Here is a 57,228-nt window from a genome sequence, read left to right as displayed (position 1 = left end):
GATGTTAGGCATAGGCGGCGGCTTCGAAGAATCGCAAAATTCAAATCAATACTTCAGACTTTCATCAACAAATAGCGAGCTACTTATTCAGCATTTCACGCAAGAATTTAGCTCCGTGTAGGCGTCTACGCTGGGCACTGGCGTGACGTGCCATTGTTTCGGCATCATTTTGAAGAGTGCCAAGAGACGCTGGACCACCGATGGCCCGCCCTGGGTGGATGTGGAGAGGATGTGAGCACCTGGTCGGCGCCCAGGCATCGAATTTCCGGTGGGAACTACGCTATGAAGTCTGGCTGCGACGCAGGATTCAAAGTGAAAAGACTGACTGAAAAACCAAAGTACGCATTGACTTGAGCGCTGTAGCTTTTTCCGTTGATGCACCAACTGCAGAAATGCTCGCAGTTATTTGAAAGCAATCTGTATTGGCACTCGCCGATTCTTGAGCGCGCACGACTGGCTATTTCATCGTTGGAAAACTCACACTGTTCTTGCACTACCCAGACCGTATTGCCATTGGCGAAACGTTCAATAGTCGTCGCTTCGATGGGCCCGGGCCTGAATGAACTGCAAAAGCCCGAATAGTGGGCAATCTCTCCGCCACCCAGATGGATTCCGTGATGCGTATAGAATCTGCGTGGACTGATCAAGTGCGATCCTACGGGTAGTTTTCCAATGTCTTGCGTTATGTCCAGCAACCTGCATGGATTGGCTGAACCTTTTGCCACTCGGTGCCTGTTGCGAAATTCGACCGATAGCGGGCTCTTGCCTGACAGGGCCATCAACTGTCGCGAGAGGCGAGTGGTTATCATGGTTAAGCAGATAAGTATTGTCGAACGGATCGACAAGGATTCACTTGCTGCCTGACTGGTTAAATGGCTCACGATAAAGTCCTCCGCAACCCTTGATGTTCAATTTATCCCAGGGGTTGCGTGACTTCATTTGTGCGCATGTTTAAATCAAGTGACCAATGAATATATCGTTCTTAGACGTAAGTATAAAACCGGTTCGCCAGTAACGACTCCCTGCGCGACAGGTTCCAATAACGTTGACGATGTCAGGATAACTTGCGTGACTGCGGCTCGATGCCCAGTGATTCCGATTTTCTGACAAGGTCTGCGACGGAGCGCGCGGCCAGCTTCTTCATGACTTGCCCGCGATGGACCTTCACCGTGACCTCGCTGAGATTCAGTTCGCAGGCAATCTGTTTATTCATCAGGCCGGCCACGACGAACCTCATGACCTCACGTTCACGGGGTGTCAACGATTCGTAGGCGGCATGCAGCGCCAGGTTCGATTGGTCGACCGCCAGGCGCTCAGTGTCACGCGCCAGCGCGTTAGCGACAGCGTCCAGCATATCCTGATCGCGAAACGGCTTCGCCAGGAAATCGACTGCGCCTGCTTTCATGGCCTTGACCGTCATCGCAATGTCGCCATGCCCGGTCATGAAGACGATCGGCATGCGCACGGCGCTCTTCTCGACCTGCTCCTGAAAAGCGAGGCCGCTTTCGCCACGCAGCCTCACATCGAGAATCAGGCAACTCGGAACATCGCTCTTGGGGAAGGCAAGAAAGTCCTGCGTGGATTCGAATGCTTCGACGTGCAAACCGATCGAGCGAAGCAGTGCGTCAAGGGCCAGTCGAATTGACTCATCGTCGTCGACTATGTAAACCACCGGAACCTTGTGTTTGTCTGGGCTTTGGACCGAAGTGGAACGCGACCACGAACTCATTTCGCCTCCGTTCTACCGACCGGTAGGGTGTGGCATGCACGCCGACAAATTTACTCCCTAACACAGCGGGCAGCAATTACGCAGCGCTGGGTTGTCCTGGGACACGCCCGTGCGGCACCGGATGACAGCCGGCAGAACCTGGCCTTTCAAGCGGCAATTGCGGGCTGCTCGTGCGGCTGACTTAGATACCGGCAAAGGTACGAGCGCAGCCAACGCTCGCGCGGGTCGTTATGGCTAGCGCCGCGCCAGGCAATGGACAGTTCCGGAGCCGGGAGGTCCAGCGGGACGGTCTCGGCGTTCATTCCCTCCAGGCGAACCATGGCCTGGGCGACATAGTCGGGTACGATGGCAACCATGTCGCTACCATCGAGCAGCGCGGGCAGGGCGCTGAATTGAGGCACGGCCAGCACCACCTTGCGCTGTCGTCCCACCTGGCTCAACGCGTGGTCTACATCATCGAGAACTTTTCCCATCGAAGACACTACCACATGGGGGCGTTCACAGAATTCTTCCAGCTCCAGGGGGCAGGGGGTGTTATCCGCACGCAGCAGCATCGGCTGCATCGATCGCAAGCTCTTGCAATAGGCATTGGCTGGTAACCCCAGTGCAGGGCTGATGCCCACCGATATTTCCCCTGAGAGGAACAGTTGAGGCAATTGCCACTGATCGACCCTGCGCACTATCAGGGTGATGTTCGGGGCCTCCTTGCGAAGAGGTTTGATCAGGCGCGGAAGAAGCGCGTACTCGACATCGTCCGAGAGGCCGACATGGAATGACGCGTCGCTGATTTGCGGATCGAACCCCTTGGTACAGCTCAACGCAACGGCAATGCCATCGAGGGCTGGAGCAAGTTGTGTATGGATCTCCGCGGCCCGAGCGGTCGGTTCCATCCCCCCTGCGGTGCGAATGAACAACGGATCGTTGAACATCGAACGGAGCCGGCCGAGGGCACTACTGATAGTTGACTGCCCCAAAAACAGCTTCTCTGCGACACGGGTAACATTGCGCTCCTGGATCATGGCTTCGAAGATAACCAGCAGATTGATATCAGCATGGCGCAGGTCATTTCTGTTCATCATATTCACCGCCTGGTCGCATGGTTTCCTGGCTGGGTGGACTCGAACAACGGGCAGCGGCGCAGTGTCGCCGGTGACCAGCAATGTGAGGCCAGCTTATGTAAGGTAATGACGCGACGTCATTTGTACCTTCGTCCAGACGAAGTATCCCTGGGTTTGACGATCCTGTACGTGGGTATACTCTGCCGGTTGGGCAAGTTAACCTGGGCGATAAATGATTTAACAGGTGCTCCCCATTACACGTTGGTCTCAGCAGGCTATACCTTGGTATAGTTTCCCGTCTTATAGGACAGCGTATTTTCAAGTGATGACAGGTTACATCACAAGCGCCCAGATGAAACAAGGTTCCCAGGTTTGCATAACGGCGATGATTGCCATTGTCGATGACGACGAATCCATACGTACGGCACTGGAGAATTTATTGCGGTCTAGCGGTTACCAGGTCCGATCCTATTGCAACGCCCTGGCGTTTCTAGACTCCAGTGGCCCCGCCGAAACGCATTGCCTGCTTTCCGACATCCAGATGCCAGGAATGGATGGTGTCGAAATGCATCAGAGACTTGTGGCAAAGGGCTTCGACATTCCCACCATATTCATCACCGCTTACCCCGAAGCAGCCCCGTGCGTCGACGCCAGTGCCGTGGGGCTAATCACCTGCCTGCCTAAACCCTTTGACGCCGACAAACTGCTGAGCTGCATCGAAGCCGGCCTCCGCCAGCCGCGCTGAACATAAAACGTTTTGCGATGAGCCAACATATACGTTCGTATAAGTGCACTCGTCCTATGCGTATCGTAATTGCACCTATGTAGAAGTTCATCTGAGAGTGTCCGTGAATATCATGAATGCACGGAGCGTGATTTGCTGTGGCAAGTTGCGACACCTGAGTGCATGACTCAAAGACACTGTTTTAACGACTACGTGTTTTAAGGAGGTGCCATGGCACTGCTGCATATTGATGCAAGTTCCGACATTGGAGCATCAACCGCAAACAAGGCGTCGATTCAGGTATTTGCCAAACTTGACAGCAGATACCCGGCGTTCATCAAGTCGCTGATTGACCTCTGTATCGACCCGTTGCCCCACCTCAAAGCCCTGACCGCAGGCGCATTTTGCTGCGGTTCCAGTCGACGCTTGCGTTGGAAGCGACCGGCCGCGCCGGGTGGTCGACCACCGACGACGACTGCATGGCATCGAGCAAGCGGCGACATCTCGATCAACCGACATTCTGCTGTATGGTTGATGGACCGCGGCTATTGTTACATCGCCGGTGTTCCAGGCAGTTTCCGCTCAGGTGCTGAAACCAGCATGTATCAAAGGGAGGAGATGCGAACCGCGCGAACGGCTATCTGATCCATAGGCGTTTCTGGTGGCACAGGTGTAATCTGGCAAAACGCTAACTACTGCAACCTCGACGCTTGGCAAGTATCCTGATTCCAACGCGGTTCTGGCGGGCGAAAGCGCCGACCTCTTGGCTTCATGCCAGGCAGCGGAGAGTATTTGCAAGGTAAACCCTACACCAGGTTTCAGCGCCCATGGTTAACAACCTAAGCCGTCAAATCTCGTGGGAGGACGGCGAGCGCCTCTTCTGCCGGGGCCAGTATCCGGGCAATGGGGGCACTGACAACGTACTGATTGCGCGACCCGCCGCCGAATATCCGTCATCCGCCAGCCTCGACCGCCTCGCTCACGAGTTCAGGCTCAAGGATGAACTCGATAGCGCGTGGGCGGTGCGGCCGCTGGAACTTCTGCGCGCAGACGGGCAGACCCTGTTGGTGCTGGAGGACCCGGGCGGTGAGCCCCTCGAGCAGATGCTCGTCGCGCCCATCGACGTGGGCAAGGTCTTACGTTTTGCCGTCGGCATCGCGGCAGCGCTGGGTCAACTCCATCAGCGCGGCTTCGTCCATAAGGACCTCAAACCCAGTCATATCCTCGTCAATTGCAGGGACGGACTGCCGCGGATCACCGGGTTTGGTATCGCCTCGCGGCTGCCGCGCGAGCATCAGGCACCCGAACCGCCCGAAACCATTGCTGGCACCCTTGCCTACATGGCACCCGAACAAACCGGGCGGATGAATCGCTCCATCGATTCGCGCAGCGACCTCTATTCGCTCGGAATCGTGCTCTACCAGATGCTCACCTGCTCGCTGCCGTTTTCAGCGGTCGAGCCGATGGAATGGGTGCATTGCCATATCGCCCGAACGCCGGTGCCGCCCTGCGAGAGGTTGAAGCCGATTCCCTCGCTCCTCTCCCGCATAGTCATGAAGCTGCTGGCGAAGACGGCCGAGGAGCGCTACCAGACGGCGGCCGGCGTTGAGCACGATCTGCAACGCTGCCTCACTGGTTGGGAGCGGGATCGCAAGATCGACGACTTCGAGCTGGGTGAGCACGACATACCTGACCGGCTGGTGATTCCCGAGAGGCTTTATGGCAGGGAGCGCGAGGTCGATACATTGCTCGCGGCCTTTGATCGTGTGGTGACAAACGGTGCGCCGGAGCTCGTACTGGTCTCAGGCTATTCCGGCATCGGAAAAACCTCGGTCGTCAATGAGTTGCATAAGGTACTGGTACCGCCGAGGGGGATTTTTGCATCCGGCAAATTCGACCAGTACAAGCGTGACATTCCCTATTCAACCCTGGTACAGGCTTTTCAGAGCCTGGTGCGGCCGCTGCTGGGCAGAAGCGACACCGAACTGGCGAGCTGGCGCGTCGCGCTACTAAGGGCTCTGGAGCCCAATGCCCGGCTCATGGCCGACCTCATTCCCGAGCTGAAGCTTATCCTGGGTGACCAGCCACCGGTGCCAGAGCTTGAGCCGCAGCAGGCGCAAAGCCGTTTCCAACTGGTGCTTCGCCGATTCATCGGTGTGTTCGCCCGGCGCGAACATCCGCTGGCCCTGTTCCTTGATGATCTGCAATGGCTCGACTCGGCGACGCTCGACTTGCTGGAGGATCTGCTGACGGGGACGGATCTGCAGTACCTGATGGTGATCGGTGCCTACCGAGACAATGAGGTCGGCCCCGCTCATCCGTTGATGCGCAAGCTGCAAGCCATCAAGGACGCTGGCGGCAAGTTGGAAGAGATCGCGCTGGCACGGCTTGCCCGTGATGACCTAGGGCAACTGATTGCCGATGCAGCCTGCTCTGAGCCCGCTCGCGTCGAGCCGCTGGCGCAGTTGGTGCACGAGAAGACCGGCGGTAACCCGTTTTTCGTGGTTCAGTTTCTCTATTCGCTTGCCGAAGCGGGCATGTTCCACTTCGATCATGGCGCGAAGTGCTGGTCCTGGGACCTTGATCGCATCCGCGCCAAGGGTTACACGGACAACGTCGTGGATTTGATGGTGAGCAAACTGACCCGCCTGCCAGTCGAAACACAGCATGCGTTGCAGCAGCTCGCTTGCCTGGGCAACATCGCCGAGACCACGATATTGTCGACCGTTCTCGCGACCTCGCAGAAGCAGGTCCATACGGTTCTCTGGGAGGCCGTTCGCCAGGAGTTGGTCGAGCGCCTGGAGGGCGCCTACAAATTCATTCATGATCGTATCCAGGAGGCGGCCTATTCGCTGATCCCGGCAGCAATGCGTGCCGAGGTCCATTTGCGCATCGGTCGCCTGCTCGTTGCACAAACTCCTGCCGAGAGGCGGGAGGAGGCGATCTTCGAGATCGTCAATCAGCTTAATCGCGGCGTTGAGCTGATCACGCAGCAAGCGGAGCGGGTCCAGCTCGCCGAGCTCAACCTTATTGCGGGAAAACGGGCCAAAGGCTCCACCGCCTATGCGTCGGCGCTGATCTATCTCAATTTCGGCATGGCGCTATTGGCTCACGACAGTTGGGAGCTCCAGCACGAAATAATCTTCGCACTGGAGCTTAACCGGGCCGAATGCGAATTTTTGACCGGCGAGTTAGCGGTCGCGGACGAGCGCTTGACGGCGCTGTCAAATCACGCCACCACAGCCGTCGAACAAGCCCTCATCGCGTGCCTGCACATGGATGTCTGCCTGGTGCTCGATCAGAGCAGCCGCGCCATTGGTGTGGGCCTCGATTGCTTGCGGCATTTCGGAATCGAGTGGTCACCCCACCCGCAAGACAAAGAGGTGCGACGCGAATACGAGCGCATCTGGGTCGCGCTGGGGAGTCGGGCGATCGATGCGCTCATCGATTTGCCGCTGATGGAAGATCCCGCGTCTCTGGCCACCGTCGATGTCCTGATGAAGCTGTGGACGCCGGCCCTGTATACCGATGAGAACCTGGCTTCCCTGACGATCTGCAAGGCGGTCAGCCTGAGCCTTGAACGCGGCAACTGCGATGCATCCTGTTTCGCTTATGCCATCCTCATCAGGATCGCAGGACCTCATTTTGGCGACTACAAGGCCGGTTTTCGCTTCGGCCAGCTCGGCTACGATCTCGTCGAGCAGCGCGGGCTGAAACGCCTCGAGGCAAGAACCTTTGTTTGCTTCGCGCTTTTTGTCGTGCCCTGGATGACCCACGTGAGGGCCTGCCGTGATCTGCAGCGCCGCGCTTTTGAAGCGGCAAACCGCGTCGGTGACCTCCAATATGCAACCTACACGCGTAACGATCTGAACTCGAATCTGATTTTTTCCGGTGAGTCGCTGTCCGAGGCACTCAGCGAAGCCGAAGAAGGCCTGGCGTTTGCCGAGAAGTCACGGTTCGGCCTTGCCGTTGACATCATCTCGACGCAAGTCGCGCTGATGCGCACGCTTCGGGGGCTAACGGCCCAATTCGGTTGTCTGGATGACAGCCAGTTTGATGAACATCGCATCGAGCGCCGCTTTTCGGAAAACCCGGACCTGGCGATCGCCGCCTGTTGGTACTGGATCCGTAAATTGCAGGCGCGCTGTATCGCCGGCGACCATTCGACGGCCCTGGACGCCGCAACGAAGGCCCAGGGGCTGCTCTGGACCACGGCTTCGTTCTTCGAGGAAGCCGAGTATCACTTCTATAGCGCGCTGTCCCACGCCGCCAGTTGCGATGGCGTGCCAGCCCTCGAGCGACAACGACACATGGCAGCGCTGGCGACGCATCACGACCAGCACAAGGTCTGGGCGCAACATTGCCCCGAGAATTTCGAGCACCGGGCCGCGCTGGTGGGCGCGGAAGTTGCGCGGATCGAAGACCGTGATCTTGAGGCTATGCGCCTCTACCAGCTGGCCATCCGCTCGGCGCGCGCCAACGGCTTTGTGCACATCGAGGCGCTGGCCTACGAACGCGCTGCACAGTTTTATGCGGCGCGCGAATTCGAGGTCATTGCCGAGACGTATCGGCAAAACGCCAGGTACTGTTACCTGCGCTGGCGAGCCGACGGGAAGGTGCGGCAACTCGAGCAGATGTATCCGCACCTTGGAACGCAAGAGGTCGCGCCCGGCCCGACAGGCACGATCGCCACGCCAGTCGAGCACCTTGACCTGGCGACCGTAATCAAGGTGTCGCAGGCGGTCTCGGGTGACATCGTTCTCGAAAAACTGATCGAGATGGTGATGCGTACGGCGCTTGAACAGGCAGGCGCCGAACGCGGCCTGTTGATTCTCCCGGATGGCGGCGAACAGCGCATCAATGCGCAGGCAACGACCAGTTGCGAAACGGTCGTCGTGCATCTGTCAGACTGGCCTGTGTCCGCGGCGGTGCTGCCGGAGTCCGTTATGAATTACGTGCTGCGGACCGGGGAGAGCGTCATCCTCGATGATGCGGTGGCCGATTCCTCGTTTGCTGACGACCCTTACATTGCCCGGCATCGTGCTCGTTCCATTCTCTGCTTGCCGTTGATGAACCAGGCAAAGCTCACTGGAGCGCTCTACCTGGAAAACAATCTCACCACCCGTGCGTTCACACCCGCCCGCATCGCTGTACTGAGGCTGGTGGCCTCGCAGGCCGCCATTGCATTGGAAAATGCCCATCTGTACCAGGAGCTCGTGGAGCGCGAAGCGAATATCCGTCGTCTTGTCGATGCGAACATCATCGGGATCGTTGTCTGGAATATCGAGGGTGACATTCTGGAGGCCAATGACTCTTTTCTTCGCATGGTGGGATACACGCGTGATGATTTTGAAGCAGGTTGTCTGCGCTGGAGGGACATGACACCTGCGCAATGGCGCGAGAGCGACGAACGCGTACTACGAGAAATCGAAGAAACGGGGCGGGCGGAGCCCTTCGAGAAGGAGTTCGTAAAAAAGGACGGCAGTCGCGTGCCTGTCATGGTCGGCGCTGCGACGTTCGAAGCCAGTCACAAGGATGGTGTCGCTTTCGTCATCGATCTGACCGAACGCAAGCAGGCGGAGGAAAGCGTGCGGGAAAGCGAGCGGCGCTATCGTGAAGTACAGACAGAGTTGGCGCATGCCAACCGTCTCGCCACGATGGGGCAGCTCGGGGCCTCGATTGCCCACGAAGTCAAGCAGCCGATCGCCGCGACGGTGACCAACGCCCAGGCTGCGCTGCGGTGGCTGTCCGTCCAGCCGCCAGACGTGGAAGAGGTGCGGCAGGCGCTCAGCCGCATCGTCAGCGATGGCAATCGAGCGGCTGAAGTGATCAGCCACATTCGTGAACTGGTGAAGAAAGCGCCACCACTAAAGGAGCCGCTGGACATCAACAAGGCCATCCGGGAAGTGATCGAGCTGACCCGTGGCGAAACACGCAAGCACGGCATCTCGGTACAAGTCCAGCTTGCAGACGGCCTGCCGCTCATCCAGGGCGATCGAATCCAGTTACAGCAAGTGCTCATGAACTTGCTCATCAATGCGACGGAGGCCATGGATGGTGTCGGCGATAGCGTGCGCGAGTTGCTGATCAGTACGCGGGAGGCGGACGCGGGCAGCGTGCTGGTGGCCGTCCGCGATTCCGGGCCAGGCTTTGCCCCACAGGTCGCCGAGCATATTTTCGGTCCTTTCTACACGACCAAGTCCACCGGCCTGGGGATGGGGTTGTCCATCTGCCGTTCGATCATCGAAGCACACGGTGGTCGATTGTGGGCGAGCGCGAACGTGCCCCGCGGCGCAGTTTTTGAGTTCACCGTGCCTGTCGTTCAATCGTGATACGCCGCGCCAACCCTCAGGGCATCAGTTTCCCTCGGTATCTGTCGATTCCGGGGGCGGCAATAGCGCTGCGGCGCGACTATTGAGCAGCGATCCTGCCTGGAAATAGCCCATCACCGTGCCGACGCTACGGTGCTCGGTCATTGCCATCACTTCGCCAAGTGGCACGCCCTGGCGTCCAGCTTCCGTGACGAAACCCGAACGCAGGCTGTGCGCCGCCCAATCCCCCTCGAGTCCGGCCAATTTCGCCCGACGCTTAACGATCCGCGCCACCTGATCGGTCGACAATGCGCTGGTGCCGACCTTGCCGCCTTTGTATAGCCGGCGAAACAGCGGCCCTTGGGTGGCGGGTGCGGCGACCAGCCAGGCGGCGAGGGCATGCGCCGCCTGGCCACGCAGCGGTTTCTCGCGACGCGTACCGCCGGTGTCGGTCTTGGTGACGCCCAGGGCATACACCCAGGTGTCGGCATCCAGCGCTCGCACATCCCCGATCTGCAGGCTCACCACTTCAGAGCGCCGTCGACCGCCACCACTCCAGGCCAGCAACAGCAGGGCCCGATCGCGCACGCCGCACAGGCCGTCGTTGCAAGTGGCAAGCAGTGCCTGCAAGGGTTCGAGCACCAGGGCGGTCTTCTTGCGCACGTTGATGCCCTGGCGGGACTGCGCCTTTCGCGCTTCGCGCAACAAGCTCTTGAGCGCCGCCACTTCGGTCGGGCTGTCCCAGTCATTGAGCCGATGCCATTTGCCAAGCACTGCCAGCCGGTGACAGACCGTGTTGTAGGTCAGTGGCCCGATCCTGGCCTTGATCCTTGCCGCCACCAATGCGGCATCGATCGACGGCGGCAGCAGATGACTCCACCCACCGCCCTCCAGCGGTCGAGCCAAGTGATCGAGAACAAACTGAATGGCCACTGCGGCCGGCAGCGCATGGCCGCCCAGGGTTTGGCCATAACGCAACTGCAACCACGCCGACCAGTAGGCGAGGGCGCTGCGGTAGCTGCGCACCGTGTTCGCCGCCGTGCCGGCAGCGATAAACGCCGCCGCCGCTTCCTGTGCGTTTACAGCGAGCAAATGCGGATCTAGCGGGGTTTCAGCGACCAAGGTCAACTGATGTGTAATATTTAATACGTTCAACGTATGATAATTCCAATGATTGAAAAATAACGTCGGATAACATTCTATTATCAGACCTAATATACCCGGAGGTGGACCATGGCAGTAGGGGTGCCGGAAAACGAGGTGTTTGCTGCGGCGGACGCGGTGTTGGGCCGTGGCGAGCGACCGACGGTGGAGCGCGTGCGCTTGGAGTTGGGTCGTGGCAGTCCGGCGCGGGTGGGTGGCTTGCTCGATCAATGGTGGACGCGCCTGTCCGAGCGGCTGAGCGGCGAGACTCGACTGCCGACACTGCCGGGCGAGGTGTCGCAGGCTTTTGTTGCGGTGTGGCAGCAGGCGATTCACCTGGCACAGGGCGTGGCCGAACAGGCGCTGGACGAACAACGGCAGGTGATAGCTGCCGAACGCGAACGTGTCGCCTCCGTAGAGGAGCAGGCGCGGCAGGATGCGGCGCGGTTTCGTCAGCAGGCCTCGGAGGCGATGGCGGGACGCCAGGCCGTCGAGACACGGCTGGCAGATCTCGAGTTGCTGCTGGCGCAGCGTCAGACGCAGATCGAGGACCTGCAGGAACAGCGCGAAGCTCTGCTGCGTGAGCGCGGTGATGCTCAGCAACAGAATCAGGCATTGCAGCAGGATCTGCAGGCGTTGCGGCTCAAGGCCGAGCAGGAGCGCGTTGCCCAGGAGAGCTACGTACGCAATGTGGAGGATCGTGCTCACCGCGAGGTCGACCGCGCCCGGGAGGAGGTCAAAGCCGTGACGGCCCACTTCAAGGAGGCCGGGCGGCAGATCGAGCAGTTGCAGCGGCGGCTGGAGTCCATTCAAACCGAACTCAGCCAAACCCAGCAACGGGCGGCAGCACAGCACGCGCGTGCCGAAACACTGGAGCAGCAACTGGCCCAAGTACGTCAGCCACCCGCGACAAAACGCAAGCCAAGGACACGAAAGCCCGCTGCGCCGAAGACCGTTTCCTGAGGAGGGTGACGAGCGCCTGTCGACAGGGGTTGTCACCAGTTAGCTTCATCCCTGGTTGCCGGGCGGACTGACCCGGTGATTTTGTTGATAAAGATCAACATGACACGGGCGACGCCATATGAGCATTCCTCAATGCATGTGTGATGCAAATGGCGAGGAGTGCACCCAGATGGCCCACAGTAAAATTGACTTTCGTGCTGCAGCCCGCGAGAAAATCCTCAGTGGTGCCACGCAGTTGGCGGACGCCGTGCGCGTGACACTGGGCCCGAAATCCAAATCGGTGTTGATCCAGAATAAATGGGGCAATCCCACGGTCTGCAACGACGGTGTGACGATTGCCAAGCGCGTTGACCTGCAAGACCCCGAGGAAAACCTGGGCGCGCAAATGCTGCGCCAGGCCGCCGAGCGCACAGGCGAGGCAGTAGGGGACGGCACCAGTACCTCGACGGTGCTGGCCCATGCCATCCTGGCCGATGGCATTCGCAACGTCGTCGCGGGGGCGAGCGCGATCGACCTCAAGCGTGGCCTGGATCGCGGCTTGTCGTTGGTGGTGGAATCACTCGTCGCCCAGGCGCGCCCCGTCAGCACACCCAAGGAAAAGGCCCAGGTCGCCACGCTGTCGGCGCATAACGATGCTGTGATCGGTCAGTTGGTGGCCGATGCATTGGAAAAGGTCGGTGTTGAGGGTGTGGTCAGCGTCGAGGAGTCCAAGACCACCGAAACGGTGGTTGAGGTGATGGAAGGGATGCGTTTTGACCGCGGTTATGTCTCGCCGTATTTCGTCACCGATGCCGAGAAAATGCAGGTAGAACTCGATGACGCCTACTTGCTGCTCTGCGACCACAAGATAGGCGCGCTCAAGGACCTGCTGCCCTTGCTCGAGCTTGTTGCCAAAAGTGGTCAACCACTGGTCTTGATCGCCGATGACATCGAAGGTGAGGCGTTGACCACGCTGGTGGTCAACCAGATACGCGGCATCTTGCGAGCCGTGGCCATCAAGGCGCCCGGTTTTGGTGATCGGCGCAAGGAAATGCTTCAGGACATGGCTGTGCTGACAGGCGCGACGGTGGTTTCCAACGATTTGGGCATCACGCTGGAGCAAGTGGAGTTGGGCCAGCTTGGGCGGGCGCACCGCGTTGTGGTGCAAAAGGACAGCACGGCATTGATTGGTGGGGCAGGTACGCGGGAGGCGATTGAAGCGCGGTTGCAACAGATTCGCACGCAAATGGAGCACACCACCAGCGATTACGACCGGGAAAAACTCCAGGAACGACTGGCCAGGCTGTCTGGTGGAGTGGCAGTGATCCGGGTTGGGGCGCCTTCGGAAGCGGAAATGAAGGCACGCAAGGATGCGCTGGATGACGCCATCTCGGCGACTCGCGCGGCGATTGCTGAAGGCACTGTGCCAGGGGGCGGGCTGGCCCTGCTCAAGGCGGTCCCGCTGATCGCGGCCGAAGAAGCCCGTTGTGAGGGGGATGTCAGGACCGGTCTGCAAATCCTTCGCCGGGCCCTGGAAGCCCCGGCCAGGCTCATCGCGGAAAACTCGGCGGTGGACGCGGGCGTGGTGGTTGCGCGCATGCTCGCAGAACCCGGCAACGTCGGTTTCGATGCGTCCGCCAACTGTTACGTGGACATGTACGAAGCCGGCATTATCGATCCGACCAAAGTGGTGCGTATTGCCCTCGAAAATGCCGTATCGGTGGCCAGCATTCTGTTGCTGACGGAGGCGACCATCACTGATATTCCGGAAAAGGAATCACCCGCCCAGCCGCCTTTTCCTGAATGAGCAGGCCGGCTTGGGGGCGCATTCAGGTATAGGCGGCTGTCTCGGTTAACGCCAGGTGATTGAGAAGCGGATTTTCACCGTGCAAATAACCGAGCGCCTGCTGCATCAGCGAGATGGCTTTTTGTCTTTTCTCATGGCGCGTGGCCGGGTCGGCATGACGTTGCGCTGCACCAGCGAAGGAGAAACAGCGTGTAGCGGCACGCAGGGAAAGGAACAGCGCCAAGGGTTCGCAGTCTTCTTTCCAGGTGCAGTGGTTGATGTAAGTGGCCAAAAGACCTGCACCGAGCGTGTTGAGGCCGTGGTGTTGCAGGTCCATCAGCACGAATGCCAGGTCGTACAGCACGTCAATACAGGCGATCCGTTCACTGAACTCGATGCCGTCGAACAGGGTCGGCTGCCCGTCGAACAGACAGATATTGGCCAGGCGCAAATCGCCATGGCAGCGGCGTACGCGGCCCTGACTGCGTCGCTCTTCGAGGCACGCAGTCAAAGATGCCAGCAGCGTCCTGGAGGCATGGGCAATCGAGATGACTTTCGCGCTGTCGAGAAAAGAGCCATAGCGGGACATTTCCCGATAGTTTTTCTCGATCTCCTCATACAGGTCCGGGATGCGCCCGAAGGACGGAGTGATCCGGGCGCAGGCATGAAAGCGGGCGATCTCGATGCCTAGCTGCTGCATCATCGGTTCGGTCAGATGCCCCTGGACGGCCATGCGGTCAAACAGGCCATCCTGAGCAAAGCGGCGCATCACCACCAGCCAGTCCACCGCAGGTCCCTGGCCGTCGAGCACCAATTGGCCATCGGCCTGGCGGTTGATCGAACTCACGCGCAAATACAGCGACGGCGCTGTTCGTCGATTGAGCCACAATTCTGCCCGGCAGGCTTTTTTCCGGCTGTGCAGGCTGAGGAAGTCCAGCTCGGCAAACGCCACTGCACGCTTGAGTTTATAAGCACGGTCGGCATGCAGGAAAATCACCGAACCATGGGTCTCGATTCGCTCTACAGGCCGGTTGGACGTATCGTAGGCGGATGGTCGGGAGAGAAAGGCAATCACTTCGTCTTGTTCGTTGCTCATCCCGGCCTCCTCATCTCCAGCCGCCCTGAGGCCCGCCCGCGCTTGCCGTCTTCCCGTCAACGGGCGGCGCCGTGGCGCACGACCTCTATGCAAAAGTCCTGTTCGAAGGGCGGCACGTTGCACTCGACGATGTCAGCGGCGGCAACTTGCAGATGCACACCGACAATGTCGGCCCGGATTGGCTGCTGGCAGATGTGCCGGTCGACCAATACAGCGGTGTAGACCCGGCGAGCTCCCAGTTGTGCCAGATAGGCGCAGGTACGCAGCAGCGAATGGCCTTCGAACAACACATCATCAACGACCAGCAACGTGGTGTTGGCGAGGTCCAGTTTGGCCAGCAGCGGATTTTCGGTCAATTGCGTGAACGGATGCAGCACTTGCAGGTCGTCGGCATAGCGCTTGACCTCAAGAGGGTAGAGAGGAAGTTCCGGTTGGCCGGTCTGGTGCGCAATGTGCTGGCGCAATCGTTGAGCCAAGGGCTCACCGCGGCGCTTGATTCCAATCAGGGCGGCGTGCGCCGGTGGCAGCAGGGTGGCGGCCTGGCGCGCCATCGTCTGCAGCACGTCATCGAGTTCGTTGCGCTCATACAGGCGCAACCGCTGACTTGCCAATAGGATCGTCATTGCCTTCTCCTGCCTGTGAGCCATGGGCACGTGCGTTTTCGGTCAATGTAGCCCGGTTGGCCCTGGCGCGATTGATATTGATCAATCGCGATCAAATCAAACGTCGGCCGATTCGACGGTCGGGTGACGCGCATGGGCGGCAGCGGCCTGGTGTGAGTCGCTTGCTTGCGCAGGCACTTGATATAAATCAACGCCAAGGTCGCCTCCACGGAGGATTCTGAGTCTATGACACAGGTGTCCGAGCCCCTGGCGAACACAGCAATGGGTGGTGGCGGGCAGCGACATAAAAGCAAGCTTCGTGGAGTCCGATCATGAGCCAGTATCAACGGTTATTGCTTATCATCAACCCGGCCCTGCGCCAGTCTCAAGCCATTGATCATGCAGCCGCCCTGGCCAAGGCCAGCGGTGCCAGCCTGCACATTGGCGCCTTGATTCCATCCTGGAAGCTGTTGTCGCTACTCGAAGAAGGCGACCGGGAAAAGGCTCGCGAAGAATATCTGCAAGACCAGCGCAATTGGCTCAAATACCAGGCCGATCATCTGTGCAACAGGGGTCTTGAAGTGACCGCCGAGGCGAAATGGGCCGACGACTTGCAGCAAGACATTCTCGATTACGTCGCAGAAATGCAGCCCGACCTGTTGATCAAGCAGGTACAACGGGAACCGGCGCTCAAGCGTGGGTTTTTTACCCCGCTGGACTGGCGTCTGTTGCGTCATTGCCCGATACCGGTCTACCTGCCTGGCGAAGGTGATCACCCTTTGCCGCGCAAGGTCGTGGCAGCGGTGGATGTGTCCAATCCCCTGGTACAGGACGACGAGCTCAATCAGCGGATCATCCAGCAGGCGTCCAGCCTGGCTATCCAGTGTCAGGCCGAATTGCACCTGGTGTATGCCTGCGACGCTTCTGCGCTGTTCCTGGGCGATATGGGCGGCGGGGGCTTGACGCTCGCGGACCTCTACAGTCAGTTGCGCAAGGGCCATGAAAAATCCTTCCTCGACCTGGCTGGCCGGTATGGCGTGCCGGCTGACCGGCGACATTTCATCGAGGGCCATCCCGTGGCCGTGCTGCATGCGTTCGCCGATGAGCAACAGATGGACGTGATTGTGATGGGCAGGGTCCAGTCCCATGGCTTGGACAAACTATTGGGCAGCACCACCGAACATACCCTGTACCAGGTGACGTGCAGCATCCTGGCCGTTTAGCGCGGTCCGGCCAGGGCCACAGGTTACGAGACGTCATTCGTCAGCGCCGCAGGAGGTTGCCGTGATCCAGAGTCCTTCATTACAAACCACCTTGCCCAATCGCGCCGAGGCCGGCCGACGCCTGGTGGAACCCTTGCTCAAGTATGCCAACAGGCCTGATGTGATCATTCTCGCCTTGCCCCGTGGCGGTGTCCCGGTGGCTTATGAAGTCGCCACCGCCCTGGATGTGCGCCTGGACCTGATGCTGGTGCGCAAGCTCGGTGTGCCTTCGCACCCGGAATTCGCCATGGGCGCCATTGCCAGCGGCGGTGTACAAATCCTCAATGATGACGCGCTGCGGGCGCACCCGATCGATCGAGCCAGTTTCGAGGCAGTGGTCGCCCGGGAAGCGTTGGAGCTGTCGCGACGTGAAAAGGCGTATCGGGGAGACCGCCCGCCACCGCAACTCAAGGACCAGGTGGTGATCCTGGTCGACGACGGCCTGGCGACAGGTTCATCAATGATGGCAGCGATCCATGCGGTGCGCATGCAGGCGCCTGAGCGCATCGTTGTCGCGGTACCGGTTGCTCCCCGGGAAACGGTCGAGGATTTGTCCATGCAAGTGGACGAAGTGATCTGCCCACTCATCCCTGAGTGGATGATGTCGATCGGCTACTGGTACCTGGATTTTTCCCAGACCTCGGACGAAGAGGTCATCGATCTCATGCAACGGGCCTGGCAGCGGGAACTGCCGGGGGCCTCCCGAACGGAACATCGCGATGCTTGAAGCTAAATATCGATCACTGGACCTTCCGGGCGTTGAATTGTCCGCCGATTTGCGTTTGCCGGCGAACGCGCGCGCCCTGGTCATCTTCGTACACGGCAGCGGCAGTGGTCGTTCGAGCCCGCGCAATCAATATGTGGCCGATGTCCTGGCCGATCGGGGCCTGGCTTCGCTGCTGTTCGACTTGCTAACGGAACCGGAGCAGCGCCTGGATAATCTCAGCGGGGAGTTGCGCTTCAATATTCCTTTGCTGGCCAGGCGGTTGATCGATGTGATCGACTGGGTAGGGCGTGACCGCCAATTGCGTTCTTTGCGCATAGGGCTGTTCGGTGCCAGTACCGGCGCGGCGGCGGCATTGGTGGCCGCCGCCGAGCGTGCGCCAGTGATAGGGGCAGTGGTCAGTCGGGGTGGGCGAACCGATCTGGCTGGGCCGGCCCTGCCTCGGGTCAAGGCGCCGACCTTGCAGATTGTCGGCGCACAGGACCCGGTGGTGTTGGCCTTGAATCGTCAAAGCAGCCAGACCCTGCGGTGCGAGCAACGGCTGGAAGTCGTGGAGCGCGCCACGCATCTGTTTGAAGAGCCTGGCACGCTGGAGGCAGTCGCCAGGCTCGCTGGCGACTGGTTTGAAAAATACCTGCATGCCCCTCTTTAGGAGCGAGCATGCTCCGGCGGTGTTCCGACGATGAACCTGAGAGCGCCGCGGGCTGACAGGTGCCCCGCGTTATCGTTGACGACCATCGCGAGCTTGCTCGCTCCTACAGGGGGAACACAGGCATCACCACAAGCAGGTCGGCTTTAAGGCCGCCTCGCTTTGCTTTTGATCGCGGGCGCCCCGTTAACCACGATGTACCGCAGCAATGGATATGTACTCCGACAGCACATCACACGCCAAACGGATAGGTTTCGTCCTCCGCTTCCAGTTGCTGGTTTTTCGGCAGCGGCAGCGCGGTAACCGGCCTGGTTTGCTCGATCCAGATCATGGCATCGAACTGTTCCGCCAGCATCGACTCGAAATAGTGACTGAAGCGTTCGGTTTCGGGACGGTAAATCACCCCGATGGCCCGTCCCAGTAAGCACGTGGACAGGACGCTGCGCAGCTCTTTGCGCTGCGGGTCACGCCAGTCGGTCAGCGACGCTGCAACGCCCGCCTTGAGGAACTGATGCTCCCAGCTGTCTGGCCGGGAGGGGCGGATGTCCTTGATCAACATCTCGCCGTCCCAGTCATCAGCGGCCGCCACCTGGCCGCGGTCAGTGGCCATGCCGATGAGTACGACATCGCGTCCGAAGGCGCTGCGACACAGTTGACCGATGTTGAATTGCCCCTTCCAGCCCATTTCCGTGGCGCCGGCATTGCCGATATGGGAGTTGTGGGCCCAGACCACGGCCTTCGCTTGCGAGCCCCGGTGTTCGAGTAACGCGCGCAACGTATCGAACATGTGCCGGTCACGCAGGTTCCAGGACGCTGTCGAGCCCCGATAGATCGCGCGGTAATACTGCTCGGCCGCCATCACTACCCGGGCATTCTGCGTTGCATTGAAGAAAGCTTCGTCGTTGCGGATGAGCCCGGCCAGTTGTTCAGCCAGCATGGCGTTGAGCTGATCGATCACCGGCTGTTCACAGGGCATTACACCGGCACGCTCGACAAAATGGCCATACAGCGCAGGGTCATCCTGCCATGGGGTCAGGCAGCCATAGCGCCGACGTGCTTCCTGGGCCAGGCGCGGGTCAACCCGATCCAGATAGCTCAGTACTTCATGAATGGAATTACGCAAGCTGTAGACATCCAGGCCGCGAAACTCGACGCGATGTTCAGGCGCTTGCTGATGGTTGAACTGATGCAGCCAGTGGGTGAAAGCCTTCACCTCGCTGTTGCGCCACATCCAGGTGGGGAAGCGGCTGAAAATGTGGCGCTTCCACGCCGTGTGCGCCAATCCCCGGACATACTGGTCGACATGGCCGGCGTCCGGCCAGTCGGCTTCCACCGCGACAATATTGAAGCCGTGCCGCTCGATCAGCCGTTGGGTAATCGCAGCCCGGGTTCGATAGAATTCCCGGGTTCCATGGCTCGCCTCGCCGATCATCACCACCCGCGCGTCGGCGTAGCGGTCAAACAGGTCGCCAAAAGCGGGGGAATCCAGGTCCGGCAACGGTTCGGCGTAGCGATGCAACACCGGCGCTATGTGCGACGTGTCATCGTGATGTTGCTGGCCGTAAAGTTGTTCCAGCAATGATTGCGTATGAGAGTTCATGAACGCCATCCTCCGAAAGGTAGGCTGCTGGTGGCGGCATGGCGCTCGGGTCGTACCAGAGGCTCAAGCGCCCCGAAAACATTGCACGGGTTTACAGGTACAGGCGGTGAATGACCTGTTGGGGGTCGAAGGGGTCGTCGTGGGCTTCAAAACCAAGGCATCTGGCCAGGTCGCGCAGGGGCGCGTTGCTGGAGGCGCCAACCGAGTACAACAGGTGGACGCCGTTACTGCGGGCGGCGTCGATCAAGTGCTCCATCAATAACGTTCCCAGGCCCAGGCGTTTCCAGGCAGCGGCGACGGTCAGCGCGCATTCGCACTGGTATTGACCCATGGCGGCATAACGACTGGCGCCGATTGCGCTCAAACGGCCATTTTCGTGGACCAGCGCTATGCAGCCTTGGCCCTTGCGAGCTTCGTGCTGTTGCCCGAGTAAAAACCCGTGCCGGGACGCCGGCGCCAACTGCCGGACAAGGGCGCATTCATAAGCTCGATCTGCTTGCGCGACATGCCGGATCAACACCGCACGACCGTTGCTGAGTACATCAATCCGGGATTTTCCACGGGCGTAGTCCCAGTCATGCCAATCATCGGGGCTCTTGGAAGCGAGCATCGTGCGGCCCTCCATCCAACATTCTCTTGATGCGTAGTAAAACCTGCGCGTTTCAATTCTTTTCTACGCCGTTGGCCGCTCCCGGATTTGATCTGGATCAGGCACGAGTGAGGCGATCAAGGTGAGTCCGCCACGCATGTTCATTGGATCGCCCCGGGTAACCTGGGGTTAACCGGGGCGATCATTCAGGCGATCAGCAATTGATCTTCCACCTTGGTGACTCCCGGCACCGACCAGGCGGCTCGTTCGGCGATTTCACGCTCGCGCCAGAAGTGCACTTTGCCTTCCAGTTTCACGACACTGCCTTCGACCTTGATACGTATGCCCTTGGCGTCGACTTCAGCGTTGCGCTTGAGGGCTTCTTCGATACTTTGCTGGATATCGACGACTTTGACTCTCGGGCGCAGGGTGATGCGATTGTCCACGCCCACAACACCCGACAATTTGCGCACCGCGCTTTCGGCGAGTTCCTTTTGATATTGCCAGTCCACCTGGCCTTCCAGGGTTACCCAGCCTTTTTGCACGACGACCTTGACGTCGCCTTCGGGCGTATCGGAGCGCCACGAGATAATGTTGACGGCACGATTGGCGATGGTGTCATCGGCCGTACCTGCGCCTTTTTCCAGCCGGACCTGTATTTCCTCAGCCACGGCACGCACGCCTTTGATCGCTTTGACCGCCCGTTCGGCACTGACTTTCTGGGCATAGCTTTTCACGTGACCGGAGAGTGTGACAACGCCATTGTCCACGCTCACGCCAATGTGGGCGGCGTCGATATCGGGTTGAAAATCAAGCTCATCCAAAATGGTATTGCGCAAGGTTATGTCGCTCATGATCCTGTCCTCTCCCGCATGACTGAAGTACATGGGCTGCCAAAGCCCATGTCTTTTTTTACGCCTGAGCGGCACCAGGACATTGAGTTAAATCAAAAAGGCCGCAGTCGCCCGCTCTGCCATTGGCCAGCCGGTTTTTTGATAAATGTCAGAGAAAGCCTGCAGTGGCGTTGGATACTGCGTTTGACTGGCCTTTGCAGCCGGGACTTACTTGGAGAAGATCATGGACAAGCGCTTGCCTGTTGTTTGCCTCGGTATTCTTCTAGCCACGACTGCCGGATGCAGTAACAAGCAGGCCAAGGAACTGGATGCCCGGCTGGAATATGCTGAAAACAACGCCGCAATGGCGCGATTGAGGGCCGATGAGGCGCACCTCAAGGCGGAACTGGCGATGGAAGTGGCACGTCAGGCACAACGGACCGCCGACGAAGCCAATGCCCGTACCAGCCGAATGATCGAAAAGGCGACGCCTAAGTGACGATTCAGAGGTGATAGCGTAACTGTACAAGTCGCCTGATCTGTTCCATGGCCTGCCCGGGTGCCAGGCTGGTGTCCGTCTCGATCAGGTGGGTCTTATTGGCAAGCACATCGTCCCGGATCACTTTGCGAAACCAATTGGAAAAATCCCCGACATTGATATGTTCGCGAAGGGCGGGCTCTTCAAGTCGCGTTGAACAGGACAAAAACTCAGTCAGGTTAGAGGCACTTTGGCCAAGCGCAGGAAAGTGGAAGGATCGCCATGCACCCACATCCCCCGCGACGTACTTGCCGCTGTGCCGGTGGTGCTTTTGATGAGGCTGCACCTGATCGAGCAGGAATACCTCGTCGCCTTCGTGCACATTCCAAAGGCAGGCATTTTCGAGGCCTGGCGAGCGTTCTGGAAACCCAGGGCTCGGGCGCTGCATGCGTTTGGCGAACTGTTCGACCAGTTCCCGGGCGGTGCTGCCGAGTGTCACCAGTACGTCTACCCCCTCAAGCAGTGCCGGACAGACCTGATCGAAGTCCAGGGCAACGATGATTGCGCCAATGTCCCCGAGAAAACCCGGCGGCCAACCTGCGCAGTGGGGAAGCATGTAATGCGCTTCGTCGACGATCAGCCAGTAAGGCCGGCCGGAAGCGCTGCGCAAATTCTGGATAAAGGGCAGCAGTTCGCCAAACAGCTGCACGCGCGCTGCGGGATCCAGGGCAAGGGCGTTGACCACCACATTGAGCTGAGCCTGTAGAAGGTAATGCACCGACTCTTCTGTCGTCGGGGGGGCGGTCAGGCCGCCGATCGTCACCGCATCCTCCAGCGTCAGATAGTCTCCCTCAGGATCGATGATGCAAAATCCCTGATGAGCCTGCACCATTCGTTCTGTTAGCCAAGTGATGTAGCTGGATTTACCGGCACCCGAATTGCCAACCACCAACATCACCGATTCCGCAGGCAGCCAGAGCTTGCGGCCATGGGTGGACTGGCCCAACTGGACGCCAATGCGTTCGACGCAAACCAGCGCCGCGTCTTTTTCCAGCAGCATGTCGACCAGTTCGCAGACACCTTGGCCATGATCATGAGTCAGGCACAGGTCAGCGCTGGACTTGATCGACGCTATGGCATTGTTCACCGCCGCGGCACAGCCGCAGATCGATAGAAAGGAGTGGTCGTTTTCCGCATCGCCCACGCCGACCACGTTCAGCTCGCATATGCCCAACTCGCGCAAGGCTGCAACAAGGCCAGACGCCTTGTTCACGCCGGTTGGCAAGATCATGATCGCATCCTTGTTGAACGTTATCTGCAGTTCAAGGCCGAGCTCTCGAATGCTGCTGACCACCGCATTTTCAAACGGCTGCCAGGTGGCGATGACCGAACGACCGATCGACAAAGGCGTGACACCCTTGTCGCGCAGGTGGCCAACCAGCTCGGTCGAAGCGGGGTCTGCAATAAGCTCCTCGGTGTCTGTGCTCGGGTCGTACAAGATCGCGCCGTTTTCCGCAACGACCCGGTCAAACAGATCCAGGTGTGGAAAATGATGCTTGAGCGCTTGCAACTCCCGGCCTGAAATCAGCACAAGCTTGCGCCCGCTTTTTTTCAGCTTGCCGAGCGCTGCGCAGACCTGCGGTGGAACGCTGCCGTTTTCGGCAATGGTCCCGTCATAGTCCACTGCCAAGGCCAGGAAGTGCATGCTTGCTCCATTGTCTGACTCAATTGAGAGGGGCTGGGCAGAACACGAGCTGCCTGTCTACCGATTTCACGTCTGTATTGGGATGCTGATTCCTTGCGCCAGCATTGATTTTTGTCAATTTCAGGGTGAGAGCAGACAGTCGGTCTTCCCGGCCAGGCGGGCTGGAGTGCGAGGCAGTCATGCATTTTGCCCGTTACGGGTTCTTGCCTTGTCGGCCGCAAGCCGTCCAGGGTCTTTTCGACAATGAACAAGGCTAGTCCCGTTCCACTTGATATTTATCAACGCCAGGAACAATTGGGCGGAGCAAGTTAAATCAAACCCGGTTGTGCAGTCGGCGCCTAGCACAGACAGGTTTTCTGGGCATTGCGCCACAGCCACTTCTGCAGCGTATTGGCTGTCTACTCCTTGAAAACGGTAGGCAGGGTTACTGATGCTGTTGAGTACAAGAGGCCCAACCATGCGTTCCAGGATCATCAAAAAAACGCTCGATGACTTGCCTGTAGCGCCGAACTGGGTCGACAGCGTGCAAGCCCGTGAGCACTTTTCCTGGGCAGCACAAATGTGTGGGCTGTCGGGGCTGCCCGGCGGTGGTTTGAACCTAGCTTATGAAGCCGTGGATCGTCATGCACTGGGAGACCTTGGACCGCACACGGCATTGCGCATTCTTGATCGCAACGGCGGGCACCGCGATGTCAGCTACGCCGAGCTGAGCGTGCTGACCAACCGATTTGCCAACGTGCTCAAGAGCCTGGGCGTGACTCCCGGAGCGCGAGTGTTCGTGCTGTGTGGCCGCGGCCTGGAATTGTTCCTGGGCGTGCTCGGCGCAATGAAGGCCGGCTGCGTGGTATCGCCGCTGTTTTGCGCCTTCGGCCCGCAACCCCTTGAAACGCGTCTGTGTCTTGGCGAAGCCTGCGTGTTGCTCACCAGTGACGCCCTGTATCGACGCAAGATATCGACCATCCGTGATCGTCTGCCAACCCTGAAGCATGTGTTGGTGTACAACGAAAATGCCGAGGATGTTGCGCCCTTGGAGGGTGCGTTAAACCTGCATCAGTTGCTGGCCGAAGCCGATGGCCATTTCAGCATCGCCCGCACAACCGCTGACAGCCCGGCACTTTTGCATTTCACCAGCGGTACGACAGGCACCCCCAAAGGGGTCTTGCATGTTCATGGCGCAGCACTGACCCACCTGGTCACCGGAAAATATGCGCTGGACTTGCACCCCGGGGATATCTACTGGTGCACCGCCGATCCGGGCTGGGTCACGGGCACTTCATACGGCATCATTGCGCCGTTGCTGCTGGGCGTGACCTGCGTGGTCGAGGGCTTCGAATTCGACGCCGAGCGCTGGTACGGCATTCTCGAAGAACAACAGGTATCGGTCTGGTATACGGCACCCACCGCCATCCGTTTGCTGATGAAAGCCGGTGCCGCGCTGGCGCACAACCATCGTTTTCCCTGCCTGCGGTTTATTGCCAGTGTCGGCGAACCCCTCAATCCCGAGGCAGTGTGGTGGGGTAAGGACGTACTGGGGTTGGCAATCCACGATAATTGGTGGCAGACCGAAACCGGCGGCATCATGATTGCCAACACGGTCGCGATGGACATCAAGCCCGGCTCCATGGGCAAGCCACTGCCGGGCGTCGAGGCGGCCGTTGTCCTGCGCAACGCCGACGATACCTTGCAATTTTTGGGCAGCGATGAAGTGGGCGAACTGGCGCTGAAGCAACCCTGGCCCGCGATGTTTCGCAGTTACCTGGGACAGGAGGAGCGTTATCGGCGCTGCTTTGTCGGCGGCTGGTACCTGAGCGGCGATCTGGCTCGTCGTGATGCCGATGGCTATTACTGGTTCATTGGACGCAGCGACGATGTGATCAAGTCCGCCGGGCACCTGATCGGTCCGTTCGAAGTCGAAAGCTCGCTGATGGAGCATCCGGCGGTCGCTGAGGCCGCCGTGATCGGCAAGCCCAATCCGTTGCTGGGCGAAACGGTAAAGGCCTTCGTCTCCCTCAAGAGTGGGTTCACCGCCAGCCAGGCCCTGCACGATGAATTGCTCGGTCACGCGCGCAAGCACCTGGGGGCCGTGGTCGCCCCCAAGGAGCTGGCGTTCGTCGACACGCTGCCTCACACCCGTAGCGGCAAACTCATGCGGCGTCTGCTCAAGGCCCGCGAGTTGGGCCTGCCTGAAGGCGATACATCCGCCCTGGAGAATCCGTCATGACGCCCGTGTCGCTGCCCCGGGAGACCAAACTGGATCTGCTGCGGGACATGGTACGCATCCGCCGTCTCGAAGAACGTGCCGGCGAGCTGTACGGGGAAAGTCGGATTCGCGGCTTTTTGCACCTGTACATCGGTGAAGAGGCGGTGGCGGTCGGCGTTCTGCATGCCCTGGCCGTTGACGATGCGGTCGTCGCCACGTACCGCGAACATGGTCATGCGTTGATCAAGGGTGTTTCCATGAAGGCGATCATGGCCGAGATGTTCGGGCGGCAGCAAGGATGCTCGCGAGGCCGTGGTGGCTCGATGCACCTGTTCGATGCCCGTACACGATTCTTCGGCGGCAATGCCATCGTCGCCGGTGGCTTGCCATTGACGGTTGGGCTGGCGCTCGCGGAACACATGCAAGGTGGAACCCGTCTGTGCGTCTGTTTTTTTGGCGAAGGGGCGATGGCGGAAGGGGCCTTTCACGAGTCTATCAACCTTGCCGCATTGTGGCGCCTGCCCGTGCTGTTCTGCTGTGAAAACAACCTCTATGCCATGGGCACGGCGCTGGAGCGTTCGCAATCCCAGACCGACCTGTGTGCGAAAGCTTCGGCATACAAGGTCCAGGCCAGGACGGTCGATGGCATGGACGTGATCGCGGTGCATGAAGCCGCCCGTGACGCGGTTGAACACATCCGCGCAGGGCAGGGGCCCTTTTTCCTGGAGTTTCGGACCTATCGATTTCGGGCCCACTCGATGTTCGATCCGCAGTTGTATCGCTCCCGGGAAGAAGTCGAACAATGGAAAACCCGAGGTCCCATCCACACCTACAGCACGCGACTCAAGGCTGAAGGGCTGCTGGATGAACCGGGTTTTCTGGCGATCCTGGCCCAGGTCGACGCCGAGGTCGAAGACGCCATCGCCTTCGCCGAAAAAGGCACATGGGAGCCGATCGAGGATTTGTCCCGCGATGTCTATACGTCGGGACCTGCGCCGGAGCCTGCGCCATGAGCCTGTCCATGACCTATCGCGAAGCGCTGCGCGAAGCGTTGCGTGACGCCCTGCAGCGGGACCCGCGGGTGTTCCTGATGGGCGAAGACGTGGGGCGTTATGGCGGCAGTTATGCGGTGTCCCTTGGATTGCTGGAAGCCTTCGGCCCCGAGCGTATCCGCGACGCGCCACTGTCCGAACTGGGTTTCGTCGGGGCCGGTATCGGCGCGGCGTTGGCAGGCATGCGGCCAATCGTCGAAATCATGACGGTGAATTTCAGCCTGCTCGCTCTCGACCCCCTGATGAATACCGCGGCGACCCTGAGGCATATGTCAGGCGGGCAATTCTCGGTGCCCTTGGTTGTGCGCATGGCGACCGGGGCTGGTCGTCAGCTGGCTGCCCAACACTCACACAGCCTCGAAGGCTGGTTCGCCCATATTCCGGGATTGAAGATCCTGACGCCGGCGACCGTCGAAGATGCACGCGGCATGCTCTGGCCCGCGCTGCTCGACCCCGACCCGGTGCTGATATTCGAACATGCGCAGCTGTACAACCTGGAAGGCGATGCCGGCGAATGGGCAACCATGGACATCCGTCGCGCCAAAGTTCGCCGGGCCGGCAGCGATCTGACCCTGATCACGTATGGCGGCTCGTTGGGCAAGGCCCTGGCGGCCGCCGAGGAACTGGCCGGGGAGGGCATCGAGTGCGAAGTCATTGACCTGCGGGTCCTGCGCCCCCTGGATGACGCAACGCTCCTGGCTTCTGTCTGCAAGACCCACCGTGCCCTGGTAGTCGATGAGGGATGGTGCAGCGGTAGTCTGTCGGCGGAAATCATCACCCGGATCGTCGAGCAAGGCTTTTACGAGCTCGATGCGCCCCCGGCGCGGGTGTGCAGCGCCGAAGTGCCAATCCCTTATCCACGGCATCTGGAGGAGGCGGCGCTGCCCCAAGTGGCGTCGATCATCACCGCCGCTCACGAACTGTGCCAAGGAAAAAAAACCTGATTGCTGCAGCCTGCCGGCTGCCGGGTTGAATCTGGAGAGTCATCCATGATCGAGTTCAAACTGCCGTCGCTGGGTGCCGACATGGATGAAGGCACGCTACTGGAATGGAAAATACAACCTGGTGATAAGGTTAACCCTGGGCAGGTGATTGCCGTCGTCGATACGGCCAAGGCGGCCATCGACGTGGAGTGCTTGCATGAAAGCACCGTCCTGCAACTGCTGGTCGACATCGGTACCAAGATACCTGTCGGTACACCCATCGCACTGTTGCTGGAGCCAGGGGAGGATCCGCAAAGCGTAAGGCGGACATCGCCAGAAGCGCCCCTGGTGAACGAGGCGCAAGACCTGTCGGGTCGCCGCCCACGTATTTCTCCTGCGGCGCGTCGGCGCGCTGTCGAGTTGGGACTCGATGTTGATCAATTGAAAGGCCACGGGGCGCAAGGCGCTATCACCCTGGAAGATGTCGAAGTGGCCGCCCACCTGACGCATGAACCCGATCATGAACAGGCCATGCGCCAGACCATCGCCGCCGTCATGAGTCGATCCAAACGCGAGATCCCCCACTATTACCTGAGCGAAACCATCGCTTTGGACAAGGCCATGGGCTGGTTGCAGGAGCACAACGCACAAAGCACGCTGCAAGAACGCCTGTTGCCTAATGTCTTGTTGCTCAAAGCGGTGGCACTGGCGTTGCGTGACTATCCCCAACTCAATGGTGTCTGGCAGGACAACGCCTTCAAGCCGGCACGCGATATCGACCTTGGCGTGGCCATAAACTTGCGCCAGGGCGGCCTGGTCGCCCCGGTGCTGCATCAAGTGGCGGATGCGACCCTGACCCACCTGATGAGTGAACTGGCCAGCCTGGTGGAACGGGCGCGCAGCGGCTCCTTGCGCAGCTCTGAGTTGGGCGGTGCCGGGATTACCGTGACGCAACTCGGCGATCAGGGGGTGGACAGCGTGCTGGGGGTAATCTACCCGCCCCAGGTTGCCTTGGTCGGCTTCGGGCGTATCAGCGAACGGCCTTGGGTGAGGGAGGGCCAACTGTGCGTCGTGCCCACCGTCATTGGCAGTTTGTCTGCCGATCATCGGGTCAGCGATGGTCATTATGGGGCGCGTTTCCTTAGTGAAGTGCGTCGTCTCTTGCAAACACCGCAGGCTCTTTGAGGAGGCGCACATGAATTCGCAAGTGCTCCGCAATGAGGTGCTGCGCGCATTGAAAGGCATCGCCCCGGAAGTCGAAGTCGAACAGCTGCACACTGATCGGTTATTGCGTGAAGAGGTGGACCTGGACTCCATGGATTGGCTGCGTTTCATCGAGGCGCTGAATCGCAGCCTGGGTGTCGCCATTCCCGAAGCCGATTATCGCCAGGTGGATACCCTGGACAAGCTCATCGCCTACCTGGGACAAAGGCGCCAGTCGAGCGCCGACGGGCCCTCGAGCCAGACGTAGCCCATGCGCTCGATGAAGCAGGTGGGGAGCACCATTGCTGCAACGCGCTCCGCAGGATTGATTGAGGTTTGTCAATTGCAGGTGCGATCGCCGGGCGAAAATAGTTGAAAGCGCACTTCAGGGGTACAGGTCATGAACGTCAAGGGCATGCAGCGTACTGACAACCGGTCACCCACCCTCCTGGCCATTGGCCTGGCCACGCTCATGGGCTGCACCGGGTCCAACGAAGGCGGGGCGCCAGAAACGGCACCGATGTCCGCGATCGCCATGGCCGACAATCTGTGTTCGTTGTGCCACGGGCTGACGGGGGAGTCTGTCTCGCCCCTGGTTCCAAAGCTGGCTGGCCAGCAAAAGGACTATTTGACCTCACAGCTGACCGACTTCACACAGCATGGCCACACCGAAGTACCCGGTAATCGCTACATGGGCGGATTGACCCATTTGACCGGGACTCAGATTGTTGAACTGGCCGACTATTTTTCGAGCCAGAGTGCCATGAAGGCGCAAGCCGATACGCCGGATGCGCGCGGTGAATCGATCTTCCGCCAGGGCTTGCCGCAGGCGGGCGTCGCCGCATGCAGCAGCTGCCATGGTGCGGATGGGCGGGGCAATGGGCAGGTTCCACGGGTGGCGGGTCAGCATGCGATGTACATGGCTCGCCAGATCCTGCGGCTTCAGCAAAGTGTGCAGCGTCCCCACGGGGCTCCGATGCAGCAGGTGGATCATGCGCTGTCTCAGGTGGATGCCCAGTCGGTCGCGCAGTACATGGCGACACTCGGGGCCAGGCAATGAGCGGCTGACAGGGCGAAAAGGTGTAAGCGCGGTGCGGGCTCTGGACTTGCCTGGATCACGCCAGCTCAGCCCGCGCCATTGGTCGAGTAACGACGCACACTCCGTTGTCAAGGAGATGAAATGAGTAGCGCGCTTGAGCCCGGCCGCAACAGTATCGCTTCGCCATACCTCAAGGACGTCGAGACGATTGTCCGCGAGCTGGACACTGACATCGGTGTGGGTTTGTCCAGTGCGCAAGTCCAGGCGCGCCTGAGTCGTGACGGACCCAATGAGTTACGGGCCCAACCGGTCAAGCCTGCCTGGCAGTATTTTCTACGGCAGTTTCAGGACCCGTTGGTGTATCTGCTGCTCGTCGCCCTGGTCATCAACCTGGCTAGCTGGTGGCTGATGGACGGTCGCGATTGGCCTGTCGATGCGTTGGTCATCACGCTCATTGTGTTGGCTAATGCACTCCTCGGGTTTTTCCAGGAAACCCGGTCACAGCGCGCAGTTGCTGCATTGGCCAACCTGACCCAGAGCTCTTCGTCAGTCATCCGCGACGGGGCCATGGAACGTATTCCCAGTCACCAGTTGGTGGTCGGTGATCTGTTGGTGTTATCCGAAGGCGATTCGGTAGGAGCCGATGCTCGCCTTGTCCAGGCCAATGCCTTGCGGGTACTGGAGGCGTCGTTGACTGGAGAGAGTGAGGCGGTTTCGAAAAACACCGCGTACCCAGGCACTGAAGTACCGTTGGCGGAGCGCTCCAACATGGTGTTCAAAGGCTCCGCCATCGCCCAGGGTTCTGGAGTCGGGGTGGTCACGGCTATCGGCATGGCGACTGAAGTGGGGGCGATCGCACATTTGTTGGAGGTCACACCCGAAGAGGTGACGCCTCTGCAGAAGGAAGTGCGCGCCATAGGGCGGATGCTCGGCATTGCGGTTCTGCTAATCACCATGGTTGTTGTGGTGGCCGTGCTGATACTCATTCCAGTTGACACTGTCGATGATGTGCTTAGCGTGCTGTTGCTGGGCGTATCCCTGGCAGTGGCTGCGGTGCCAGAGGGGCTGCCCGCCATTCTGTCACTGGTGCTCGGCTTCGGCATGCTGCGCATGGCCCGCAACAAAGCCATCATCAAGTGCCTGTCGTCAGTGGAGACCCTGGGGGCTGCATCGGTTATCTGTACCGACAAGACTGGTACGCTGACCCGCTCCGAAATGACCATCCAGCAAACCATGACAGCATCTGGTAAAGGGCGGGTCAGTGGAGTCGGCTACGCGCCCAATGGGCAGATTGATTACCTGGGCATGCCCACGAGCAAAGGCCCGGTGCATAACGAAAATGTGCTGCTGTTGCGTGGTGGAAGCCTCGCTGGCAACGCCAGGCTGACGCAACGCGAAGATGGCAGCTGGGTCATTCATGGCGACCCGACCGAGGGAGCCTTTCTAGTGGCACAGCGCAAGCTTGATGCTCCCGTGCACAGTACCAATGGCTTCGAGCGTGTGGCTGAAATACCCTTTACCTCTGATCGAAAAATGATGTCGGCGGTGGTCATCGATCATGAGCACAACGATCAGCGACTGCTGTTCAGCAAGGGGGCGCCCGATGTGCTCCTTCAACATTGCACGCACGTACAAGTCGGCATGGATGTCGTGCCACTCACCGACGACCTGCGTGCCAGGGCGGTGGCCCATGTGAATGAGTTATCGGGCGCGGCATTGCGCACGCTCTCCGTGGCTTACCGTCCCTTGACAGCCAGTGAAGATGTCACGACCGGTCAACCCCTTGAAACCGCGCTTGTGTTTATCGGTACGGTCGGTATCAGTGACCCACCGCGGGAGGAGGTCGCGCCAGCCATTGTCGAGGCCCGTCGGGCAGGCATCCGCATCATTATGATCACGGGTGACCACCCCCGAACGGCTGCGCGCATCGCCGAGGACCTGGGCATTATCCCGGCCGGTGGCAGCGCGTTGACCGGGGCCGACCTGGACAAGTTGGACGACGCGGCCTTGGCCGAGGCGGTCAAGTCGACCTGCGTTTACGCACGCACGGCTGCCTCGCATAAGCTGAGAATCGTCGATGCGCTACAGGGGCAGGGGCATGTGGTGGCGATGACGGGGGACGGTGTCAATGATGCACCGGCCCTGAAGTCAGCCGATATCGGCATTGCGATGGGCATCACGGGAACGGAGGTGAGCAGACAGGCGGCGAAAATGATTCTGGCTGACGATAACTTCGCGACCATTGTGCTGGCCATTCGTGAAGGACGCGGCATTCTGGACAATATCCGCAAGTTCCTTCGTTACTTGCTGTCATCCAATATGGGAGAAGTGCTGACGGTGTTTCTCGGCGTCGTGGGTGCCGGTGTCATCGGCCTGGTTGATGAGAGGGGCGTGATCATCCTGCCGCTGCTGGCCACGCAGATCCTGTGGATCAACCTGATCACCGATGCAGCGCCCGCCATCGCCATGGGCCTTGATCCGCACGGCGAGGATGTCATGACACGCAGCCCACGCAAACCTTGGGACCGAATCATCGACACACGCATGTGGATCGGTGTAATCGAGGTGGGGCTGGTCATGGCATTGGCGAGTTTATTCACGATCGACTGGTTGCTGCCGGGGGGGATGATACCGGGTGATGCCTCGCTGGTTGAGGCACGCACTGGCGGTTTCACGGTCCTGGTATTGGCGCAGTTGTTTAACGCATTGAGTGCGCGTTCCGAGTCAACCAGTGCATTCAGGAGACTGTTCGACAATCGATGGCTTTGGGGGGCGATTGTCCTGGCTGTAGTCCTGCAGATTGCAGTAGTGCACTCGCCACCGCTCAACAAGGCGTTCGGTACAAGTGCATTGACGTTTGGCCAGTGGGGACTTTGTCTTGTAGTGGCCAGTTCTTTGTTCTGGTTCATCGAGCTGCGCAAGCTGCTTTTGCGATTGAAGAGCCAGAAGTGGGCAAAAACATAAATTGCAATACGTGAATAGGCGGGTGCAGCCAAGTTGACCTAAATCAATTGGCATTCCGTTAGCGGCCCCATGCTCTTAATGACACATGGGTAAGGGCACTTGGTCATGAACATCAACAAGCTGATCGGGATTCACGCGGTGCAAGGTTGGTGGCGGAGCAGGGGAGCGACAATAGGAAACCTGCGTCGGCCCGGCAAAAGGCTCTGGAAACGTGACGCAACCTACCTGCTGTTGATCTCGCTGGCATTGCCGACGGGTTATTTCATGGCGTATCACTTTGCTGCCCATACATTGAGGGAATTGGTGAGCTCTTGCTCCGCGCGTTTCGAGATCGAGCTGGAAAAAGCCGAGATAGAGCCTCCCATCGAAGCCCTATCGCGATCCTTGTGCGAGTGTCAGGCACAAACACTGCTCAACAAAAACGGCGTCGTGCGCATTGCGCTGGTCGACAGCCACCTACTGGATCCGCAGTCACTCGAGCCTGTAACGGAGGAAGACGGAGAGGCCTGTATCAACGCCCTGTGGAAGCCAGACGCCGAACTGGCCAAGCGCCTGACGCTTGAGTGACATACTGCAAATCGTGCCTGCGTTCGCCGCCTGGCCCGGTGAGGTGGTCGCGCAGTTGCGCCACCGCCGAGGCCTGTTGCGCCACCGCCGAGGCCTGTTGCGGCACATGGCCTGGGAAATCGCCCCAGGTTGATCAAGCACTGCTGGGCTGGATGAAACCGGCCATCAGGTTGACCCCGGCCAAAGCCGTGACCACGTATACGGCGCCACCAAGGCCTTCGCGCGCCAGTTTTCGTTGAGCCTGCGTTGCCCAGGCCTGGAACAACGTTGCGATTGAGCGTGGGGCGGCGGGCTGAATGGTCGCATCCACGCCTGCCAAGGCTCACCGGTATTTTTTACTGGCGCGTTTTTTCCTCGGAAAACTTACGCATTCGGCCCTACGCGTCGCGCGTCCAGTGGATGCTCACGCCATACTGATCCGCACCGTACCGGTAATCGGATTTCCCTTTGAAAGCACTTTCCAGCGCATGACTCAAGCGATTCGCCAGATGGATGCCGGTCGTGGTCACGATCAGGTCATCCGCGGAGTCCGACAGTTTGATGATGCGCTCCAGGGCATGCTCGGCTTTCTCCGCCTTTTCCGTATGTTCCATCAGGTGAATGATTTCATCTCGATGCTTTTGCAAGAAGCTGCCCGACAAGGTGAGGGTGCCCGCAGGCATGTCGTCCGCGACGCGTCGACAAGCCGGGCAGGTAGTGTCTTTGGCTCCATGCACCACGGTATTTTCAGGACGACTCCAGGTCCAGTTCCCGGCGTGATACACCGCACCACACTGCGAACAAATGGCTGAGCCTTCAACCCGCTGCGAGCAATAAGGATCATGGGTAGAGGCTTTGAACAACTTGTCTTTGTGGCTCTGCTGATACTTATCCATCGTGGTTCTCCTCGGCCATTGGGAAGAAAACAATCCACGCTCAGTGTGCGATCAGCACGCTTCGTCAATTTGATGCAGATCAATTTCCAGCGTTGCGAGGCCATTCGCAGGGCCGCACGCCATCGGACGAAACGAGTGCGCAGACTTGATGTAAATCAACAGCCCACCCCATTGGCTGGACGACGTTATGAACAAACTTCTTGAGGTTTGCACCCATGAATATCGATGAGGCGATTTACGGCCGTCGCTCTACGCGCGAGTACACGACTGAAGCTGTTGATAAAGCGCTCATAGGCCGTTTGATCAATGCCGCGATTCAGGCGCCCAGCGCAGTCAATCAACAGCCCTGGACGTTCACGGTATTACGTGACCAGGCATTGCTCGATCGGATTTCGCGCGAAGCCAAGGCTTACATGCTCGAGGCCTTGCCTTCAGGATTGCACTCCGGGCACTTTTTATCGTTGCTCAACGATGACAGTTTCCAGATTTTCTATCATGCGCCTGTGCTTATCCTGATTTCGGCAAACGCCCCCGGCCAGTGGATCGTTGAAGACTGTTCACTGGCTGCCGAGAATCTGATGCTCGCTGCCTATGCTCAAGGGCTGGGGAGCTGCTGGATCGGTTTTGCCCAGGGTTTTCTCAACACGCCCCAGGGAAAGAATGCCCTTGGTTTGCCCACAGAGTGGGTGCCGGTGGCACCGATCATCATCGGCCATCCGAAGTCCACGCCAATGCCCGTCACGCACAAGGAGCCGCAGGTTTGCTGGATAGGCTGACTTGCGACGCCCACGGGCTGGGCAGGACGATCGCCCCTGGGAAGCACTGCCCGGCCTCTTCGGCTATCCGGTCGTCGGGACCGTTCGTTGGGCGCATCTGATCTACATCAAGGAGCAGACATCGGGATCGGCAATGCTGTTGGCATCGATGCCCATAACAGCGGGATTTCCCCATGCCGCGGCCGGACGGATCACCACACGCGCCATTGCTCACCCTGGCGCCTTCATCGCTCGGCCAGGGCACCGCGAATGACGAGATTGCCTCGATTTTCGATGATATTGCCGACCTGCTCGAGTTGGAGGATGCCAACCCTTTCCGGATTCGGGCTTACCGCAACGCTTCGCGAACCCTGAGGGCGTTGACCGTCGATCTGGCGAAGATCATCGCGCGTGGCGAACCACTGCCCAAACTGTCCGGGATCGGTGTTGACCTGGCCGGCAAGATCAATGAAATCGTCACCACCGGCGATTGCGCATTGCACTCACGGTTGCGCGCCACCTTGCCAAAGGGGTTGGCCCAATTGCTATCTATCGCCGGTTTGGGTCCGAAGCGGGTCCGGCACCTCTATCACGATCTTGGAATCGAAACCGTACAACAGTTATGTCTGGCCGCTGAAAAGGGGCGCATTCGCCATCTTCCAGGCTTTGGGGAAAAGTTGGAGGCCCGGCTATTGAGTGCCGCGCAGAAAGGAATCGGCAAGGACCGGCGTTTACCGCTCGCCCATGTCGAGCCATTGGCAGAGCGGCTGGCGCGTTATCTGGAGCAGATCCCGGGTGTCGAGCAAGCGACCGTGGCCGGAAGCCTGCGACGCATGCGCGACACAGTCGGCGATATCGACATCCTCGTTGCTGCCGCACCTGGCGTGAAGGTTGCCGCGCAGTTCATCAAGTACCCGGATGTAGCCACCGTGCTGGTTCAAGGGCCAACGCGTGCCAGCGTTCTCCTGGGAACAGGCCTGCAAGTGGATCTACGGGTCATTGAACCTGCGGTCTATGGCGCGGCCCTGGTGTACTTTACTGGCAGCAAGGCGCACAACATCGCGATTCGCCAAAGGGCACAGAAGAAGGGGCTCAAACTCAGTGAATACGGGGTATTCAAGGAAAACCGACGCCTGACCAGCGGCACTGAAGTCGACGTTTATCGGGCGCTGGACCTGCCCTGGATAGTGCCGGAGCTTCGCGAGAATCGCGGTGAAATCGAAGCGGCGCTGGCCAATCGCTTGCCCAGACTGATCGAATCAAGCGATCTCAAAGGTGACTTGCATGCCCATACCCGTGAGTCGGATGGCGGCAACAGCCTGGAAGATATGGCGCTTGCGGCGCAGGCCGCGGGCTTGCAATACCTGGCAATCACCGATCACTCCCATTCCCTCAGGGTGGCCCATGGTCTGGACGGCGACCGGTTGCTGCAGCAGATCGACCAGATCGATGTGCTCAATGGCCGGTTGCAGGGCATGACCTTGCTCAAGGGTGTCGAGGTCGACATTCTCGAAGACGGTCGCCTGGATCTGCCAGACGATATTCTGGGGCGCCTGGACCTCGTGGTGGGTGCCGTCCACAGTCATTTCAATTTGACTCGACGCCAGCAAACCCGGCGCCTGCTCAGGGCTATCGAACATCGCTATTTCACGATCCTGGCGCACCCACTGTGTCGGTTGATCAATGAGCGCGAGCCGCTGAACCTGGACCTCCTCGCCATCATCAAGGCTGCCGCTGAGCGAGGCTGCTGTCTGGAGCTCAATTCGCAGCCGCAGCGCATGGACCTGTTCGATCTGCAATGCCAAATCGCCAAGGATCAAGGCGTGCTGATCAGCATCAATTCGGATGCGCATCGCACGGCTGATTTTTCCCAGTTGCGTTTCGGGGTCGCGCAGGCACGTCGAGCCTGGCTGGAACCCCATAACGTGCTCAACACTCGGTCGCTATCAGCGCTGAAGTCGTTTCTGCGCGGTGTCGGGGACAGGCATACAGAACGGGATCAAAGCTTATGTCAGCGTTAGACAACATCACCCGGCCATTCGATTCAGCTGGAACAAGGGATCGCTGACTTGATGTAGATCAAGTCGCAAGCAGGGCAGACTTTCAAAATCAAAAAAAGTGGCGGGGTTGGCTCATGGGCGCAGAAATACATGAGCGACTGTCTGAATGCTGAGTAACTGGAAGGGCTGGATGCCTGGGACGGGGCGCGGACCTGCGCTCGTGCACTCGTCAATGTAGGACTTTCATCTGACTGGAGGACCTGTCATGAGCCAGTATCAACGCTTGTTGCTGATAATCGATCCGACGCTGCGCCAATACCCGGCACAACATGCGATGGCGCTGGCCAGGGCCAGCGGCGCCAGTCTGCATATCCTGGCACTTGTTCCCGCTATAAAAGGGTTGTGGATGCTTGAGGAGCGCGACAGGTTACAGCTTCGTGAGGATTGCCTGCGACCCCATCGCGACTGGCTCAATGAGCAGACCACCCCGTTGCATGGCAGGGGGATTACAGTGACCACGCAACTGACGTGGGCTGAAGATATGGAAAAGGACATCATCGATTATGTGACCGACATGCAACCTGATCTGCTGATCAAGCAAATCCGGCACGAGTCGGCATTCAAACGGGCAATCTTCACCCCGCTGGATTGGCAACTGCTGCGCCATTGCCAAGTGCCGGTGTATCTGGTGGGAAGCAGCCGGCACGTGTTACCACGCAAAGTGGTGGCTGCTGTCGAGGTCACCGATACCACGCCCGCCGACAACACGTTGAACGAACGGATCATCCAGCAGGCAAGTAGCCTTGCCCTGCAGTGCGATGCCGAGCTGCATCTGCTGTACGCCTGCACCATCTCGGCAGCGTACCTGGCGGACTATGACGGCCTTACCCTTGCTGAACTGACCAAGGCGCTCGGCAGGGATCTGAAAAAAGCCTTTCTGGCGCTGGCCGACCAGTTCGGCGTGCCGTCCGATCGCCGACATTTCATAGAAGGACACCCGATCGCAGTCTTGAATGAGTTTAGCCACGACCATCAAATGGATGTGATCGTCATGGGCAAAGTCCAGTCCCATGGTCTGGGCAAGTTATTGGGCAGCACCACCGAGCACATCCTGTACCAGGCGCCGTGCAGCATTCTGGCGGTATAGAAGCGGCGTTACAGGCGCGCGTATTGGGCCTTTGTAGAAACTGGATGTAGGGGAGGGGGCTGCTCCACGCGGCGATCATGTGAACGACTGCGTCGACATATCATCAGCCCGCAATTGGGTTGTCGGTGTCAGTGCCGGAGTATTGCGACATCGAACTTGCACGTGCCGATTGATCCCCATAACGCGCTTTTGTATTCGCCCGTATGGCAGGAGAGATGATGAGCACCGCCATGGTTACTCCTGCGGATCATCCAGCCATCGTGTCACGCGGGCTGAGTAAATGGTTTGGCGAGGGGAGTGCGCGCATGAAGGCCGTCGATGATGTGGCGCTGGTTGTTCAATACGGTGAGATGGTGTTTATCGTCGGACCTTCGGGCAGCGGCAAAACCACGCTGCTGAGCATGATTAGCGGAATCTTGCGCCCGGATGCCGGCACGGTGACGATCAATGGCCAGGATATCTGGAGCCTGGACAGCGAACAGTTGGCGCAACTGCGCCTGAACGACATCGGCTTTGTGTTTCAGGATTATCACCTGTTCACCCGGTTGACCGCTGCCGAGAATGTCGCCATTCCGTTGATTCTCCAGCATTACGACTGGAACGATGCCATCGCACAGGCGAGGGCGAGCCTTGAGATCGTTGGCCTCAAGGATCGCGCGGATATCCTGCCGGTCAAGCTTTCCGGCGGTGAACAACAGCGAGTTGCCATCGCGCGTGCCATTGTCGGCAAACCGCCGATCCTGATTCTGGATGAGCCCACCGCGTCCCTTGATGGCGATACCGGCAAGATGATCATTGCCTTCGTCAAGGCTCATATCCTCAATCAGCAACGATGCATTCTGATTGTCACGCATGACACGCGGATCAATGAATACGCCGATCGCATCATCTGCATGGAAGATGGCCGCATCGCCGAGCCCAAGCGAACTTCGCCGTGAAAAAACCGCTGCTGTTCATGCTGGCGGTGCTCGGTGTGCTGGGCGGTTTGGTTGCCGCATACCTGTTCGGTCGTACACCGCACACGCTGCCGCCAACATTCGCGCCGGCGAGTAGCACCTACGACACCGCCATTTATGCCAACGGGATTATCGAAAGCGAGCAGCCCGGTGGTAACAATATCGTGATCTACCCGCAGGTGGCCGGGCCTGTGACTCAGTTGATGGTGTACGAGGGGCAAGCGGTCAGCCGCGGTATGCCGTTGGCGACCCTGGACGACGCTGTCCCCAAGGCCAATTTCGAATTGGCGCAGGCCAATTTGACCACCGCTCGGGACCAGTACAACAAACGGCTGGCGTCCTACGCCATTGATCCGAAGTCCATCAGCAAAGACAGCCTCGACACCGCGAAAAATCAGATGGCCCAGGCTCAAGCCGCGTTAAAGTCGCAGGCGGCGACGTTGGCGCAGTACGTGATAAAGGCACCCACGGACGGGGTGGTTCTGGCCGTCAACAGTTCGGTGGGCAGCTATGTTTCTCCCCAGGGCGCCTACAACGTGTATACCCAGGCGTTCAGCCCGCTGATAGTGATGAGTGGCAAACAGGATTACCTGGCGGTGCGCTGTTACGTCGACGAGATCCTGATTGCCCGTTTACCCCCGCCCGAGCGCATACGGGCGCAGATGCTGGTCCATGGCACGGATATCCGCGTGCCGCTCGAGTTCGTGCGGGTGCAACCCTACGTAACGCCGAAAATAGAGCTGTCCAATCACCGTCAGGAGAAAGTCGACCTGAGGGTACTGGCGGTTGTTTTTCGCTTTGAAAAAAAAGACCTGTCCATGGTGTATCCAGGGCAGTTGGTCGATGTCTTCATAGGTCAGAAAGAGCAATGACCAGGCCACGCCGCGGTTGCCTATGGGCCGCCTGCGGACGCCTCCTGTGCCTGTTATTGCTGACCAGTGCCTGCACCGTCGGGCCGGATTTTTCCCGCCCCTCAGCGCCCACGCAACAGGGCTATGTGCGCGATGCCTTGCCAAATACCGTGGCGGCACAGGGCCAGACGCAACGCTTCAGTGCCGGTGCCGATGTCTCGGCGTACTGGTGGCGACTTTTTCGCAACCCGTCGCTGGATGCCCTTGTGCAGCAGGCGATTGCCCAAAACATGACGTTGCAAGCCGCGCAGGCCAGTCTGCGGCAGAGCCAGCACCTGCTCATGGCCGGCAATGGGGTGTTCTACCCGTGGCTGGATGCTCGCTTCGAGGCCAGTCGCCAGCGTAACAGTGCCGTCCGGCAGGGGCTGACGACAACCGATTCGATCTTTAACCTGCTGACATTGAGCGGCACGATCAGTTATACCCTCGACCTGTTTGGCGGCGCGCGGCGTACCGTCGAAGGGCTGCAAGCACAGGTCGATCAGCAGACCTGGTTGATGCAGGCGACTTACCTGACCCTGACAGCCAATGTGGTCAATGCCGCAATCGCCCGCGCCGCCTATGCCGCGCAGATTGAAGCCACGGAGCAACTCATCGACCTGCAACTTCAGCAGCTTCGTTCCACCGAAGCACAAGTGCGTGGCGGTACGGTGCCGTACTCGGCGACTCTCAGCCTGAAAAGCCTGATTGCCGCCAACCAGGCCCAATTGCCAGCCCTGAAACAAAAAGTTAGCCAGGCCGAGCATTTGCTGGCCACGCTCGAAGGCGTCGCACCGAGCCAGGTCGAACTCCCGCAGATCCGATTGTCGGAGCTCATGCTGCCCGAAGATTTGCCTGTCAGCCTGCCTTCCATGCTGGTTCGCCAGCGCCCGGACATCCTGGCTGCCGAAGCGCAATTACACCAGGCGAGCGCTGCCATCGGGGTGGCCACGGCGGCGATGTTCCCCAGTTTCAGCCTCACCGGTACCTACGGTACGGCCGGCTCTTCCGCCCATTCGCTGTTCGCCGACGGTGGACGACTCTGGAGCATCGGTCACGCGGTCGACATCCCATTGTTCCAGGGCGGTCGCCTGTGGTTTGGCCGCAAGGCCGCCATCGACGCCTACCAGCAAGCATCAGCCAATTACCGGCAAGTGGTGCTGGAATCGTTCGCGCAGGTGGCCGATGTGCTTAAAGCGCTGGAGTTCGATGCAGTGGCACTGCAAAAGCAGGCTGAAGCGCAGGCCTCGGCGCAAGAGGCCTTGAGATTATTGCAGGCCAACTATCGCTCGGGACTGGTGACTTATCTGGATCTGTTAGTGGCCGACGTGCAGCTGCATCAGGTCAACATTGCCTATTTGCAGGCGCTGGCCCAGCGTTATCAGGACACCGTGGCCCTGTTCATTGCCCTGGGCGGCGGTTGGTGGAACCGCGCGGATGCGGGCGGCGGCAGGCCAGCGCCATGAAATACGCCGGCCTGCTGCGCATCGGGTACAAGCTCCTGGTCAATGATCGCGCCAAGTTTTCCGCTCTGCTGGTGGGCATCACCTTTTCGGTGTTCCTGATGATGCAAATGACTGCCATGTTCGCCGGTATCCTGAACCGTGCTTATTCAACGGTGACCAACATCGGGGCACCGATGTGGATCATCGATCCGGCGGTGAACACACCTACCATCGTCACCCCACTGCCTGACTACCTGCTCGATGCGGTGCGCAGCATGAAGCAAGTGGAATACGCGGTGCCGATTTTCATCGGTAGTGCACAGGTGCGGCTCAACGACGGCACTTACCAGGGGGTCAGCGTGATCGGGCTGGACGATACGAGCCTGCTCGGCCGCCCGGAGCTGGAGCAGGGGGTCATCGAGGATATTTACGCCGAAAACGCCTTCATCATGGTTCACGATGCCGAGTTTGCGAAGTTGGGCAACCCCCGCATCGGCACCACCTTTGAACTCAATGACCACCGCGGCACCATCGTCGGCATTGCCAAGGTTCTGGTCGGCGGATTAACTGGCGTGCCGACGCTCTACACCACCTACCGGCGCGCCATCGAATACATACCCACCACCCGTTTCACGGTGTCTTACATTTTGCTCAAGCCCAGGAGCAAGCGGGCTGAGGCGGCCATCAAGCAACAAGTCGCGCAGTTAGGCTACATCGCGATGACCCGGGCTGAATTCAACCAGCGCATCGCCAATTACTACATTTATCAGACCGGGGTGGGCACCAACATCCTGATGATGACGGCCATCAGCTTTCTGGTCGGCTTATCGATTTCCGGTCAAACGTTCTACAGTTTTATCCTGGAAAACCTGGACAAATTCGCTGCCCTTCGGGCAATCGGTGCCAAAAGGCGAGAGCTGGTGTACATGATCCTGTTCATGGCGCTGTTCACGGCCATGACCGGCTATGGATTGGGCATCGGCCTGGTCACCCTGATGATTGCCCTTGTACGGACGTATTTACCCAATTACGCGGCGATTATTACCTTCTGGAATCTGGGTTTGGCTTTTGGCCTGGTCCTTCTCATCGCCGGGTTTTCCAGTTACCTGGGCATCCGCAAGGTATTGAGGATTGAACCATTCGAGATTTTCAGAGGCTAAAAGCGGTGTCTGAATCCAGTTTTATATTCCCAGCGTATTGTCTAGCCTTAGAGGAGGGCGGTTTTACATCACTGATGCTTAAATCGGCTATTAGTAACTCAACTAAACAGACATTTAGTTTAGTTATTCTTTTTGGTCATAACGGAGCGGGCAGCTGAAGGGGCGAGTTCATCTCAACATTAAACGCACGAGATCCGTTCGAGTTAAGCTCTGGTTGAAAATTTCAATCGGGAGTAAGCCTGATGCCGCAGATTCTGACGCCATGGATGGTTGAGAGCGCTTACCGTTATTTGAATGCTGCAATAAAACTTAGGCGTGGTCATGACATGCTGGACATTGCCCAGATTAATGCTGCAATCGGCAGGGAAATCCTCCTGAAAAGCTTCATATCAAAGCCGGATGACAAGCTTGGCCAGGTCAATGAAACCTACAAACTGGACGACGATGCGCTTGAGGCTGCACACGCGTATTTGAAAACAGCAGAGAGAGTTCCGACTAACCGCAGATACCCAAATAAGCACGATCTGCTGACGCTATTTTATGCGATCTCTGAACCGATCCGGCAACGAGTTCGGCTTGATCGTCGAGAGCATTGGATCGAGAAATATCGCGACGTTTTCACCAAGGCGCGTTATCGATACGAGAAAAGTGCCGCGAAAGGTTCCGACGACATCTTGATCGGGATCCTGGACGAGCTGATTGATGACGTGGTGGACTGGTATCGCGAACTGGGCTGCAAAGATCTGTTCATCGTGTGTTACGCAATGCCGTCGCAGGAGCAGCTATCGGATTCCGATCTGGAGTCGAAGAGGTTGTGAGCCAGGCTTCAAATCTGACCACTACACGCTCACACGTGCGTATATAACAGTACGCATAATGTATATTATGTTAAATCATATGTTATGTCAGATATGTTCATGCGCTGATTATGTGACGCCTGATGAAAAAGTAGAAAATGACTGATTAAAAAAAATACCAAGATATCAGTGAGATGCAGCATTCTCCGCTGTCAAGGTTTCCCTTGCCCCCCCTCGTTAACGGTTAAAAAAGGAGAATCCTGATGAGGCTTTTGCCTGTTTAAAAAGCCTAAAAAGAAGACTAAATACTGTGCTATTTTTCAAGAGTACTCGTGACTTCCTTTTAGACCAATGGGATCGTCAATGTCAAAAGTCATAGACCCTCGGCCTGTCCTTGCTGGTCCCGAAAGTATGTCTCTCGATCTCGGGCTGTACTACGCTCGCTACCCCTGCATCGAAGCCTTCCTCAGTAGTCTCTCCGCTAATCTTGATGTAGAAACGGACTTAAAATGCGCTATCCGCTTTCTTGCATATCATAGTCACCCGCTTGGAACCTTTAATAATTACCGAACATTCGTTGAACGTTTGCTCCTATGGAGCTGGATTGTCGCCGAAAAAACTGTACTGACACTAGATAAAGAGACGTTTACGAATTTTATTACTTTTTGCAAGATGCCACCTTCAAATTGGGTTGGATTTTCTACAACCGCTAGATTCGCTCAAGTCGATGGTAATTCGGTTTTCAATGAATCATGGCGGCCTTTCAATATTCGAGCATCTAAAGATGTAGGGGCGCGCAGCCCTAAAGTGGAAACCTTGCGTTTCATTCGTAGCGTTTGTAGTTCATTTTATGGTTTTCTCTGCGAGGAAGATGTGATAGCGATAAATCCAGCTATATCATCACGAACTTTCTATGGAAGAGGAATGCGCGCTACTTACCCTGTGGAACGATATTTAACTTCCGAGCAATTAGGTCAGGTTCTGCAAGCGCTAGAATTTCATGCGCTGGGTGATCCTGCTGGTGAGCGTGCTCTTTTTATAATAGCAGCAACGACTCTTATGTGTTTGCATGCTGCAGACCTTGCAAATGCTGATAACTACTGCCCATGCATGAATTGCTTTGTTCTAGACGATGCCAGATGGTGGTTGATACTAGAGGCGCCAGGTCGGCTGCTAAGGAAAGTTGAAGTCACTCCAGAGTTCCTGCCCTACTTGAGACGCTATCGAAAAAGCCGAGGACTACCCCCGTTCCCAGAGCAGAACGAAGAAATCCCTATCTTGGAGGCTAGTCACGGGCGCCCCGGTCTTTCCGTGCGACAAATACGAAGCATTGTTAAAGAAGCGCTTATGAAAGCTCATGCAAGCATTACTTCTACAGACAAAGGCGGTGAGCACTGGAATATCCTGCTTGGTGGCAGTATGCGTTTTTTGAAAGAAAGCGGCGCAAAGATTCGTGCGCAAAGCTTCCGCCCTGCCGAGTTGCAGAAATATCTAGGCATTTTCAGCTTGGCTTATACCTATGGAAGGTATTATGGTTGATAGAGCGTTCCCCGCTAGCTTAAATTCCTGGCCTATAAGCTTCTCTGGCGGGACGCCCGGCAGACTCATTTCTCCCATTTAAAAATCCGACTCCAATCGTAACTGCATGTTATTAAACGTATTATTTGTAAGGATCATGGGGTTACAGATTTTAAGAAGGACAGCGAGGATTGATCGGAGAAATCTAAGCAATATCCGATAATCACCAGACCCGGATATTGCTCTATACTACGCTGAAAGACCGATATAGACGCATTCGCCCAGGTTGAACCACTTCATGTCGCAGCATCCCCAGCCGCTTTTCGAGACCTTTGATCGCTTCCACGAACTCAACTTTCTTCACCTCAATGGCGAGCTTCCAGCGGTTCGGGACTTCCTCCATGGTTGTGCCGATGAGCTCCAGGCCGTCGAGGGCTATCGCGCCGTTCGGGGATTTCTGAAGTCCTACGCCGGCAACGAAGCCACGTTCAACTCCTATCGAACCCACGTCGAGCGGCTGCTGCTCTGGTCCCTACTGGTGGCTGTCAAGCCCCTTGTTGAACTGCGTCGCCGGGACGCCGAGGCCTTCATGGAGTTCTGCCTCAACCCGCCCGCCGACTGGATAGGTCCGGTCGTAAAGTCCCGCTTCCTGCGCGTGGGTGGTCGCAAGAAGCTCGACACGGACACCTACATCGTCAATTTGCAATGGCGACCTTTCAGTCACACTGTGGCCAAGCGCGAACGCAAGATTGCCGAAGAGGCCGTTGCCGCCCTTCCCTCCCGTCCCTACCGCTTGTCCCAGGGATCGGTGGCTCAGGTATTCGCAGTCTGCGGCAGCTTCTTCCAACACGCGATTGATGAGGGTCTCACCGAGGTGAACCCCTTCCGGGCGGTAAAACAGAAATCCATCTACAAGCAACGCAACACCTTGGATGTGGCGTCACGTTCCCTGACTCCGCTGCAGTGGAGCTACGTGATCGAGACTGCCGAGCAGATGGCCGCGACCGACCCGACACACGAACGCACTCTGTTCATCGTTGCGACTCTGTTCTCCATGTACCTGCGAGTCTCCGATCTGGTCGGGCGTGACAACTGGACGCCTACCATGGGCGACATCCGCCGCGATAGCATGGGCAACTGGTGGTTTCATGTGGTGGGCAAAGGCAACAAGGCCGCCAAGATCAGCATCCGCGACGAATACATCCAGAACTACCTGATACGCTATCGCCAGCATTTACAGCTCTCCCCCCAGCCATCTGCCCACGAGAAAACACCGTTGATCAGTTCCCTGAAGGGGCGTGGTGGGCTATCTGATCGACATATTCGCCTGCTGCTCCAAGGGCTATTTGATCGCGCTATGGGGCGTATGGCTGAGGAAGGCTGGAGCGATGACGAAATAGACCAGTTGCGTTCAGCTTCACTGCATTGGTTACGCCACACCTCCGCAACCTTTGATGCACCATATCGAGAGATGAAGGACCTCCAGGCTGACCTTCGTCACAATAGTCTCAGCACTACCCAAAATACGTACTACAACTCGCTGGACGAACAACGGGCACACTCGGTGAAAAGCCTTCCAATCAGACGTTAGACGCCCATTAAACACACACTTGTTTAGCCATCGCGCATAGCTTGAGAACGAGAAAATTTTCCTTGGCTCAGGTGATGGGTGAGTTATGCAACCAGCGCATGCTCGACCTCGACTCGCGGACATGCCATCTGCTTGCTGGCGCGTTTCTGCGCCAGCAAGAAATCAGGAGGTCGCGCTTCCGTCGTCATTGAAAAAGTCATCACGGGAGATGCGTCCGAAATCGCTGAGGTCTTGGTCTTACTGGTCTTCAGCGACCGTCTCGAAGATCGTCGATCATTGCAGCCTTCGTGCTGTACTTGGCTCCGAGATGTACCAGCCTCTCGATGTTCGCGGCAGTGAAGAACTGGTGGCCGGCAGCGATGACTCTCTGTGCTTTGATAATCCCGTGCAGGACTTCACCCACCCATTTCGCAGGCTGCGATCTTCAGGCGTTGGGGTTCGACAAGGCCCGGTCTCATCGTACGGGGCGTCCTGATTATGATCCGGCTAATCTGCTCAAGATCTGTCAGTACGGCTACGTGCAGCGCAACCGTCACGTTCATTGAAAAGTATGGATGTGATGACCGGCGCCTCAGCACCTGCTAACCATCGAGTTGGCAGCCGCTTCGAGTCTCAAGGCTTTCTCATGATCCAACGCCTAGCCTAGGATCCGACTACGCACAGCGGATCGGCATCTATAGCAGCCGAGACCATGGTGGTTCCATATGCCGGTTGCGAGCGGTCAACCAGAGCACCACACCCGACATGGGTGCGGTGCTCAGTTCCTGATAGCAGTGGATCAGCCGGCAGTCGATTCCAGAGGTTTCTCCATCAGCGTGCAGACCTGACCCGGCCGGTGCCAGAGAAAACCCATAATGGCGGCGGCGCCCACCAGCCCCGGCAGCGCGAACGCCAGAAAGCTCGCCTGCAACGGCAGTTGCGCGGCGTGCAAAGCTCCGCCCAGCAACGGGCCGATGATGGCGCCAATACGGCCAATTCCCATCGCCCAGCCCAGACCAGTGGAGCGGATATGCGCGGGGTAAAATTGCACGGCGCAGGCATTGGCGAGGATCTGCGTACCGATAGTGCAGGCCCCGGCCACGCCGATCAGCAGGTAGAGCACCGGCAGCGGTGACTTCAGCGCCAATAGACTCAGCGACAGCGCACCGGTGGCGAAGAACGCCAGGAGTACCCGACCCAGGCCTATGCGATCTCCCAGCCAGCCGCCGCCGATTGCCCCGAAGATGGCGCCGAAGTTCAGCACCAGCAGGAACGCCAGGCTGGAGTTGAGGCCGTAGCCGGCAGCGTTCATAAGCTTCGGCAGCCAGGAACTCAGGGCGTAGACCATCAGCAGGCAGCAGAAGAAGGCCACCCAGAGCATCAGCGTTTTCAGTGCGCGACCATCCTGGAACAACTGGGAGATGGCCACCTTGCCCGCCTGCCCCTTTGCCAGATTGAGCCGGTCGTGCATTTTGGGCACGTAGTCGGGCTCTGCCCTGGCCAGCAGCTCTTTGGCGCGTTCGACCTCCCCCTGGCGCAGCAGGAAGTTCAACGACTCCGGCAGCTGGCGCACCAGCAACGGCAGCACCAGCAGCGGTACAACCGCCACGAAGAACACCGATTGCCAGCCCCAGCTGGGCATCAACGCCATGCCCAGACCCGCAGAGAGCATGCCCCCCACCGAGTAACCGCTGAACATGATCGCCACCAGGGTGCTGCGGATTTTCTTCGGCGCGTACTCGTTCATCAGCGCCACCACATTGGGCATCACCCCACCGATACCAAGCCCGGCGAAAAAGCGGCAAATGGCAAACTCCTCGGGAGTGCGCGCGAATCCGTTGATCACGGTAAAACCGCTGAACAGGACCACACAGGTCATGATGGTCTTGCGGCGCCCGATCCGGTCCGACAGTGGGCCGAAGAACAGTGCACCGAGCATCATGCCCACCAATGCGCAGCTGCCTAGCAGACCGGCCTGCAGCGCAGAGAGGTTCCAGGCTTGCATCAGCGACGGCAGCACCACGCCGTAGATAACCAGATCATAGCCATCGAAGATAATGATCAGCGCGCACCAGAACAGCACGCGCCCGTGAAAGGTATTGAAGCGGGCCCCGTCAAGCAGGGCGGAAACGTCGATATCACGCATGGCATAGCTCTTCTTGTCATTGTTATAGAGCCGGAACCGGCATCGAGGCCGATTCCGGTAGAACGACGCGCAACTAGGCGCAGTGGCTCAGGGCTGTCCAACCTAGTCGAGCGCGGGCATCTCGCACGTCAGCGTCGAGGTCGTGGTTCCACAACCAGTCGAAGCGGCTAGCCAAGGTAGCTCCCAGCGCCTGTTTGTCATCACCCACTGCCGGGTCACGCAGTTCGTAAAGTTCACCGGCTTCCCAGGAGGTACGCTGCACGCGGCAGGCACGCGGGCGGCGCAAGGCGTCGTAGGCAGCCAGCAACTCATCGAGGTTGCCGCGACTCACCTGAACATCTCCCAGCAGGCGGGCGAGGAAGTAGGCGTCCTCGAGCCCCTGCCCTGCCCCGGCGCCCTGGTGCGGCAGCATCGCGTGGGCGGCATCGCCGATCAGCGCCACACGGCCGTGGACATAACCAGGTAGCTCGGCGAGGTCGTGCAGAGCCCAGTAGGTTGGCGAGGGAATGCACTCCAGCAGGATTCGCGCAGCATCGCCCCAGCCGACGAAGGCGTCGAGCATCTCACGCTGGCTGGCCTGACGAACCCAGGGCGAATTCTCGGGCCAGGTGGGCGCGGGCTGACTGCGGTCAGATACGAAGGCCACCACGTTGATGATGCGCCCCCGCTTAACCGGAAAGGTAAGGATGTGGCCATCCAGGCCCAGGTACATCTGCGGCACGTCCACCAAGTGCTCGTCAACGCCAGCGGCACGGTAGGCCTCGCGCAGGTGCAGGCTATCGATCATGCCACGGTAGGCGCAGGTACCACTGAAGCGCGGCACGGCGGGCGGGGCCCCGATACCCTCGAGGACATGGCCACGAATAGCCGATTTGATGCCATCGGCGGCGATCAGCAAGTCACCGCGATATTCACTACCGTCGGTAAAGCGCACACAGGCCTCATCGCCGTGCTGCTCCACGCCCACGGCGCGCTTATTGAATCGGGCAATGCCCTCCGGCAGTCGGCTGGCGAGCACGTCGAGGAAATCCGCCCGGTGCACCGAAGACTGCCCCACGCCAGGAGCCACGCTCGCGCCAATGTAACCGGCGTCGACGCTGCGGCGCCATTCGAACCACACGTCCTGCCAGGGCTCGGGGGTGCGATCGGCAACCTGGGCGTAAGGCTCTGCAATGCCGAGACCGGCAATGGCTCGCACCGCGTTAGCACCGAAGGAAACGCCCGCTCCCACCTCACCGAAGGCCGGTGCGGATTCGAAGAGCTGGACGTCGAGATGGGAATGGCGGCACAGATCCAGTGCCAGGGCGACGCCGGAAATACCGCCGCCGATGATGCCGATACGCAGGGCAGGCTTGGTGATCATGTTTGTACCCATGATGTTGTTGTTGGAGTGAAGTCATCATGGGCGCACGAGAAATATTGATAAATACCGCAGCCTGCATACAAACTATTTCAAACCTGAATATTCCTACCAACCTATGAGGCAGACCATGGACCTGCGCGACCTGGATCTGAACCTGCTAGTGGTGTTCAACCAGTTGCTGATCGACCGCCGCGTCTCCACCGCCGCGGAAAGCCTGGGTCTGACCCAGCCCACCGTGAGCAACGCCCTCAGGCGCCTGCGTACAGCCCTGCAGGACGACCTGTTCGTGCGTACCTATCAGGGTATGGAGCCTACCCCCTACGCCCAGCAACTTGCTGAGCCAGTGTCGCTGGCCATCCATACCCTGCGCGAGGCGCTGAGTCGCCAAGACAGTTTCGACCCGCTAACCAGCGAACGCACCTTCACCATCGCGATGACCGATATCGGTGAAATCTACTTCACCCCGCGCCTGATGGATGCCCTCTCCCGCCTGGCACCAGGCTGCCGCATCAGTACCGTGCGCAACACCTCCGTATCCCTGATCGAGGCGCTGCAGAGCGGCACCGTCGACCTCGCCGTAGGCCTGCTGCCACACCTGCAGGCAGGCTTCTTCACTCGCCGTCTGTTCCATCATCGTTACGTATGCATGTGTCGCAAGGACCACCCCGTCACCAGCGAGCCGCTCACGCTGGAGCGCTTCTGCGCTCACGGTCATGTGCGGGTCATCGCCGCCACCACCGGCCACGGCGAAGTGGACGCACACATGGCGCGTCTGGGGATAGAGCGGGACATCCGTCTCGAAGTGCCGCACTTCGTCGCTGTGGGCCATATTCTCCAGCGCACCGATCTGCTGGCCACGGTACCCGAGCGCTTTGCCGAGTGCTGCGTCCAGCCCTTCGGTTTGGTGGCCCTGCCCCACCCCGTGCAGCTACCGGAAATCGATATCAACCTGTTCTGGCACGCCAAGTATCACCGAGACTCCGCCAACCGCTGGCTCAGGCAACTGATGTTCGAGCTATTTGCGGACTGACGGCGCCCGAAGTGCCTGACAGCCCATTGCCTGCCATGAGGGATCGGGCTGACTGCCGAGTCCTGCGACGGACTCAATACACGCAGCTCTCGCCCTGGCGCAGATACACCAGGGTATGGATCTCGCCGTGTGAATCCTCATAGACCATGGTCGCCTCGCCCACCTCACAGCCCTGAGGCATCTCGATCGAAATGACCCTGGCGACATCCATGGCCTGGCCATAATGGTATGGCTGCGCATCGTCGGCGACTGCCCACTGAGCGACAAGTGTCACGCCGATCATCCAGTATCTTGCTTTCATGCTGCACCTCGTAATGACTCGATGAGCATCAGCTTAAGGAGTGGTTCCGGCAAGAAACAGCGAACTCCAGGCAAGGTAGTTTTGCCTTTAGCGTAATAATCGAAGAGCGCTAAGCGACAGGGCATCAACCCTGGCCACACCGGTTTGCTCCCAGGGTCACGCCCAATAGGTGGGGTTTTCCACCAGGGTTCGATTACCGCGGAATACCAGGGGTAATTGCTCCTTGAGGAACTCCACCCAGGTTCTCACCTTGGCATCGAGAAAGCGCCGCGACGGGTACAGCGCATAGATACCCCGCTCGTGCAGGCGATGTTCGGCCAGCAGGCGTACCAGTCGGCCCTGTGCGAAGGCCTTGGCCGCTATCAGGTCCGGCAGTACGCAAATACCCATACCCTCTCCTGCCGCCTGGGCCATCGCCTCGGCGACGTTGACCTGAAATGTTTCTCCCAGACGGATCGCCCGCTCGACGCCGTTGTCGGTAAAGGTCCAGCTGTCGCCAAAAACCGGGTCGAGCAGGCGCAGGCAGCGATGCTGGCTCAGCTCGTCGAGAGTCATCGGAATACCGTGCTGCCCCAGGTAGCTCGGCGCCGCACAGACCACGCTGTAGGTAGTGCCGAGCAGTTGAGCGACCAGTTCGGAGTCGGGCAACTCCCGGGCCAGAGTAATGACCACATCCTGCCCCTCCTCGAGCAGGTCAGGGTGGCGCTGGGAGAGCGTCAGCTCAAGGTTCACTTCCGGGTAGAGCTCGCTATAGCGGGCGGCCAAGGGTGCAAGTAGATGGGTGCCCAAACCGGTGATCGCGTGCACCCGCAGGCGCCCCCTGGGCATCAGGTAGGCACCACCGGCCTCGGCGCCAGCGTCTTCCAGCTCGCTGAGAATATGCCGACAGCGCTCCAGGTAACGGCTGCCTACCTCGGTCAGCCCCAGCCGGCGGGTGGTACGTTGCAGTAGGCGTGCCTGCAGATGACTTTCGAGTTCGGACACCTGCCGCGACACCTGCGCGGTGGACAAGCCCAGCGTCTGTGCAGCAGCCGTGAAGGTGCCCGCGTCCACCACGCGAGTAAACACCCGCATTGCCTGAAAAACATCCATCTGACTGTTACCTATTTAGTAAGTGTTCTTTGCATAAGACGGCTATTTTTGCATGAAAGCATGGGAAATATACTGCCGCCTTCGCGGGCCGGCCCGGACTTTCCAGCGTGCGCCCGTCCCCCGACGCTTTGCTTAACCGAGGTATTCATGACTCCCGATCAACGATTTGCCCGCTGGGTTCAAATCGCTATCTCGGCCCTAGCCTGTTGCTTCATCTACTTCCTAACCGCCGACCTGAGCATGCCGTTGACACCACAGGCGCAGTTGACCCGACCGGTACTGAAGGTCGCGCCGCGGGTCGCAGGCCAGGTCAGTGAGCTGGCGGTGAGCAATAACCAGTACGTACAACCTGGCCAGTTACTGTTTCGCCTCGATCCGCAGCCATTCGAGCTGGAGGTGCAGCGGGCCGAGTTGGCGCTCGAACAGGCACACCAGGACAACACTGAACTCGATGCCCTGCTGGCCGCCGCCCGTGCCGAGGTCAGCGCGGCCCAAGCCAAGTCGAACGAGTCGGGCGCTCAGGCCCTACGCCTGTCGCGCCTGCTCGAACGCCAGCATGTCTCGCGCCAGGCCTACGATGCGGCCGAAGCGCAGCATCTGATGGCCCAGGCCCAACTGCGTACGGCGCAGGCCAGAGTCCGTGAACTGCAGGCCCGTCGCGGCGGCGCCGACGGTGCCAATCTACGGCTACGCCAAGCCCGCAATGCACTGCTCCGGGCGCACCTGCAGCGGGACTACAGCGAGGTTCGCGCCGAACGTGGCGGCGTGCTCAGCAACCTGCAGCTCACCCCCGGCACCTTCGTCGCGGCAGGAACGCCGGTGGCCGCTCTGGTCGAGGACCGCCTGGACATCATCGCCGACTTCCGCGAGAAGTCCCTGCGCTACATCGGCGTCGACACCCCAGCCGTGGTCGTATTCGACGCCCGTCCAGGCGAGCTGTTCAGCGCCCGGGTCAGTCATTTCGACGCCGGAGTCCGGGAAGGCCAGATCGATGCCAACGGCGAGCTGGCAACGCCCGCGCAATCCGAGCGCTGGGTTCGCGACGCGCAACGACAACGCGTGCACCTGGCACTCGATGAAGAGCTGCCGTTCCTGCTGCCCACCGGGGCTAAGGCCACGGTTCAGCTGAAGCCCTTCGACAACCCGCTGGTGAACCTCGCCGCTACGCTGCAGATCCGCCTGATCAGTTGGTTGCACTATGTCTACTGAACCCTCCGCGGCGGCACACACACTTGCCGAAAGGGCCACAGCGCCCCGTTTGTCACTGGGCAAGAACGACCTGCGCCAGTGTCTGCGCATCGCCACTGGCGGCAGTCTGGCCTTTGTCCTGTGCAAGCTGTTCGACCTGCAGTACGGTGCCTTCTTCTGCGTCTATCCGATGCTACTGCTCGGCCTGGTGCCGCGCCTGACTGCCCACCTGATGCGCCAGTTCTTCACCCAGGGACTGGTCGTCAGCCTGGAGGTCGCGTTGCTCTACGGTCTGTTCGGCGGCCGACCGCTGCTGATGATTCCGCTGGTGTTCTTGCTGTTTCTCTACCGTTTCGCGCTGATGGCCAGCGGCCCGAACTTCCTGTTCGGCGCCCTCGGCGCAGTATTTCTGTCGATCCAGCTGAACTTCGCCAGCTACCCGCACACCGACGTCATCGCCATGCTTGGGAGCAATGGCCTGGCCATCGTGCTGGCCGCAGCGATCGCCGTGCTGATGTTCTACCTGTTTCCCGACTGCGAGCCGCGCCCCGCACGCACGCCGCCGCCCAAAGACCGCGCCAGTCGGCGCCACGAGGCACTGCTCGGGGCAACGGTGGCGACGCTGTCGTTCAGCGTATTCCAGTGCCTGGATCTGCAGGACTCGCTGTCGGCTCAGGTCGCCAGCATCCTGCTGTTGTTTCCCATGCACTGGAACGGCTCACGCTTCGCCGGCCGTACCCGTGCGCATGGCACCCTGCTCGGCTGCGTGATTGCCCTGCTGATCATGCTGCTGCTCTATGATCACCACGACCTACTGCCGCTGGTCGCCCTGCTGCTATGGATCGCCGCCATGGTCTGCGCGCGCTGGCACATGCTGGAAAAGGGGGTGCCCGGCGTCGGCTTCGGCGCTTTGACCACCCTGGCCATCCTGTTCGGCCAGTCGCTTACGCCCAGCCACGACATCATATTTGCGACCCTCTACCGGCTGAGTTCGGTGTGTGTCTCGGTGCTGTTGACCCTGTTCGTCGTGTTCATGGTGCACCGCTTGCTCAACCGCTTTGTCACTACTCGCCACAGCAGCCATTGAAGCCAACAGCTGCGGCCACGGCGATTGTCAGATCAGCGCGCGTTTTTCCTGCTCGTACACAAAGCCGGCGACCGCGCACCGCTACAATTTGTTATCACGCGTGCAACACTTTCGCGGCAAGACGCGCTTGGCCGTGGATCCGAGCGTTTTACGATCATCTGGGAGAAATGATGCGAACGCGCGTGAACCGGCGAATCCACTTGCTCCGCCGGCCCCGAAACATCAGAAGGGATAAGGCTGATCAGATGGCTCAACAGTGACCCACTTGATTTCTGTGAACTCGTCAATCACAGCGCTTCCATCGAAACGGCCGTATCCACTCTGCTTCATACCACCATAGGGGGCCTGCGCTTCGTTTTGTACGGTGGCGCCGTTGATGTGGACACAACCTGCATCCAACCGACTTGCCAGCTCAAGCGCTTTGGAGACATTGGCGCTGAAAATTGCAGATGAGAGGCCATAAGCCGTGTCATTGGCCACTTCCAACGCCTCCTCTGCCCCGTCGACACGAACGATCGTGGTAATAGGACCAAAGGTTTCCTCGTCGTAGATTTCCATGTCCTTGGTCACGCGGTCGACTAGCGTGGGCTGCATCAAGGCACTGTCGGCGATACCGCCCGCGGCGATGACAGCCCCTTTGCCGAGCGCATCTTCGATCAGATGGTTGATCCGCTTTACCGAGCCCTGGGCGATGACCGGTCCGACTACGCAGGTCGGAGATGCGGTGGGGTCGCCAAGCTCCAGTTTGCCGATTCGCTCGGAAAACTTACTCACGAATTCGTCGGCAACACGCTGATCGACCACGAAACGCTCGGTCGACATGCAGATTTGCCCTTGATACAGGAACGAGCCGAATACTGCGGCATTCACTGCGCCGTCGATATCGGCATCCTCCAGCACTACGAAAGGAGCCTTGCCACCCAACTCCAACAAACAGCGCTTGAGATGGGACGCACAGGTTTCGGCGATCATGCGGCCGACCTTGGTGGAGCCCGTGAAGTTGACCCGGCGCACGGTATCGTGGGCCACCAACGCTTCGGTGACAGCCGATGCGTCTTCGGGCGCGGTAATCAGGAAATTGAGCACACCCGCCGGCAGGCCTGCCTCAATGAAGGCATCGGCCACAAGGGCATGAGTGCGAGGACTGTTTTCCGAGCCTTTGAAGATCACGGTATTGCCGCACGCCAGCGGATACGCGATAGCGCGAGCCCCCAGGATCACCGGCCCATTCCACGGCACAATGCTCAGCACGGTGCCCACCGGCTGGCGAAGCGTCAACGAGAAAGCGCCAAGCTTATCGGTTGGAATCGTCTCACCCTTGATTTGAGTAGTGAGCGCTGCAGCCTCGCGCAGCAGATTCGCCGATGCACCTACGTTGAACTGCGCCCAGAGCTGCGATGCGCCAATTTCCTCAGCCATGATCCGGCAGAATTCCGACATCTTGGCCTCGAGGACATCCGCTGCTGCGAGCAGGAGACGACGCCGCTCGGTCGGTCCGGTCTTGGACCATTTGCGGAATGCTCGCTCGGATGAGGCCGCGAGCCGTTTTGCGTCTTCCAGGGTGCAGGCAGCCGCAGTGCTGACCAGTTTGGCGGACACAGGGTCAAGCCGTTGGATCGTCTTGCCTCCGGTAGCGTCCAGCTTGATATTGTCGATTACCAGTTGTGCACTCATTTCTAGACCTTTTAGACAGTAGGAAAATTGTGTGACGCGACCGCATTCAGTCGGCAGCTCCGGGCATACGCAGAATGGGACTGCGCTGCGCAGCTGCGTCAGTGATTGCGCGACTACGCGTAGCCGGATCTGCTACCCGGCTATTGAAGATGGGCGTTGTGCCCACCCTGCGAGCCAACTCCAGGCGAGAAGGCATCACGTCCACGGCAATGGCGGAGTCATGCGGCCAGGGCCGCTTTCCAGCCTAAACGGCTGTAGGCCAAGTTCAGGTCTTGCTGCAGATCGTGATTCCACAGCCAGTCGAATCGGCTGACGAAGACTGCGTCACAACGATGGGGTCGCAAGGTGCCCACTTCAGCGATAGCCCGCTAACCCAGCAGCTCGACCATGTCCTGGGTCAAGGTGCGCTGCTCATTCAGGCGCCGAACGATGCGCTCGACCGTCTCCAGCCGCACCGCGGCGCCGGCACGCATCTCTGCCATGGCGCCCAGGGCCGCGGCGGACTTCTCCAGGCCGGTGCTGGTGGACTGGCCGATGTGTTCGACTCCCGTCCGCGCCTCCTGCGCCGACTTCTGCAGGCTGCCGGCGATCTGCTGGATCTCGCCGCTGGACTCGTTGGCGCGCTGGGCCAGGTGACGCACTTCGTCGGCGACTACGGCGAAGCCGCGGCCATGCTCACCGGCGCGGGCCGCCTCGATGGCCGCGTTGAGCGCCAGCAGGTTGGTCTGCTTGGCGATGTCCTGGATGCTGCCGACGATGGCGCCGATGCGCATCGACTGTTGCGACAGTTCGTCGAATACCTGATCGATGGTGCCCATGTAGCCGGCCAGCTCGCGGATCGCCGCCTCGCAGGCCTGGATGCTGGCGGCGCTGAACTGCACCTTTTCTCCGCCCGCGCGCGCCAGTTCAGTGGCGAAGAGCATGTCCTGCTCGGTGCGCAGGATGCTCTCGAGCAACTTCGCCAGGGGTGCGCGTAGCGGCAGGCCAGGGTCGGAAGGCGGCTCGGGAGCAGGCGCCGCCAGCAGCACCGGCGGTTCAGGCTCAGGCGCCGGTGG

The 57,228-nt window shown here is 59.3% G+C and carries 49 protein-coding genes and 1 pseudogene; 31 read left to right on the top strand and 19 right to left on the bottom strand.

Annotated features, from left to right (window positions below; genetic code table 11):
• Positions 1-275 precede the first annotated feature (275 nt).
• The 3 genes from CGA21_RS07740 to CGA21_RS07730 all read right to left on the bottom strand — a co-directional run bounded on the left by CGA21_RS07740 (position 276) and on the right by CGA21_RS07730 (position 2,805).
• Complete coding sequence (locus CGA21_RS07740) at positions 276-779, bottom strand: lecithin retinol acyltransferase family protein (RefSeq protein WP_223194068.1); 504 nt, start codon at positions 777-779, stop codon at positions 276-278.
• 275 nt (positions 780-1,054) lie between these two features.
• Entirely contained in the window at positions 1,055-1,729 is a 675-nt protein-coding gene (locus CGA21_RS07735; RefSeq protein ID WP_110747157.1) for a response regulator transcription factor, read from the bottom strand.
• Between the two features lie 146 nt (positions 1,730-1,875).
• Positions 1,876-2,805, bottom strand: coding sequence for a LysR substrate-binding domain-containing protein (locus CGA21_RS07730; RefSeq protein WP_188263893.1), 930 nt, complete (start codon positions 2,803-2,805; stop codon positions 1,876-1,878).
• Positions 2,806-3,139: 334 nt separating this feature from the next.
• Here CGA21_RS07730 and CGA21_RS07725 point away from each other — a divergent pair, with 334 nt between their 5' ends.
• The 3 genes from CGA21_RS07725 to CGA21_RS07715 all read left to right on the top strand — a co-directional run bounded on the left by CGA21_RS07725 (position 3,140) and on the right by CGA21_RS07715 (position 9,843).
• On the top strand, positions 3,140-3,532 hold the full coding sequence (locus CGA21_RS07725; RefSeq protein ID WP_188263892.1) for a response regulator transcription factor: 393 nt from the start codon (positions 3,140-3,142) through the stop codon (positions 3,530-3,532).
• A 210-nt stretch (positions 3,533-3,742) separates the two neighbouring features.
• The gene (locus CGA21_RS07720) at positions 3,743-4,156 is read left to right on the top strand and encodes a hypothetical protein (RefSeq protein ID WP_188263891.1); all 414 of its coding nucleotides are present in this window, start codon (positions 3,743-3,745) and stop codon (positions 4,154-4,156) included.
• A 182-nt stretch (positions 4,157-4,338) separates the two neighbouring features.
• Positions 4,339-9,843 carry an AAA family ATPase gene (locus tag CGA21_RS07715; RefSeq protein WP_188263890.1) on the top strand — a complete coding sequence of 1,835 codons (5,505 nt, stop codon included), beginning with the start codon at positions 4,339-4,341 and terminating at the stop codon, positions 9,841-9,843.
• Between the two features lie 24 nt (positions 9,844-9,867).
• Here the strand turns inward: CGA21_RS07715 and CGA21_RS07710 are convergent, their stop codons facing one another.
• On the bottom strand, positions 9,868-10,977 hold the full coding sequence (locus CGA21_RS07710; RefSeq protein ID WP_110747151.1) for a site-specific integrase: 1,110 nt from the start codon (positions 10,975-10,977) through the stop codon (positions 9,868-9,870).
• Between the two features lie 78 nt (positions 10,978-11,055).
• Here CGA21_RS07710 and CGA21_RS07705 point away from each other — a divergent pair, with 78 nt between their 5' ends.
• Positions 11,056-11,928, top strand: a complete 873-nt coding sequence (locus CGA21_RS07705; RefSeq protein ID WP_188263889.1) for a DNA-binding protein — start codon at positions 11,056-11,058, stop codon at positions 11,926-11,928.
• Between the two features lie 169 nt (positions 11,929-12,097).
• Positions 12,098-13,714 carry a chaperonin GroEL gene (gene groL / locus CGA21_RS07700; RefSeq protein ID WP_188263888.1) on the top strand — a complete coding sequence of 539 codons (1,617 nt, stop codon included), beginning with the start codon at positions 12,098-12,100 and terminating at the stop codon, positions 13,712-13,714.
• Between the two features lie 22 nt (positions 13,715-13,736).
• Here groL and CGA21_RS07695 read toward each other — a convergent pair whose 3' ends face one another.
• Entirely contained in the window at positions 13,737-14,789 is a 1,053-nt protein-coding gene (locus tag CGA21_RS07695; protein WP_188263887.1) for a phosphotransferase, read from the bottom strand.
• 56 nt (positions 14,790-14,845) lie between these two features.
• Positions 14,846-15,412, bottom strand: coding sequence for a phosphoribosyltransferase family protein (locus CGA21_RS07690; protein ID WP_188263886.1), 567 nt, complete (start codon positions 15,410-15,412; stop codon positions 14,846-14,848).
• Between the two features lie 311 nt (positions 15,413-15,723).
• On the opposite strand from CGA21_RS07690, the gene CGA21_RS07685 reads away from it, so the two are divergent.
• The 3 genes from CGA21_RS07685 to CGA21_RS07675 all read left to right on the top strand — a co-directional run bounded on the left by CGA21_RS07685 (position 15,724) and on the right by CGA21_RS07675 (position 18,029).
• On the top strand, positions 15,724-16,614 hold the full coding sequence (locus CGA21_RS07685; RefSeq protein ID WP_188263885.1) for a universal stress protein: 891 nt from the start codon (positions 15,724-15,726) through the stop codon (positions 16,612-16,614).
• A 61-nt stretch (positions 16,615-16,675) separates the two neighbouring features.
• Positions 16,676-17,380 carry a phosphoribosyltransferase family protein gene (locus CGA21_RS07680; RefSeq protein ID WP_110747140.1) on the top strand — a complete coding sequence of 235 codons (705 nt, stop codon included), beginning with the start codon at positions 16,676-16,678 and terminating at the stop codon, positions 17,378-17,380.
• Positions 17,373-18,029 (top strand): dienelactone hydrolase family protein, encoded by a 657-nt coding sequence (locus tag CGA21_RS07675; RefSeq protein ID WP_188263884.1) that lies wholly within the window; start codon positions 17,373-17,375, stop codon positions 18,027-18,029. Before CGA21_RS07680 ends, CGA21_RS07675 begins: the two co-directional genes overlap by 8 nt.
• Before the next feature lie 229 nt (positions 18,030-18,258).
• Here the strand turns inward: CGA21_RS07675 and CGA21_RS07670 are convergent, their stop codons facing one another.
• The 3 genes from CGA21_RS07670 to CGA21_RS07660 all read right to left on the bottom strand — a co-directional run bounded on the left by CGA21_RS07670 (position 18,259) and on the right by CGA21_RS07660 (position 21,069).
• On the bottom strand, positions 18,259-19,626 hold the full coding sequence (locus CGA21_RS07670; RefSeq protein ID WP_188263883.1) for an erythromycin esterase family protein: 1,368 nt from the start codon (positions 19,624-19,626) through the stop codon (positions 18,259-18,261).
• Positions 19,627-19,717: 91 nt separating this feature from the next.
• Entirely contained in the window at positions 19,718-20,236 is a 519-nt protein-coding gene (locus tag CGA21_RS07665; protein ID WP_151142093.1) for a GNAT family N-acetyltransferase, read from the bottom strand.
• Positions 20,237-20,421: 185 nt separating this feature from the next.
• A complete protein-coding gene (locus CGA21_RS07660; protein WP_083349104.1) occupies positions 20,422-21,069 on the bottom strand; it encodes a BON domain-containing protein in 648 nt (215 codons plus the stop codon).
• Between the two features lie 223 nt (positions 21,070-21,292).
• Between CGA21_RS07660 and CGA21_RS07655 the strand changes: the two genes are divergently transcribed.
• Positions 21,293-21,547, top strand: a complete 255-nt coding sequence (locus CGA21_RS07655) for an Lpp/OprI family alanine-zipper lipoprotein (RefSeq protein WP_110747134.1) — start codon at positions 21,293-21,295, stop codon at positions 21,545-21,547.
• Between the two features lie 4 nt (positions 21,548-21,551).
• Here CGA21_RS07655 and CGA21_RS07650 read toward each other — a convergent pair whose 3' ends face one another.
• Entirely contained in the window at positions 21,552-23,231 is a 1,680-nt protein-coding gene (locus CGA21_RS07650; protein ID WP_188263882.1) for an HAD-IIB family hydrolase, read from the bottom strand.
• A 457-nt stretch (positions 23,232-23,688) separates the two neighbouring features.
• Here CGA21_RS07650 and acsA point away from each other — a divergent pair, with 457 nt between their 5' ends.
• The 9 genes from acsA to CGA21_RS07605 all read left to right on the top strand — a co-directional run bounded on the left by acsA (position 23,689) and on the right by CGA21_RS07605 (position 33,312).
• Positions 23,689-25,452 carry an acetate--CoA ligase gene (gene acsA / locus CGA21_RS07645; protein ID WP_188263881.1) on the top strand — a complete coding sequence of 588 codons (1,764 nt, stop codon included), beginning with the start codon at positions 23,689-23,691 and terminating at the stop codon, positions 25,450-25,452.
• The gene (gene pdhA / locus CGA21_RS07640) at positions 25,449-26,444 is read left to right on the top strand and encodes a pyruvate dehydrogenase (acetyl-transferring) E1 component subunit alpha (RefSeq protein ID WP_188263880.1); all 996 of its coding nucleotides are present in this window, start codon (positions 25,449-25,451) and stop codon (positions 26,442-26,444) included. Before acsA ends, pdhA begins: the two co-directional genes overlap by 4 nt.
• Positions 26,445-26,452: 8 nt before the next feature.
• Positions 26,453-27,427: an alpha-ketoacid dehydrogenase subunit beta gene (locus CGA21_RS07635; protein WP_370628311.1), complete on the top strand. Its 975-nt coding sequence runs from the start codon at positions 26,453-26,455 to the stop codon at positions 27,425-27,427.
• Positions 27,428-27,472: 45 nt separating this feature from the next.
• Entirely contained in the window at positions 27,473-28,591 is a 1,119-nt protein-coding gene (locus CGA21_RS07630; protein WP_188263879.1) for a dihydrolipoamide acetyltransferase family protein, read from the top strand.
• A gap of 10 nt (positions 28,592-28,601) precedes the next feature.
• Positions 28,602-28,877 carry an acyl carrier protein gene (locus CGA21_RS07625; protein WP_110747123.1) on the top strand — a complete coding sequence of 92 codons (276 nt, stop codon included), beginning with the start codon at positions 28,602-28,604 and terminating at the stop codon, positions 28,875-28,877.
• Positions 28,878-29,009: 132 nt separating this feature from the next.
• The gene (locus CGA21_RS07620; RefSeq protein WP_110747121.1) at positions 29,010-29,669 is read left to right on the top strand and encodes a c-type cytochrome; all 660 of its coding nucleotides are present in this window, start codon (positions 29,010-29,012) and stop codon (positions 29,667-29,669) included.
• A gap of 120 nt (positions 29,670-29,789) precedes the next feature.
• Positions 29,790-32,612, top strand: a complete 2,823-nt coding sequence (locus CGA21_RS07615; protein ID WP_188263878.1) for a cation-translocating P-type ATPase — start codon at positions 29,790-29,792, stop codon at positions 32,610-32,612.
• 105 nt (positions 32,613-32,717) lie between these two features.
• On the top strand, positions 32,718-33,179 hold the full coding sequence (locus CGA21_RS07610) for a hypothetical protein (protein ID WP_110747119.1): 462 nt from the start codon (positions 32,718-32,720) through the stop codon (positions 33,177-33,179).
• Positions 33,172-33,312, top strand: coding sequence for a hypothetical protein (locus CGA21_RS07605; protein ID WP_188263877.1), 141 nt, complete (start codon positions 33,172-33,174; stop codon positions 33,310-33,312). The genes CGA21_RS07610 and CGA21_RS07605 overlap by 8 nt, the downstream gene beginning before the upstream one ends.
• Here CGA21_RS07605 and CGA21_RS07600 read toward each other — a convergent pair whose 3' ends face one another.
• Complete coding sequence (locus CGA21_RS07600) at positions 33,313-33,489, bottom strand: hypothetical protein (RefSeq protein ID WP_158539226.1); 177 nt, start codon at positions 33,487-33,489, stop codon at positions 33,313-33,315.
• A 67-nt stretch (positions 33,490-33,556) separates the two neighbouring features.
• Entirely contained in the window at positions 33,557-34,054 is a 498-nt protein-coding gene (locus CGA21_RS07595; RefSeq protein ID WP_188263876.1) for a BCAM0308 family protein, read from the bottom strand.
• 215 nt (positions 34,055-34,269) lie between these two features.
• Between CGA21_RS07595 and CGA21_RS07590 the strand changes: the two genes are divergently transcribed.
• The 3 genes from CGA21_RS07590 to CGA21_RS07580 all read left to right on the top strand — a co-directional run bounded on the left by CGA21_RS07590 (position 34,270) and on the right by CGA21_RS07580 (position 37,956).
• Entirely contained in the window at positions 34,270-34,830 is a 561-nt protein-coding gene (locus CGA21_RS07590) for a nitroreductase family protein (protein WP_110747114.1), read from the top strand.
• A gap of 173 nt (positions 34,831-35,003) precedes the next feature.
• Entirely contained in the window at positions 35,004-36,830 is a 1,827-nt protein-coding gene (polX, locus tag CGA21_RS07585) for a DNA polymerase/3'-5' exonuclease PolX (protein WP_188263875.1), read from the top strand.
• A 244-nt stretch (positions 36,831-37,074) separates the two neighbouring features.
• Entirely contained in the window at positions 37,075-37,956 is an 882-nt protein-coding gene (locus CGA21_RS07580) for a universal stress protein (protein WP_188263874.1), read from the top strand.
• Positions 37,957-38,059: 103 nt separating this feature from the next.
• On the opposite strand, the gene CGA21_RS30120 is transcribed toward CGA21_RS07580, so the two are convergent.
• The gene (locus tag CGA21_RS30120; protein WP_256874145.1) at positions 38,060-38,188 is read right to left on the bottom strand and encodes a hypothetical protein; all 129 of its coding nucleotides are present in this window, start codon (positions 38,186-38,188) and stop codon (positions 38,060-38,062) included.
• 73 nt (positions 38,189-38,261) lie between these two features.
• On the opposite strand from CGA21_RS30120, the gene CGA21_RS07575 reads away from it, so the two are divergent.
• The 7 genes from CGA21_RS07575 (at position 38,262) to CGA21_RS07545 (ending at position 46,313) form a co-directional block, all read left to right on the top strand.
• Positions 38,262-38,894 (top strand): ABC transporter ATP-binding protein, encoded by a 633-nt coding sequence (locus CGA21_RS07575; protein WP_223194056.1) that lies wholly within the window; start codon positions 38,262-38,264, stop codon positions 38,892-38,894.
• Positions 38,891-39,784, top strand: a complete 894-nt coding sequence (locus CGA21_RS07570; RefSeq protein WP_188263873.1) for an efflux RND transporter periplasmic adaptor subunit — start codon at positions 38,891-38,893, stop codon at positions 39,782-39,784. Before CGA21_RS07575 ends, CGA21_RS07570 begins: the two co-directional genes overlap by 4 nt.
• Positions 39,781-41,268 (top strand): efflux transporter outer membrane subunit, encoded by a 1,488-nt coding sequence (locus CGA21_RS07565; RefSeq protein ID WP_179055928.1) that lies wholly within the window; start codon positions 39,781-39,783, stop codon positions 41,266-41,268. Before CGA21_RS07570 ends, CGA21_RS07565 begins: the two co-directional genes overlap by 4 nt.
• Positions 41,265-42,407 carry an ABC transporter permease gene (locus CGA21_RS07560; RefSeq protein WP_110747104.1) on the top strand — a complete coding sequence of 381 codons (1,143 nt, stop codon included), beginning with the start codon at positions 41,265-41,267 and terminating at the stop codon, positions 42,405-42,407. The genes CGA21_RS07565 and CGA21_RS07560 overlap by 4 nt, the downstream gene beginning before the upstream one ends.
• Before the next feature lie 242 nt (positions 42,408-42,649).
• The gene (locus CGA21_RS07555; RefSeq protein ID WP_188263872.1) at positions 42,650-43,225 is read left to right on the top strand and encodes a hypothetical protein; all 576 of its coding nucleotides are present in this window, start codon (positions 42,650-42,652) and stop codon (positions 43,223-43,225) included.
• 342 nt (positions 43,226-43,567) lie between these two features.
• Entirely contained in the window at positions 43,568-44,743 is a 1,176-nt protein-coding gene (locus CGA21_RS07550; RefSeq protein ID WP_223194055.1) for an integrase, read from the top strand.
• A 277-nt stretch (positions 44,744-45,020) separates the two neighbouring features.
• Positions 45,021-46,313 (top strand): tyrosine-type recombinase/integrase, encoded by a 1,293-nt coding sequence (locus CGA21_RS07545; protein WP_028688854.1) that lies wholly within the window; start codon positions 45,021-45,023, stop codon positions 46,311-46,313.
• Positions 46,314-47,091: 778 nt separating this feature from the next.
• Here CGA21_RS07545 and CGA21_RS07540 read toward each other — a convergent pair.
• Both CGA21_RS07540 and salA read right to left on the bottom strand, forming a co-directional pair.
• On the bottom strand, positions 47,092-48,438 hold the full coding sequence (locus CGA21_RS07540; protein ID WP_023629719.1) for an MFS transporter: 1,347 nt from the start codon (positions 48,436-48,438) through the stop codon (positions 47,092-47,094).
• A 73-nt stretch (positions 48,439-48,511) separates the two neighbouring features.
• Positions 48,512-49,801 (bottom strand): salicylate 1-monooxygenase, encoded by a 1,290-nt coding sequence (gene salA, locus CGA21_RS07535; RefSeq protein ID WP_024075419.1) that lies wholly within the window; start codon positions 49,799-49,801, stop codon positions 48,512-48,514.
• 127 nt (positions 49,802-49,928) lie between these two features.
• Between salA and CGA21_RS07530 the strand changes: the two genes are divergently transcribed.
• On the top strand, positions 49,929-50,831 hold the full coding sequence (locus CGA21_RS07530; protein ID WP_023629248.1) for a LysR family transcriptional regulator: 903 nt from the start codon (positions 49,929-49,931) through the stop codon (positions 50,829-50,831).
• Positions 50,832-50,904: 73 nt separating this feature from the next.
• On the opposite strand, the gene CGA21_RS07525 is transcribed toward CGA21_RS07530, so the two are convergent.
• Together CGA21_RS07525 and CGA21_RS07520 are read right to left on the bottom strand one after the other, a co-directional pair.
• On the bottom strand, positions 50,905-51,132 hold the full coding sequence (locus tag CGA21_RS07525) for a DUF2790 domain-containing protein (protein ID WP_023629249.1): 228 nt from the start codon (positions 51,130-51,132) through the stop codon (positions 50,905-50,907).
• 156 nt (positions 51,133-51,288) lie between these two features.
• Positions 51,289-52,224, bottom strand: coding sequence for a LysR family transcriptional regulator (locus CGA21_RS07520; protein ID WP_023629250.1), 936 nt, complete (start codon positions 52,222-52,224; stop codon positions 51,289-51,291).
• A gap of 147 nt (positions 52,225-52,371) precedes the next feature.
• On the opposite strand from CGA21_RS07520, the gene CGA21_RS07515 reads away from it, so the two are divergent.
• Together CGA21_RS07515 and CGA21_RS07510 are read left to right on the top strand one after the other, a co-directional pair.
• Positions 52,372-53,433 carry an HlyD family secretion protein gene (locus tag CGA21_RS07515; protein ID WP_023663266.1) on the top strand — a complete coding sequence of 354 codons (1,062 nt, stop codon included), beginning with the start codon at positions 52,372-52,374 and terminating at the stop codon, positions 53,431-53,433.
• On the top strand, positions 53,423-54,499 hold the full coding sequence (locus tag CGA21_RS07510; protein ID WP_078451698.1) for a DUF2955 domain-containing protein: 1,077 nt from the start codon (positions 53,423-53,425) through the stop codon (positions 54,497-54,499). The genes CGA21_RS07515 and CGA21_RS07510 overlap by 11 nt, the downstream gene beginning before the upstream one ends.
• A gap of 222 nt (positions 54,500-54,721) precedes the next feature.
• Here the strand turns inward: CGA21_RS07510 and CGA21_RS07505 are convergent, their stop codons facing one another.
• A complete protein-coding gene (locus CGA21_RS07505; RefSeq protein ID WP_023630205.1) occupies positions 54,722-56,173 on the bottom strand; it encodes an aldehyde dehydrogenase in 1,452 nt (483 codons plus the stop codon).
• Between the two features lie 368 nt (positions 56,174-56,541).
• Positions 56,542-56,934, bottom strand: a pseudogene (locus CGA21_RS30340) (methyl-accepting chemotaxis protein); the annotation flags it as partial.
• Between the last annotated feature and the right edge of the window lie 294 nt (positions 56,935-57,228).

Source organism: Pseudomonas sp. PSB11 (genome assembly GCF_014596605.1).
Classification (GTDB): Bacteria; Pseudomonadota; Gammaproteobacteria; order Pseudomonadales; family Pseudomonadaceae; genus Aquipseudomonas; species Aquipseudomonas umsongensis.
The sequence above is the reverse complement of the archived record's forward strand: the minus strand, read 5'-3'. Positions and strand labels throughout refer to the sequence as shown.

What these genes read in the sequence shown, in the direction of transcription:
- CGA21_RS07590 (WP_110747114.1), top strand. Translation starts at nt 34,270, where the DNA reads ATGAATATCGATGAGGCGATTTACGGCCGTCGCTCTACGCGCGAGTAC.
- CGA21_RS07720 (WP_188263891.1), top strand. Translation starts at nt 3,743, where the DNA reads ATGGCACTGCTGCATATTGATGCAAGTTCCGACATTGGAGCATCAACC.
- CGA21_RS07685 (WP_188263885.1), top strand. Translation starts at nt 15,724, where the DNA reads ATGAGCCAGTATCAACGGTTATTGCTTATCATCAACCCGGCCCTGCGC.
- CGA21_RS07735 (WP_110747157.1), bottom strand. Translation starts at nt 1,729, where the DNA reads ATGAGTTCGTGGTCGCGTTCCACTTCGGTCCAAAGCCCAGACAAACAC.
- CGA21_RS07715 (WP_188263890.1), top strand. Translation starts at nt 4,339, where the DNA reads ATGGTTAACAACCTAAGCCGTCAAATCTCGTGGGAGGACGGCGAGCGC.
- polX (WP_188263875.1), top strand. Translation starts at nt 35,004, where the DNA reads ATGCCGCGGCCGGACGGATCACCACACGCGCCATTGCTCACCCTGGCG.
- CGA21_RS07530 (WP_023629248.1), top strand. Translation starts at nt 49,929, where the DNA reads ATGGACCTGCGCGACCTGGATCTGAACCTGCTAGTGGTGTTCAACCAG.
- CGA21_RS07620 (WP_110747121.1), top strand. Translation starts at nt 29,010, where the DNA reads ATGAACGTCAAGGGCATGCAGCGTACTGACAACCGGTCACCCACCCTC.
- CGA21_RS07655 (WP_110747134.1), top strand. Translation starts at nt 21,293, where the DNA reads ATGGACAAGCGCTTGCCTGTTGTTTGCCTCGGTATTCTTCTAGCCACG.
- CGA21_RS07695 (WP_188263887.1), bottom strand. Translation starts at nt 14,789, where the DNA reads ATGAGCAACGAACAAGACGAAGTGATTGCCTTTCTCTCCCGACCATCC.
- CGA21_RS07740 (WP_223194068.1), bottom strand. Translation starts at nt 779, where the DNA reads ATGGCCCTGTCAGGCAAGAGCCCGCTATCGGTCGAATTTCGCAACAGG.
- CGA21_RS07555 (WP_188263872.1), top strand. Translation starts at nt 42,650, where the DNA reads ATGCCGCAGATTCTGACGCCATGGATGGTTGAGAGCGCTTACCGTTAT.
- CGA21_RS07635 (WP_370628311.1), top strand. Translation starts at nt 26,453, where the DNA reads ATGACCTATCGCGAAGCGCTGCGCGAAGCGTTGCGTGACGCCCTGCAG.
- CGA21_RS07550 (WP_223194055.1), top strand. Translation starts at nt 43,568, where the DNA reads ATGTCAAAAGTCATAGACCCTCGGCCTGTCCTTGCTGGTCCCGAAAGT.
- CGA21_RS07580 (WP_188263874.1), top strand. Translation starts at nt 37,075, where the DNA reads ATGAGCCAGTATCAACGCTTGTTGCTGATAATCGATCCGACGCTGCGC.
- CGA21_RS07540 (WP_023629719.1), bottom strand. Translation starts at nt 48,438, where the DNA reads ATGCGTGATATCGACGTTTCCGCCCTGCTTGACGGGGCCCGCTTCAAT.
- groL (WP_188263888.1), top strand. Translation starts at nt 12,098, where the DNA reads ATGGCCCACAGTAAAATTGACTTTCGTGCTGCAGCCCGCGAGAAAATC.
- CGA21_RS07615 (WP_188263878.1), top strand. Translation starts at nt 29,790, where the DNA reads ATGAGTAGCGCGCTTGAGCCCGGCCGCAACAGTATCGCTTCGCCATAC.
- salA (WP_024075419.1), bottom strand. Translation starts at nt 49,801, where the DNA reads ATGATCACCAAGCCTGCCCTGCGTATCGGCATCATCGGCGGCGGTATT.
- CGA21_RS07730 (WP_188263893.1), bottom strand. Translation starts at nt 2,805, where the DNA reads ATGAACAGAAATGACCTGCGCCATGCTGATATCAATCTGCTGGTTATC.
- pdhA (WP_188263880.1), top strand. Translation starts at nt 25,449, where the DNA reads ATGACGCCCGTGTCGCTGCCCCGGGAGACCAAACTGGATCTGCTGCGG.
- CGA21_RS07505 (WP_023630205.1), bottom strand. Translation starts at nt 56,173, where the DNA reads ATGAGTGCACAACTGGTAATCGACAATATCAAGCTGGACGCTACCGGA.
- CGA21_RS07565 (WP_179055928.1), top strand. Translation starts at nt 39,781, where the DNA reads ATGACCAGGCCACGCCGCGGTTGCCTATGGGCCGCCTGCGGACGCCTC.
- CGA21_RS07510 (WP_078451698.1), top strand. Translation starts at nt 53,423, where the DNA reads ATGTCTACTGAACCCTCCGCGGCGGCACACACACTTGCCGAAAGGGCC.
- CGA21_RS07595 (WP_188263876.1), bottom strand. Translation starts at nt 34,054, where the DNA reads ATGGATAAGTATCAGCAGAGCCACAAAGACAAGTTGTTCAAAGCCTCT.
- CGA21_RS07560 (WP_110747104.1), top strand. Translation starts at nt 41,265, where the DNA reads ATGAAATACGCCGGCCTGCTGCGCATCGGGTACAAGCTCCTGGTCAAT.
- CGA21_RS07545 (WP_028688854.1), top strand. Translation starts at nt 45,021, where the DNA reads ATGTCGCAGCATCCCCAGCCGCTTTTCGAGACCTTTGATCGCTTCCAC.
- CGA21_RS07725 (WP_188263892.1), top strand. Translation starts at nt 3,140, where the DNA reads ATGAAACAAGGTTCCCAGGTTTGCATAACGGCGATGATTGCCATTGTC.
- CGA21_RS07525 (WP_023629249.1), bottom strand. Translation starts at nt 51,132, where the DNA reads ATGAAAGCAAGATACTGGATGATCGGCGTGACACTTGTCGCTCAGTGG.
- CGA21_RS07705 (WP_188263889.1), top strand. Translation starts at nt 11,056, where the DNA reads ATGGCAGTAGGGGTGCCGGAAAACGAGGTGTTTGCTGCGGCGGACGCG.
- CGA21_RS07630 (WP_188263879.1), top strand. Translation starts at nt 27,473, where the DNA reads ATGATCGAGTTCAAACTGCCGTCGCTGGGTGCCGACATGGATGAAGGC.
- CGA21_RS07650 (WP_188263882.1), bottom strand. Translation starts at nt 23,231, where the DNA reads ATGCACTTCCTGGCCTTGGCAGTGGACTATGACGGGACCATTGCCGAA.
- CGA21_RS07625 (WP_110747123.1), top strand. Translation starts at nt 28,602, where the DNA reads ATGAATTCGCAAGTGCTCCGCAATGAGGTGCTGCGCGCATTGAAAGGC.
- CGA21_RS30120 (WP_256874145.1), bottom strand. Translation starts at nt 38,188, where the DNA reads ATGGCGGTGCTCATCATCTCTCCTGCCATACGGGCGAATACAAAAGCG.
- CGA21_RS07575 (WP_223194056.1), top strand. Translation starts at nt 38,262, where the DNA reads ATGAAGGCCGTCGATGATGTGGCGCTGGTTGTTCAATACGGTGAGATG.
- CGA21_RS07670 (WP_188263883.1), bottom strand. Translation starts at nt 19,626, where the DNA reads ATGAACTCTCATACGCAATCATTGCTGGAACAACTTTACGGCCAGCAA.
- CGA21_RS07660 (WP_083349104.1), bottom strand. Translation starts at nt 21,069, where the DNA reads ATGAGCGACATAACCTTGCGCAATACCATTTTGGATGAGCTTGATTTT.
- CGA21_RS07665 (WP_151142093.1), bottom strand. Translation starts at nt 20,236, where the DNA reads ATGCTCGCTTCCAAGAGCCCCGATGATTGGCATGACTGGGACTACGCC.
- acsA (WP_188263881.1), top strand. Translation starts at nt 23,689, where the DNA reads ATGCGTTCCAGGATCATCAAAAAAACGCTCGATGACTTGCCTGTAGCG.
- CGA21_RS07675 (WP_188263884.1), top strand. Translation starts at nt 17,373, where the DNA reads ATGCTTGAAGCTAAATATCGATCACTGGACCTTCCGGGCGTTGAATTG.
- CGA21_RS07520 (WP_023629250.1), bottom strand. Translation starts at nt 52,224, where the DNA reads ATGGATGTTTTTCAGGCAATGCGGGTGTTTACTCGCGTGGTGGACGCG.
- CGA21_RS07690 (WP_188263886.1), bottom strand. Translation starts at nt 15,412, where the DNA reads ATGACGATCCTATTGGCAAGTCAGCGGTTGCGCCTGTATGAGCGCAAC.
- CGA21_RS07515 (WP_023663266.1), top strand. Translation starts at nt 52,372, where the DNA reads ATGACTCCCGATCAACGATTTGCCCGCTGGGTTCAAATCGCTATCTCG.
- CGA21_RS07610 (WP_110747119.1), top strand. Translation starts at nt 32,718, where the DNA reads ATGAACATCAACAAGCTGATCGGGATTCACGCGGTGCAAGGTTGGTGG.